This window comes from Streptomyces sp. NPDC058279 (genome assembly GCF_042881255.1).
Lineage (GTDB): Bacteria > Actinomycetota > Actinomycetes > Streptomycetales > Streptomycetaceae > Streptomyces.
Genome location: NZ_JBHVYA010000016.1, coordinates 1 through 54,934, shown reverse-complemented (window position 1 = coordinate 54,934; position 54,934 = coordinate 1). Strand labels below are relative to the sequence as shown.

Here is a 54,934-nt window from a genome sequence, read left to right as displayed (position 1 = left end):
GCTCATCCGCCCTGATACCCGGCTGCTCCTTCGCCCTACGGGCCAACAGCCGACCGTCCCGCTCCGGCAGCTCGCCCGAACTGAGCAGGAGCTGGATCTCCTCGGGCAGCTCCAGCAGCACGAGCTGGTTCGTGACCCACGACGGCGAGCGCCCCAGCCGTTCGGCGGCCCGGGACTTGGCTCCGTGTTCGCGACCGTCCTCCTCGGCGCAAGTCTCGACCAGTTGCCGCACACCGCGGGCCCGCTCGATGACGTCGAAGTCCTCACGTTCGAGGTTCTCGGCGAGCAGGTGGTCGATGAAGTCGGCTCGGGAGACGGCGAGGTCGTCGCGTACGACGAAGTCCAGCGCCTCCAGACCCACGTGGAGGGCGCTACGGAACCTGCGCTCCCCGTTGATCAGGATGTGCGTCGCGCCCCCGACCCGCGACGCGTGGTCCGGCCACAGCCCGAGGTACGCCGCACGGCTGACGGCGACACACGCCGACAACTGCGCTTGGCGCAGCTCCTCGCCGAAACGGGCCTTGTCCTCGTCCGTACCGAAGTTGCGCCGCGGGTTGAGGGGAGTGGGGGAGACCTGGTCGAGGGGGAGGCGGATCAGCTCGTACGTCGGCACATCCCCCTGCGCGATGGCCTTGGCCCGCCCCCGCTCGCTCCGGCCGCTGCTCCGGCGGGCGTTGCTGAAGGCGGCGCCGGTGCCGAGGAGGTCGCTCTTGCTCATGCCGCGATCACCCGGGCGATCTCACGCATGGCCTCGGACTGCTCGCACTCGGGCGCGTAGTGCAGGAGCGGGAGCTTCACGCGCACGGCCTCGCGCTGCTCCTTCAAGTCGGCGATCACCGTGATGACGGGCGGTTCGCCGAACTCCTTCCAGCTGTTGAGGGACGACGTGACGACGTACCCCTTGCGGCTGTCGTAGAGGTTGACCACGAAACCGAGCTGCGCGATCTCGATGCCGAGGTCATCGATCAGATCCTCAAGCTGCTCGCTGAGCATGTCGTAGGCGTCGGCGGAGGTGTCCTCCGCCTGTACCGGGACGATGATCCCGGAGGTCTTCTCGGGCTCTCCCTCGCGCGTCCGCGCGTAGTAGAGCGCCGTGTCCATGGTGTAGCCCAGGCTGGGCGGGCAGTCGACGACGATGTAGTCGAACTCCTTCTCCAGTTCCTCCAGCGCCTTCTCCAGGGCCGTTTCCTTCGTCCGCACATGACGCGTCGTGGCCAGTCGTGCGTCGAGGAGGAAGGCGTCCTTGCAGGACGGGAGGAGGAAGAGGCGCCCGGCGAACACCCCGTGCTCGATGGGGACGAGCAGATCACGGACCCGGCCTTCGATCTCGCCCAGCATGTGCTTGGCGAGGCTGGGCTCCTTGATGGAGAGCATCTCGGCCCCGAGATGGCGCGTGAGGTGGCCCTGCGGGTCGAAGTCGATGACGCAGACTCGCGCGCCGGTCTCGGCGAGGGCCTGGGAGACGCCGTTGCTGATGGCGCTCTTGCCGACCCCGCCCTTCTGGTTGCAGACCACGATCCGGCGGGCCCCCTCGTGGGAGGGACGGCGCCGGCCCATGGGGGAGGGGTGCGTGTCGAGCCACAGCCGGATCGACTGGGCCACCCCCTGGTTGTAGGGGATCTCCCGCGTCCGACAGTCCTCCTTGAACTCCCCGTACAGGCCGGTGGGGAGGTAGGTGGAGAACGACGAGGCGCCGGAGGTGTCCACGGTGGTCGCCGCGGAGGCGTCGGCACGCCATGCGTGGATGCCCTCGGTGACGGCGTCCTGGATGTCCACGCCCAACTGGGCTGCACGGACCTTGAGTTCCTGCCGCAGGGACCCAGGCAGCTTGGCGACTACCTTTTCCCTGACTTCCGGATCATATGGAGCGGTCATGCGGGTACCTTACTAACCTTCCCACCCGAAGGCGAAGAGGCACACCGAAAACCGGCCCAACTCGTCCCGTCCTCGTGCAGTCCGGGCAGCCCGGGTCCCCACCGCGCCCAGACGGACCGTCATCCGGATCGAAGCAGCCCCACCAGGGCCCCGGACCCGCCCTCGGCCGGGGCCCGCATAGGCTCCCGACCATGACCAACGATCCCGGTTTCACCTGCTCGTGCTGCGGGGCACGGCACCCGGAGCTCCCCATGAACTACTCGACCGCAGCGCCCTACGTGTGGGACGAGAGTCTCGCTGGTCGCGAAGACAGCCTGCTCACCTCGGACCAATGCGTCATCCAGGCCCAGCACTACTTCGTCAAGGGTCTGATCGAGATACCGGTCATCGGCAGCGACGACGTGTTCTCCTGGGCGGTCTGGGTCTCCCTGAGCCGCGACAACTTCTCCCGCTCCGCCGACAGGTGGGACACCCCGGGCCGGGAGGCCGACCAGCCCTACTTCGGCTGGCTGAGCACTGACCTCTTCCTCTACTCACCCGGCACCATCAACCTGAAGACCCACCTGCACACCCGCCCGGTCGGCCAACGCCCCCTCGTCGAGCTGGAGCCCACGGACCATCCCCTCGCCGTCGAGCAGCGAACCGGAATCACCTTGGACCGTGTCCGCGAGATCGCCGAAGCGGTTCTCCATCCCTCCGCCGACACCGACTGATCCACACAGAGTGGGTGAGCACCAGAACTCGACGCCCCTCTCTCCGGAACCTTCCCCAGCCCAAGGCCGCGTCCGATTGAGCCGTTGAGGCGATACCTCGACGGTCCCCAACCGATCAGTAGCGGTAGAAAAGCTCTGTAGTGCCGCCTGGCGGCCCGTAGGGACCCCGAAGGTCACATCACACCGCCCCCTCCGCGAAAGGCCCTCAGAGGCCCCGTTCTGTGGGTCGCTTTTGACCGTTGTGGTCAAATTTTCTGGTCCGTCGGTCTGCTCGCGGCCCGTGCGGTCGCGTCTGACGTCGGAACAGCCGACCAGCTGGAGGCGGAACTCGACTGCGAGCCACGCTGGGCGACCGGAGATGGCGCCGACGAGCTGATCGCACAACTTCACACGCTGACGTCCGACGCAAACCCCGACGTTCGCAGCGAGGCCCGGCTGCGCCTGTCGCGTCTGCGCTGACCACCAGCCGGTAGTGACGGCCGCCGTCAGCCTGATGCCGACACGGACGCCGGCATCAGCACCGGCACGGGGTATCAGGCGGAGGGGATGACCCCTCCTCGGCGAGGGGTCTTGTCCCTCACCGGCCGCGGACCGTGAATCCCAGGGGCCAGCCCCTGGACCCCGCCAGCGCCTGGCCGCGCTGGACCGGCCTTGGCATGGGGGGCTACTCGCCCCCCAGACCCCCTCGCCAGGCGCTTGGGCGCCCTGGACCCGCTCCCCCCCACGCCCTGCCCCGCCTCCCTGACGGTCGGCGGTGCACCCCTCGGGCGCAGGGCGCCCTCACTGGGCATGGGGGCCCGACACAACCCCATGGCTACTCCAAGACCCGGCTGAGGCGGGGGGCCGGACCCCGTACGCAAACGGACGGCATCAGCAACTCAAGGTGCGCCGGCTGATGTATCGACAGGGGGAGGAGGCCCGGTCCATCACCAATCAACTAGGCAACCAACACTCACCAACCGACTAACCAGCACCGGCACACCGGCAGACCAACCATCCACTCAGTCCGTGCCGGTAGGTCAACTACCAGCCCTGGCCCCCGAGATGCCCACTGCCCACCCTCAGGACGCGACCCATCACGACCCGGCAGCAGAACCAACCGCCGGTGGTCGGTTGCTCTTGTAGTAAGAGGGCGGCGCGCTCACACGCCTCTGACCTGCGGCTTCTCGCAAGGGGATGTGTCGTGGGCGACACATTTGACGCTCCGAAATGTATACCTGGCCAGCACATTCGCCGGAAAACTCAAGCAGCGGTGTACTTTCTCCACGGGCCGGGCCGCCTCGGATCGCCGCAGGTCAGAGCGGCGCGCCCGAGCGCGACAACGCCCCACCCGGCACCCGCCGCTCGAACAAAGTGTGCCGCCATCACGACAACCGAAATCAAGGAGCGGTGGACTTTCGGGGCCCTGAGGCAAAATAACTACACGCACCGCGTACTTTTGGCGCCTGTCGCGCACCGACCGTGCCCTGAGCTTGAGTTTCGGCGCGCCGACGCACCAAAAGACAAGCCCCCGTTGATTTTTTGGATAGTCTCGGACCGCCTGAGTAACAAGGAGGTCCTGTGACATCTGATCCGCCCGCCCGTCGTCGACAGCGCGGGCCCCGTCCCGTTCCCGTCCCCGCCTCCGCCGGAAACGACGCCGAGTACGGGGACATCCTGGCCGTCCTCGGCCAGCAGCTCGGCGAGCAGGTGGCCAACGCCGCCGACCCCACCGGCCGTCGACGTCTCAAGGGGGTCCACCTCGAGTACGCGGCGGACCCGAAGTCCGTCCACGACATGGCGGGAGGCGCCGGTTACAGCCTCGCCAGCAACTGGTTCACCCAACTCCTGGCCCAGCTGGCGGTCGCGAACAGCATCACCAAGTCCCAGCTGTGCGTCTTCCTCTTCGTGGCGGGCGGTCAGGTGCCGGGCACCGGCATCACCCAGTACACGCAGCAGGAGATCACGGACGGGCTGAACAAGATCGCCGCGCAGAAGGGCGGCAAGATGATCTCGCGTTCCACGGTCAACCGTGCCGTCCAGGCCCTCTGCGGCTACAACTGGGTGGAGAAGGCCGGCAACGGCCGCATCCAGATCAACGTGCGCCTGTGGTTCCAGGGCAACAGCACCGCGCAGCAGGAGGTTCTCGCGGAGATCGCCGAGAAGCACGGCAACGACCCCGATTCCTTCCCTTACGCGGTGGGACCGGAGGGCGCACACCAGGAGCAACTGCACCTCGACTTCGGTGCCGAGGTTCCCGCTCCCAAGAGAAGGCGCACCGGGTGATAGTGCTGTCAGGCCCGCGCACGGGCGACCGTTCACGAGGAAGGCCATCCCATGGCTAACGTCATGTCTCCGATCGTCGCGGAGCGCATCTGGGCCCTGCCGCTGTCGGGGTCTGCCGTCAAGTTCCTGCAGTACCTCGTCTCCCGGAGCGATTTCGGGGGGACCCTGCCGGTACGCCAGAAGGACATGGCGGCCGAGTACGGGGTCACCCCCCAGGCCATCAGCGGCCTGATGGCGCCGCTGTGCGACCTGAACATCGTCCTGCGGCCGCGCAGCGAGGAGCGCAACGGCAACTCGTACCGACTGCACCCGCTCGCGGCGAAGTACGAGAGCCCGGAGGCGATGGAAGCGGCCTTCCGGGCGTCCCTCGCCCGGATCCAGGCGGGCGACCTTCCCAACCTGAAGCTGCCCACCTACCACCAGGCCCCGCCCGCTCCGACCGGCAGGCCGAAGCTCCAGGTCGCCTGACCTCGGGCGATGCCCGAACAAGACGGAAGGCCCTCCACTGGGTGGAGGGCCTTCCGCGCCTGAGTAACAGATGGTGCGACCAGTCTAACCGGCTCCGGCCTCCACGGCACGGCGAGCGTCATCCGCACACACCACCGTGTCCCCACCCTTCCGATACCCGTCCCCGGCTCGGGCGGCCGTCAGGAGGACGTACAGCCCCGGATGTCGTCCGAGCAGCCATGGACGTCCCGGGACTCCAACGTAAGGAGGTTCCAGGCGATCAGGCCGGTCGGCGTGGGGTCGCCGACCGCCGGGGCCACCCGTGCGGTGAAGGAGCGGGCCGCCGGGACGTTCACGCGTACGGGCCGCCGGTCCCCGCAGCGGATGTCCAGGAGCCGCGTGGCCCGTCCCTCGTCACGGTCAGCGTGAGCGGGGAAACGTCGAAACTGTCACAGACGATGTCGAAACGGTACGGCTTGTCGCCCGGGGTGTCGAAGGTCCGGTCGAGTCCTGAGCCGACGTACGCGGATGCCGATTCGACGACGTCGGTCTCCGTGTCATCGGCGTCCAACGCCCGCTGGGCCCGCTGCAAGCCGTCGTCGGGCTCCCACGTGCTGCCCTGATCACCGCTGCCCTGCCCGCAGCCCGAGGCGACAGCAACAACCGTGCACACAACGGCGATTGCCCCACACCCTCGCCCCATACCGGCATCCTAGACGCCTCTCCGCGCCCGCCCGTCTCGATGCCCGGGCCTACCGGTCGGTGTCCAGTCGACCCGCCACAGACCCGGCTGGCGGTCGTCGCCCCGGACCACCGCCGGCCTCCCCGGTTGAGGCGGCGGTCTCACCGCCCGTACGGTACGCGCGAGGCCCGCCGCGGTGACCTGGACAGACGGCCAAGATCACCCGCCCGCGACCTGGCCGAACCACCACACGGGCAGAGCGGCCACACCCGCGCAGCGGGGGACGGCCCGACGCCCCCCGAGCACTGCTCAGGTGCCGGCGGCTGGACCGGCCCCCTGTCCTCTCCGGCCTCGACAGGGGCGGGAGTCGAAGGCAGACGCCGCCGGCCCGGGGTGGGTCGGAACCCACCCCGGGCCGGGGGTCGAGCATTCAGCCGATCAGGCGGTGCGCCCGATCAACCTTCCCTCTACTGCTGGCTGTCGCCGGTCAGGAAGTCGATGAGCACGTCGCCGTTCGACTTGTGGAGCACCAGGGTGGAGTCGGTGGCCCCGAAGGTGAGGTAGGCGCCGTTCTGGCCCCACGTCTTGGTGTCCCAGATCGAGCCGCCCTTGCCCTCGCCGCCGTCCTTCTTGTACGTGACGAGGTTGCCGTCCTTCTGCATCCGGGTGTAGGCGCCCGGGCTGTAGTTCCAGAAGCCCCGACCGTAGTCCTTGCCGCGGTAGAACACCGCGAAGTAGCCGCGGTTGTCCTGCGCCAGGATGGAGTTGGTGGCCGACATCCAGGTGCCGCGCTCCAGGTTCTGGCCGCCGGTGAGCGTGTTGTTGCCCACCTTCCAGGTCTTGGTGGACCAGCTCGCGGAGTTGTCCGCGCGGTAGACGACGAGGTTGGCGTCGTCCTGGAAGTCCAGGTGGCCGTTCGGGTTGCCCCAGGTGCCGGAGCTCCACACGGCGCCGCCCTTGGTCGGGCTGCCGTCCTTCTTGTAGATGACGAAGTTGCCGTCGCTCTGGAAGACCGCGTACGCGCCCGTGTTGCCGTACGAGCCCGACGCCCACAGCTCGGCGCCGGCCTTGTGGTCCAGGACGAGGTTGCCGTCCGGCTGCATGAACAGGTAGCCGTTCTCGGTCTCGATGTACTCGTTCGAGGCGAGGACGTCGCCCGGCCGCAGCGAGACGGTTCCGCTGGTCGCGGTGAGGGCCGTCGCGCGCTGCCGGTTCTTGGCAGCCGCGCCGGCGGCGGCCTTGGCCGGGACACCGCCCTGGGGCTTCTTGACCGCGACCTTGCTCACGGTGGTGGTGTTGGCCTTGGTGCCGTCGGCGGCCTGGGCCACCGGGGCGACGAGCACACCGGCCGATACGGCGGCGGCGACGAGCGCGCCGCTCCAGGCGGCGTGCTTGCGGTTGAGATTCATTGGTTTTACCCCCCATGACGAACACGAAGTTGAACGCGTTCGATTCAACGGCGATCAGTCTGTACGGGCCCTACGCGAAAGGCAAGCCGATTTCGGCTCAGCGCGCGGTGCCGCTCTGCCACAGGACGGCCTCGGAGTCCTTCGCGAGAAGAACGAGGTTCCCGTCGGTCTGGAACACCAGGTGGGCACCCGGGTGGTTCCAGGTCCCGGTGGACCACAGGGCGCCGCCCTTGCCCTCGCCACCGTCCTTCTTGTAGACGACGAAGTTGCCGTCCGACTGCATCCGCGCGTACGCGCCCGGCCCCCAGGTGTTGGTGGACCAACGCTCTTGGAGGGTGTTGCGGTCGCGGATGCTGAGCTTGCCGGTCTGCTCCATCGCGAGGATCGCGTCGGGGCTCCACGTCCAGTTTCCGGAGCCGATCTGCCAGGTCGGGTTCACCACCGTGTCGACCATCCACGTGGCGGTGCTCCAGGCGGCCGAGCCGTCCTGCCGGTAGACGACCAGGTTGCCGTCCGACTGCAACTCCAGCCGCGCGCCCGGGTTCCCGTACGAACCCGCTGCCCACAGGGCCTTGCCGGCGGCCGAGTACACCACCAGGTTGCCGTCTTGCTGGAACGCCACGGTCGCGCCCGGGTTGCCGTACGTGCCGGTCGCCCACAGGACCCCGCCGGACACGTGCTCCAGCACCAGGTTGCCGTCGGACTGGAGCGTCAGTACGGCGTTCTTGCTACGCGCGATCTCTCCCGCGCCCTGCGAGGTGCCGCGCTGCAATCCCTGAGCCGCCGCCGGGGTCACCGCCGTGGCTGCCGGAGCGGACGGAGCCGCCGGGGCGACGGGGGTCACGGGGGCCTTGAACGCCACCGTGGCCGCCTGGGCCGCGCCCGGAGCCGCCAGCGCCCCCGCCGCCAGTACGGCCGCGACGAGGCCGGTGCGCACCACCGTGCGCTTGTGCATGACTGTCATGAGTTCCCCCCACATCAGCAGTGTCCTGCCGATAGACCACTGAGATAGACCACTGAGAGTGCCATGACCCACCGACAGCCGTACGCGGAGGGTCCCGCCCAGGCCGCCGCCCACGCCACAGCCGCGTCCTACGGCTGGGGTCACAGGCTGTCGAGGAACGTCCGGACGGCGGTCCCGAACCCGACGGGATCCGTCTCGTGGACGGTGTGGCCGGTGGGAAGCTCGACGAGCCGGGTATCAGGACGCCGGGCTGCCATGTCCCTGGCATGTTGCGCGCTGAGAACACCACTTCGCGTGCCGTGGACCAGCAGCGCGGGGCAGCGGCTGGACAGCCAGTCGTCCCAGTGATCCCCGTTGAGCTGCTGCGAGGCGACCATGTCCCTCGGTTCGAAGGCGAGGCCCCAGCCGTCGGGGTACTCACGGAAGGCGTCCGCAAGGTAGCGGGCCGATCCCGCCAATCCTTCGATCAGTGCGGCTCTGCTGGGGGCTCGTGCCGGCCAGGACAGGCAGAAGGACAGGTCCCCATCGACCTCGGCGCCGATGTCCTCGACGACGAGAGCTCTCACGAGGCCCGGGTGCCGCGCCGCGAGTTGGTAGGCGTTGACACCGCCGAGCGAATGTCCCAGCACCACGGCGTCCCTGATACCGAGGAGATCGAGGAAGGTCGCAGCGTCTCCTATGTAGCCGTCGCGGGAGAAGTCTGACGGTCGCTCCGAACGGCCGTGGCCCCGCTGATCGAGGGCGATCACCCGCCGGCCGGGGGAGACTTCGGCCGCCAAGCCGGCGAAGGTCCGTGCCTCTCCGAAGTGGCCGTGCAGGGCGAGTAGCGGCTGACCGCGACCGCCGTAGTCGACGTAGGACAAACGTCGACCGCCGACGCTCACCACATGCCGGGTCGGCTCTGTCATGTCGATCACTCTGACAGACGGCGTTGCCGGCCGGGCAATCGGACGTTTCGTCCCCGTACGCCGGCGCGACGGCCTCGCGGCGACGGACCCGGTCGGCTAGACCATCGCTTCCGGCCGGCCTGTCTGGTTTGCCTTCGGATGTGTTGTTCGTTGTCGGTCTGTGTTCGTGTGGGGGCCGTGCGGGGATTTCATTACACATATTATCTCGGTCGTGCGGATTGTGGATTCCCTTATTCCGCATAATGCGGGGCCGGTGCCGGAAGCCTTCAGTCGTCTCGTTGACTCAGATGAACCTCAAATGATTGAAGATCGATTGACGTGTTGCGGTTTCCTCGTGCATCTTTGTGACGCACCGACCCGCGGGTAACCGGGAGGTCGGCGCATAGCACGGGGGGCGGGGCCAATGGGGACGCATATTTGCATCTCTCCCTTCCTGTCCGAATTCATTCGAGTAGCGTGTAAGTGAAGGGGAAAGAAATCAGCATGCGTTCCGTTATCAGAAGAGGTCTCACCGCCGCTGCCGGCGTCGCTCTTGCGGGAATTGCTGTCGGAATGCTGTCCGGTACGGCCCAGGCTGACGATGCCGTGGTCTCGCAGGCTACGCGGACCGCCAAATACTCGGCCTATCTCGCGATGAAGGCGGCTCAGGGGGACGAGCAGGCCAAGGAGACCGCCAAGGGGTTCTCGGCCCTTTCCGATGCGCAGAAGTCCCGATTCCTCGACCTGCTCGAAGACCGTTCCCTGATGGACAAGTTCTTCGAGCAGGCCGAGGCGCCCGCCGCGACCACGGGCAAGACGCTGGCGGTCCTGGCGGGCGGCGACGTCGTGGTGGAGCGCGAGTCCGTCGGCGGCGCCGACGACTCCTCCACCAACACCTCCGCCGCTCTGAGGGCGTCCGGCTACCGGGACATGTGGGCCTCGTACGCGGTCACCGACACGTTCCTCGGCGTCAAGGTCGCGCGGGTCTCGGTCAGGACCAACTACCAGGTCAAGGGCAAGGACACCACGAAGGTGTACCCGGGTAGCGCCTACCACTACCTGTACGTCCCGGGCTGCGACTTCTCCCACAGCCCGGTGAAGGAATGGATCTCCTCCCCGCCGGCCGACAACGCCCAGAGCGAGACCACCTGGACGGCGTCGTGCTGGGGCAGCTCTTGGGACAAGCGGGAGCGGGTCTGGGGTGACTACCGCGGCTTCGTGGGCGGTTACCTGAAGGACGAGTAGAATTCGTTAAGCAATCCCGCTTGTCATTCCGCTGCCGACGCTCTGACTCGACCAGCCGGCTTCCCGCACACAAGGAGGCATCGTGTTCGAAGGTATAGGCGTGGCCCCGCTGATACCCGTGCTGCTCGTGCTCCTCATCGCTTTCCTGGTGGGTGTCACAGCGTTGAGGAGCCACCGGTCCCGCTCGACCGGCGACGATTGACGACGACTGGCGACGGCGCAGACCGCACAGTGTGAAAACGGAATCATTGGCTGTGCAAGTGTCCCTGCCTCTCAATGGAGGCAGGGACACTTGCATGGCGGGCGTTCAATTCCGCGAAGGACACCATGCCCGACAATCTCGACACCATCGCCTGTCACGACCTGCCCGTGCCGCTTACGGCCGCGGCGTGCCAGTGCCCGCTACCGCAGGCGGCGTAACCCCTGAACCAGGTGGCCGCAATCCTGCACGCCGGTCACACCTGAACGCCCCGGTGGATATGCGTGCATCCAGCCGGGGCCGGTCACCGGTCATGCCAGGAACGTACAAGACCGCAGGCGACCGGCGGCGGCACGCTCATCACATGACCACACCCAATGCTGTCGTGAACCTTGCCCACAAGCTCTCGCAGTTCAATGAGCTCTGGACGCAGAAGAAGGTCGCCGATCTCAACAACTACGAGGTCAAGCTCGCCAAGCTGAAGGGCGAGTTCGTCTGGCACACCCACCAGGACACCGACGAGCTGTTCCTCGTCATCAGCGGTCGGCTCACCATCCGGCTCAGAGATGGAGATGTCACCCTCGAACCGGGCGAGCTGTTCGTGGTGCCACGGGGCATCGAACACTGCCCCGTGGCCGAGGAGGAGACCGCCATCCTGCTGTTGGAACCGGCAGGAGTCCTCAACACCGGTGACGCGGGAGGCCCGCTGACCAAAGCCGCGGAGACCTTGGACTGACCTCACAACCGTCTGAGCACTCTCACGGCCAACCCCCTTGGGGTAGTTGATCGCTGAGGGGTGTGGGGCTGGTGCTAGCGTCACGCTTCATGACGGGGAATGGTGAAGGTCTGCTTGTCGGGGTGTCGGCTCTTATTACGGGGGCGAGTTCGGGGATCGGTGCGGCGGCCGCCCGTGTCTTCTGCCGGGAGGGCGCCCGGGTCACGTTGGTGGCCCGACGTGAGCCGGAACTCATCGCTCTGACGGCCGAGTTGACGCAGGCCGGGTACGAGGCGCAGTACGTCGTCGCCGATGTCTCCCGCTCCGGGGACGCCGCCCGCGCGGTCGCCGCCGCCGTCGAGACGTACGGCGGTCTGGACGCCGCTTTCAACAACGCGGGCGTCCCCGCCTTGCCGGGCCTCCTGCACCTCACGGACGACGAGGTCTACGACCGTGTGATGGACGTCAACGTGCGCGGGGTGTGGAACTGCATGCGTGCCGAACTCGCGGCGATGGTGGAGTCGGGCGGTGGGTCCATCGTCAACAACAGCAGCACGGCCGGGCTGGTCGCGACGGTTGCCGGTGCCCCGTACATCGCGTCGAAGCACGCGGTGATCGGACTGACGAAGGCGGCGGCGAAGGAGTACGCGCCGCACCGCGTCCGGGTCAACGCACTCGCCACGGGAGCCACGCGCAGCGAGATGCTGGTCGACTGGATGGCCGGCGATCCGGCCCGTGAGGCGGCGATGGCGGACAAGGCGATGCTGAAACGGCTCGCGGAGACCGAGGAAATCGCGGAGGCGGCGCTCTGGCTGTGTACCGAGCGGTCCTCCTACATCACCGGCACGACGCTGGCCGTCGACGGCGGCCGCCTCGCCAACTGACCCGCCGGAACCCTGCTCGAACCTCGGCCGCCCCCGCGACGCGCGCGTCCGCTGCGCGGCTCCTGCCGGGGCGGTCGTCGCACTCGGGCTCTCTCTGGCCACCGCCGAGCGCCTGATGGACCGCGATCCCGAGCAGGCCAAGGCGCTGATGCGGGAGGCGCGGGCCGGCGCCGCCGCCTCGCTGACCGAACTCCGCGAACCGATCCGGGGCATCGGCCCGCCCGTCCTCACCGAGCGCGGGCTCGTCGACGCCGTACGCGCGCTCGCGCTGGACATCCCCCTCGGCGTGGCCGTCAGCGCCGGCGGCCCGCTGCGCCCGGACCCGCCGATCGAGCCCGCCGTCTTCGACGGCCCGCTCGCGATCGACAGTCCCACGCGTGGGTTGGTCGACGGTCGAGCACGACGGTGGTGATGCCGTAGTGCCCGAGCTCGGCGGCGACGAGCATCCCGACGGGCCCGCCCCCCGCGACCAGGACCTGGGCGTGGGCGATGGGGGTGAGGCCGGGGTCGTCGAGGGGGCGGTTCATGGGGCGCGGTCCTTTCCTGGTGCCTCACCGGCCGGTCGGTCACGGTGTGGTACGGGGTTCGCGGCGGGTGGCGGTACGGGTGAACGCGGATGGCCCGGCGCCTTGACGGGGAATGGGGCGCCAGGCCGGTCTGCGGGGGCGTCGCGGTTCGGTGGGGGAGTGTCTCTACGACACTCCCCGGACTTACGACCCCGTTCGCAGCGGACCCTGGAGCGGAGCCGGCGACGCGAGGGTCACTTGGCGCTGTCGGTGGAGCCGCCGCGCAGCAGGACGGCGACCACCGCGCACAGCGCGACGCAGACCGCGGCGAGTCCCCACAGGACGGTGTGGAAGGCGGAGTCGTACGACTGGGCGAGGAAGTGGGTGAAGCCCTCGGTGTCCACCGCACCGGACAGTTCGGTGGCCCTGGCGAAGTCACCGCCCGCGGCCTGGTCGGCGATCTGCTCCGCGTGCGAGGCACCCGCGTAGTCGCCGATGCCGTCCTCGATGCGCGTGCCGAGCACGGTGGCGAGGGCCGAGCCGTACACCGCCACGGCGATGGCCTCGCTGCCGAGCCGCAGTGTGTTGAGGAAGCCCGCGGCCATGCCCGCCTTGGCCGGGTCGATCAGCTCCAGCGCTTGGCCGTCGACCAGCCCCGCCGAAAGGCCCATGCCGGCGCCGGTGACGAGCATCGGCAGGGCGACGACGAGGATCTTCACGTCGGGCGAGAAGAGCATGAGCGCCAGATCGCCGACGACCAGGCAGGCGAGGCTGACGTAGATCAGGGTGAGCGCCGGGATCCCGCGGGTGACCAGCTTCGCGGCGAGCATCGGGCACACCAGCACGGGCGCGGTGAGCAGCAGCATGATCAGGCCGGCGGCGCCGGTGTCGCGACCGGTGACCGCCGTCAGGTAGCTCGGCAGGTAGGTGAGCATGGTGACGAACCCGAAGGAAGCGGCGACCGGCACCAGGCACAGGCCGACGAACCGGCGGTTGCGCAGCACGCTCAGATCCAGCATCGGGTGCTCCCGGCGGTTCTCGACCGCCACGAAGAGCACGAGGACCACCATCGCGCCGGCGAACAGGCCCAGCACGCCCGCGCTGCCCCAACCCCACTGCGAACCCTGCACGATGGCGGTGGTCAGCAGCACCATGGCGACCACGAACAGGGCGCTGCCCGGCACGTCCACGCTCGCACCGCTGCCGCCGTCGGCCGGCATGGACTTGGCGATGGCAGGCACTGCGAGCAGCACGAGCAGGAGGGCGACGGCGTGTACCGCGAACACCCAGCGCCAGCCGAGGCCCTGCACGAGCACGCCCGCCAGCGAGGGGCCGATCGCCACGCCGACTCCGGCAATGGTGCCGAACAGGGCGAACGCCTTGGCGCGGGCCGGGCCGTCGAAGGCGGTCGCGATGATCGCGGCGCCGCAGGAGAAGATCGCCGCGCCACCGATTCCGGCGAGCGCACGGGCGCCGTCCAACCACAGCACGTTGGTGGCGAGCGCGCTGACCAGCGAGGCCACGGCGCAGACGGCGGCTCCGGCCGCGAAGGCCTTGACCCGCCCGACGATGTCGGCGACGGAACCCCAGACGAGCGTGAAGCAGGCGAAGGCGACGTTGAAGGCGTTCACCACCCACTGCAGGGGGGCGAGGCCGGCGTGGGTGTCAGCGCCGATGCCGGGCAGCGCGACGGCTGTGCCGGAGATCGACATCGGTACCACGAACACCGCCAGGAGCACGGCGGCCAGGGTGAGTGTTCGGCCCGGCTGTCCTTGCGCGTGCACAGGTGGTGCGGCTGACGACGTGGTCTGCGTACTCATGGGGGCACTACTCCAGGCTCGGTTCGGCCGACTGAACGACCAGGTTCGGTTTACATCGAACCTTACGCCGGCACGGAGGGGAGGTACTATGCAACCCGTACCTCAGGAAGGAGGGTGCGATGCCCGACGAGGATGGCCACCCCTCGCTCGATGAAATGAGCCTGTTGACCGTGCTGAACGCGCTTTCCGACCCGCTGCGGTACGCGGTCGTGACCGCCCTGCTGAGGGAACCGGAAGGCACGGCGAGGACCTGTGCCTCCTTCAACCTCCCGGTCTCGAAGTCGACGATCACCCACCACTTCAGGGTCCTGCGCGAGGCGGGTCTGGTACGACAGGTGGACCGCGGGAACAGCAGAGCGGCCACCCTGCGCCGGGCGGACCTGGACGAGCGCTTCCCCGGCCTGCTGGAGCTCATCAGCGCCGAACGCTGAGTACGGGGCACGAGCCGTTGCCGTGATCGAGCGGCGTGCCCGAGTGCCTGCGAGAGAGCACAATGACGACGAGTCAGGAGACACCCGTCAGTCCACCGGTCGCCCGCAAGGGCGACGGAAACACCGACCTGGGCGGCTGCGGCGCACGCGGACGCTGCTCGGGGCGCTCAGTACGCCCCGGGTGATCGCCCCGGAGATGCGCAGTGCCTGCTTCCCCACGGGGTAGCGCTCCTGCTCGTAGGAGTCGAGCAGCGGCTCCCCGGCCCGTCCCTGAACGGGAGTCCGAGGAGGGATCGCAGGAGGTATCACCTCCGTCGGTGGCAGGCGGGAGAAGAGTTGTGGGTGGCGCTTCCGGCGCTGCTCAACCGCTTCCGGAATCCGCGGCTCGCGGTTTCGGAGGAGGAGATCGTGCTGAGCGGTACCGCCTCCATGGCCGGGGTCACGAGCGTTCCCGTCGGCTGGTGAGCCGGACGATCCGGGCATCCAGACCCGTGGACGCCTCCTCGGGGACCGGGGGCGGTACCGCCGCGAGCGGTACCGCACCGCGCGTCTCGCCGGCCTGACGGTTCAGGCCCCTCGGGGCCGCGGGTCACAGGCTGCGGGCGGTGATGTCGCCGTTGGAGGTGGTGGCGTGGATGGCGAGTTCGGTCGTGCCGTTGTTCTTGAGGGCGTTGCCGATGCGGCCGTGGGGGGTGCCGGCGTCCAGGGTTGCCGAGACGCCCGCGGCGGCGCCGACCGAGATGTCGCCGCACTGGGTGCGTAGGACGACCTTGCCGCCCGTGGCCTCGGTGATCAGGATGTCGCCCCGCGCGGTGCTGATCTCGGCGGAGCCGCACAGCCTGCCGATCTCCACGTCCCCGTCGACCGCGGTGAGCCGGACGCTCGCGGCCTCGTCCAGCTTGATCCGGCGGTACGCGCCCTCGAAGGCGACGTCGCCGAGGCGGCCGACGGTCCTCAGTTCGGCGCCGGCCGCCTTCGCCTCGACGCGGGAACCGGCGGGCAGCTTGACCGTCACCTCGATGGAACCGGTGGGGCCGAGGTACTGGTTCTTCGCCGCGTTCCGGATGCGCAGGACCCCGTCGGCGTACTCGACCGTGGTCTGCTCCGCCGCCTTCACGTCGCGGCCCTTCGAGGCGTTCGCGGGCAGGATCTCGACCGCGGTGTCAGCCCGGTCGGCGGCGATGATCTGGACGCGCCCCGCGGGGATGTCCAGGACGGCGGAGATCGGGGCGGGGGTGTTGAACTTCTGCATCGTGCTCTCCCTCATACTCTGCGGACCGTTGTGCCGAACACTGGAAACGCTACGTTGCTTTCCGAATCGCTGCAACAGTGATTTTGCTTTGAATTTGTATCTACGCAGGTAGAAGCAGTGCAATCATTGCAATGCACTCTCGTTTAATGCAACAAACAGAGGATTGATCGTTGCAATCTGTGAGGACGAACGCTATGGTGGAGGCGTCAGGGAACACCGAGCGGCACCATGGGGCACCCGTGGGGCATGAAGGGGGTCGTGATGCCGGGAGGCAGACTCACCCAGCAGGAGCGCCAGCAGATCGCGGCGGGGCTGGCCGACGGCTTGGCGTACGCCGAGATCGCCCGCCGGCTCGACCGTCCGACCTCCACGATCACGCGCGAGGTGATGCGGAACGGCGGCCCCGCCGGCTATCGCGCCGACCTGGCCCACCGCGCCACCCAGCAGCGCACCCACCGGCGCAAGCAGGCCGTGCCCGCGGGCTCGCCGGCGCTTCCGCAGGCCTACGGGCGCGACGCCGAGGCCGTGCGCGACTACCAGGAGGCCCTCACCACCGTCTTCATGACCTCGGGTCTGCCCAAGATGATGGCCCGGGTGCTGGGTTGCCTCTACACCACCGACACCGGCAGCCTCACCGCCTCCGAACTCGCCCAGCGCCTGAAGGTCAGCCCGGCGTCCATCTCCAAGGCGATCACGTTCCTCGAAAGCCTGGACCTCGTCCGCCGGGAACAGGGCGAACGCCGGCGCGAGCGCTACGTCGTCGACGACGACCTCTGGTACCAGTCGATGATCCGCAGCGCCCGGGCCAACGACCAGTTCATCGAGACCGCACGGCAGGGCGTGGGCGTCCTCGGCCGCGGTACTCCGGCCGCCACCCGCCTGGAGAACGCCGCCAGCTTCCTCGACTTCGTCAGCGAAGGGCTCATCCGCGCCGCCGAGCAGGGTCGCGAGGTCCTCTACACCAGAACCGAAACGACCGGGACCCAGTCTTAGACCGTGTCCGGCTGTTCGGCCCTGGCGGCCTTCCTGACCCATCGGCCACCGCCCCGGCCCCGACGGGCCGGGGCGGTCGGCCGTCAGCGCGAGTCGAACTCGCCAGTGACGAAGGGCCCCCGCGACCGAGGCGGTCTGCCGGGGGCGCTCCCTCCGAACACCTGATACGCGCCGACGTCACGTACGAGACGGCGCGGGGCGGTCCGGAGGAGATGTGATGAGTGGTCGGAAGTGGATACGCAACCGCGCCGCACATGCCCTGCCCCTGACCGTCCGGAAATAGTCCGGGCTGCGAGGCCGCCGTCCACAGGCCGGAGGCCAACAGGATCGTGAGCGTCGGTGGGACCGGCGCGATCCACCCCGCCTAGCGTCCCGCCGGGGCGAAGGTGGGGTGCCGATCGGTCACGGTTGGAGACGCTACGTCAGCAGAAGAGGCATGTCGCCGAGTCCCGGGAGCGCACCGTTACTTGCTTTCGGCCGTCGCAGTCCTGGGAGGACCGAACATGACGGGACGGGCTGCGGGGAATCCCCGCAGCCCGTCCCGATCCGCGAACGGATCGTCACTGCCTCTTCCGAGCAGGGGTACTACCCGTGGCTCAGTGGAAGCTGGTGTTGTGGCACTGGAAGCTGGCGCTGCTCATGAGCAGCAGGCCGTCTTCGCCCTCGGCGAGCTCCAGCTGCTGGAGGTTGAGGATGGACATCACGGTCATCTCCGTTCGGTGTTGGCGAGCGTGGGCGGGTTGCCCGTGGCTCAGTGGAAGCTGGTGTTGTGGCACTGGAAGCTGGCGCTGCTCATGAGCAGCAGGCCGTCTTCCCCCTCGGCGATCTCCAGCTGCTGGAGGTTGAGGATGGACATGGGTGTTCACCTCGATTCCTTGGGTGGAAGTTCTGTCCCGGCCGGGTCGGTCGTTGCCGCCCGGAGGCGGGACACGGCTCAGGCGAGGGTGCCGTGGCACGCGTAGCTGATGGCGCTGGCGAGCAGTGCGGCGCCTTCTTCCTCGGCGAGCTCGAGCTGCTGCAGGTTGAGTACGGACATGCGGGTCACCTCCCTTCTGTGTCGGGGTTTCGCCGGACCGGGACCGGTCCAGCAGGCTTCAGGCGGCGGTGGCCGGTACGGGGCCGCCGAGCAGGGGGAGGAGATGGTCGATGCGGCGCTGGGCGCCGTCCATCGCCAGGAGCACTCCGGCCGATCCGGTGGCCAGGTCCATCGACAGCCGGACCAGGTGCCTACCGGGGAAGGCGAGGCCGTCGCCGTGGGGTACGGCGTGCCGCCACAGGTCGCGCCGGTGGCCTTCGAGCGCGGCGGCGTCGTCGGCGCCGTCGCCGACGGCCGTCAGGAAGTACAGCAGTCCGGCGCGGCCGTCGAGCAGACCCGGGAACACGGTGAACTGGCCGCGCGCCGCCAGCCGGATCGAGGCGAGGGCCTCGGCGAGGCCCTCGCCGGTGCGGTGCTTCAGGAAGGCCGCCAGGGCGAGTCCGATGCCGGTGGATCCGGTGCCGAGGTAGAGCACGGACCGCCAGCCGTCGTCGACCTGCAGGGAGCCGTCGACGTCCGCGCACCGGGCGAGGTCGCGGCGCAGTGCCCGCTCCGCGAGGTCGAGGCAGCCCGGCTCGCCGGTGCGTTCGTACAGGCGGACCAGGAACAACGCGGCTCCGGCGGCCCCGGCGGTCAGGCCCGCCCCGGTGGTCAGGCCCGCGCCGGGGTTCTTGCCGGCCGGGTGGTCGAGCGCGGCTTCGATGCGCTCCGCGACGCGGTCGGCGATGCGACGGGCCTGGTCGAGGTGGACGCCGTCCCCGCGGCGGGCGTGGAAGCCGAGCGCGGTCAGACCCGTGCCGGGCAGTCCGGTCAGCAGGCCGAGGCTGGTCGGTTCGCCGGTGCGGTCGAGGGCCCGGCCCAGGATCTCGGTGGCCTCCTCGTGCCGTCCCAGGAGGTCGAGGACGGTGGCCACCCCGCAGGAGCCGTTGAAGAGGCCGACGGGTGCGCGGTCGATGTCCCGCAGCGTCGCTGCGGTGAGCCAGTCGGCCCACGAGGGGTCGACGGCGTGGCCCGTGGCGTGCAGGGCGTACAGGACGCCCGCCGCGCCGTGCGACAGGTTCGTTCCGCCGCCCTCCCGCGCTCCGTCGGGATCGTTGGGGAACAGCCGGTCCTCCCGGTGGGGGGTGGCGCAGGCAGTGAGCGCCGCGACGAGCCCCGCCCGGTTCTCCGCCCAGTCCCTGCCGACCGCCGGGACCGCTCCGGGGCCGGGTGGTTCCCCGGTGGTGGTCCCGCTGATCGCCGCCATGGTGGCCGCGGCGTCATGGGCGTAACCGGCCGGCAGCGGGAAGAGTTCGTGCGCCCATCGGGCGAGCTGGCCGGGCTTGGCCGGATCCGGGCCGGACAGCGCCGTCAGCGGAACGAACTGGCCCAGGCGCAGGGCGGCCAGAGCGTAGGCGTCGATGTCGGTGCCCGTGACGTGGGCGGGCGCCGCGAACCCCGGCGCCCCCAGCAGACCGCTGCGCTCCTCGCCGACGGGGTGGGCGGCTTCCAGGTCGATGAAGGTGACGGTGTCGTCGGGACGCACGATGACGTTGTTCGGGTGCAGATCGCCGAAGACGACCCCGGCCCGGTGGACGGCGGCGACCGCCGCGGCGACCTTGTCGAGGACAGAGAGCGACCAGCGGGTGTACTCCGCGTACGTCTGCGGTGTCGCCCCGGGCCGCACCAGCGGCAGGCGCAGCACGCCGGCTTTCGCCAGCGCGTCGCCGTCGATGTACTCCTGAACGAGGAAGTCGTGTTCCCAGTGGGTCTCGTAGCCCAGTACGCGCGGTACGAGACCGGTCCCGGCCAGCGCGGTGAGCATGCGGTGCTCGTGCCGCAGGCGGGCGACGGCGTCGAGTCCCCGCGCGTCGAGCCCGGCCAGGGGCCGTGCCTCCTTCAACACGACCAGGTCGCCGCTTGCGGGGTCCTTAGCGAGGTAGACCCCGCCCCCGTTGGAGAAGTGCAGCGGTCGCACGATCTCGTAGGGCAGGTCCACGCGGCTGATCTCGCCGAACCGTTCGATGCGTTCGCGGACGAAGTCGGGCATCGGAGCCCACTGCGGCGGGGTGAACGCCGCGGTCCGCGGATCGGGCACGGGCGTTCCGTCCGGCCGGGCGATGGCCAGGACGGGAGCGTCGCTCCCGTCCCGGGCCCACCGCGCGGCGAACGCCCCGTACCGCAGGAACACCGGGCTGCGCTCGCTCCAGCGCAGGTCGGACAGGATGTACGGGCCCCGCTGCCCGTCCAGTACGTCCGTGAGGGCGTCCAGCAGCGTCTTCAACTCCGCGTCGTCGGCCGGGTAGACGGCGATGAACTTCCCCGAGGAACCGCGGTGGGCGTACTTGGAGTTGAACGCCGAGAGCAGCCGGCCGCTGCGCAGGTACTTGAAGGCGACGCGGTGGGAGGTGCACACGGCGGCGGCCCGGTCCAGGACCTCCTGGGCGGCCGGGACGTCGGCCGACACGTGGATCTTCCAGCCCTGGTCCGGCAGCGGCCGGCCGAAGAACACCCGCACCCAAACGTCGGCGTCGTCCTGCTCCAGGGTGGCGTCGCCGACCCGCGGCGGCGTCCAGCGCTCGTCCTCGTCCGCGATGCGCTGCGGGAGGTCGAAGAACACCGGGTCGGCCAAGCAGAACGCGTACATCTGTTCCAGGTTCATCGCTTCCCCCTGCCGGAATCCGGTCCCGACCCGCCCCGGTCGCGGAGCACGTCTCCGCGGGGCTGCGGGCGGTACGTCGGCTCGCGGCGGTGAAGGGGCCACTCGCCGTCCGCCGGGGGTTCCCGGTGGCGGATCAGTTCGTCGGTCATGGCCACAACGGTGCGGCGGGGCGATCCTCGTGCGATGGACGGACGCCCATCGCAGCTGATCGCAGCCGACGATCGGCCGCTCATCGCGCGTGTACGGCCACCGGCGACCTTCATTCCAGGCGGCCGCGGGGCCGCGCATCGCCAAGGAACAAGGGAAGAGCCCCCCATGATCAACTCGAAGCGCGTCCGGCTCGCGCTCGTCGCCCTCGCCGCCTCCGCGGCAGCGTTCACCGCGACCCCGGCGCAGGCTGCGGCGCCCGCCCCGGCTCAGACCCGGATCCAGTCTGTGGCGACGGCGCAGGTCACATCCCTGACGGACTCGCCGATCTCGCTGATGCGCTGCCGCGATGACGGCCAGGGCTGTCCCGAACTCAAGAGCCCGTGCGGCACCGACTACGCCCCTACCACCATCCAGCACTGGTCGGACCACATGTTCGACCGGATGGCCGAGCGCGGCATCACCGAGGAGCAGGTGCGGGCCGTCGTCGCCACCGGGAACGGCTGGTGCCAGGTCAGTCAGAAGACGTTCCTGTACCAGGAGTTGGTGGGCAACCGAACCCTGGCGGTTTCCATGGCCTGGAACGGGGGCGAACCGTTGGCCGTCACTGCTTTCTGGAAGACGCGCTAAGACGCGCTAAGGTGACGGCGGCCTGACCGGCTCCCCCGTCCGGGCAGGCCGCCGCCCACACTTCCGTACACGCTGTCAGGTCGCTCGACACGCCAAGGAGTCCGGATGTGGGCAGGGGACGCGGCGGCTGACGCGCCCGACGGCGACGACGCCCCCCTCTTCCGGCTGCTCGGCCCGGTCCGGGTGGGCCTGCCCGGCGGTCCGGCGGCCCGGCCCGGTCCGCCGCGCCGCCAGGCGGTCCTGAGCGTGCTGCTCCTGCGTCGGCGCCGGCCCGTCCCGGTGGCCGAACTCGTCGCCGCCGTCTGGGGCGACGACGCGCCGGCCAGCGCGGCCGGCAACGTGCGCACCCATGCATGGGCGCTGCGCACCCTGCTCGAACCCGGCCGCACCCCGCGGGAGCCGTCCCGGATCCTGCTCGGCGACGAGCGCGGATACGCGCTGCACACCCCGGATGACTCGGTCGATGTCCGACGGTTCGAGCAACGGGTCGAGGCCGCCCGGACGGCCCGCGGACGCGGCGACACCGCCGCCGAACACGCCCTGTTGGCCGAAGCGCTGTCCCTGTGGTCGGGGGAGGCCCTGGCCGGTGTTCCGGGCCCTTTCGCCGAGGCGGAGCGCGTCCGGCTCGCCGCCCTGTGCACGGCCGCTCGCAAGCGGCACACCGCCTGCGCCCTGCGCCTGGGCCTGCACCACACGGTGGTCCCCGCACTGACCGCGCTGACCCGGGAGTTCCCGCTCGACGAGGAACTGCGGGCCCTGCTCATGCGCGCCCTGCACGGCTGCGGCCGCCAGGCGGAGGCGTTCACCGTCTTCGCCGACACGCACCGCGTCCTCGGCGAGGAACTCGGCGTCGCCCCGTGCCGGGAGCTCACGGCACTGCACGCCCGCCTGCTCACGCGCGAGCCGCCACCCGCCGTCCGCCACCTGCCCCATACGCCTGCCACCGGCCGGCCCCCCGTCCCGGGGGCGGCGCCGGCGGACGCGGCGGACCGGGCCTTCGTCGAAGCCAGGGGAGTGCTCACCGGGGGAGCGGACCGCGCCCCCGTCCCCGTCCTGGTGCTCGCCGGTCCCGCCGGTGCGGGCAAGACCGCGCTCGCCGGGCGGCTCGCGGACAGTACGGTCGACCGCTTCCCCGACGGCCGGTTCTCCGCCGAGCTGCGGACCTGGGGCCCCGACCCGGCCGGTGCCGGCGCGCTCCTGGCGCACCTCCTGCACGCCTTCGGGATCCCGGCGGCGAGGGTTCCCGCCGACCCGGACCAGCGCGCCGCGCTCTACCGGTCGGCCCTCGCGGTCCGGCGCGTCCTCCTCGTCCTCCACGGCGCCCGCGACGCCGCGCAGGTCATGCCCCTGCTGCCCGGCAGTCCCGGCAGTGCGGTCCTCGTCACGACCCGCTCCCGCGTCCTCGCGTCCGCCCTGCCCAGCGCCACGAGCGTGCGGCTCACCGGCCGCCCGCCCGCCATGGTCCAACCCGCCACGGTCCCGCCCGGCGGCCCGGACACCGGAACCCCGGACTGGACCGACCTGCGGCCCGACCTGGCCCGTGCCGCCCGTCGGCTCGCCCGCACCGCGGCCGGAACCGCAGCCGGAATCGGCCCGTCGTCCGCCGATGCCCTCGCGCCCGTACTCGGTACCGGCCTCACGGACGCGGCGCTCATCGCCGAAGCCCTCGTGGACGCAGGGGTGCTCGACACTCCCGTCCCGGGCAGCTACCGCCCGGTGAACCCCTCCTGACGGACCGGCCGCCGACCGCCGTCCCGGCTTTCGTGACGCACGCCGGAGATTCGTCACGCTCGGCCGCCCGGTGGGCCCGCCGGCCGCAAGCACCGGCCCGATCCGGCCGTGCTCGACCGGAGGCCACACCATGCCTCCTAAACGTGCATGGCATTCACATGATCCTTTGAGAGTGGGCCCATGCCGCGCCCCGCCTGGCAAGGTCGTGCCGAGCCCGGCGGGCCGGTTCCCCCAGCCGGCCCGCCCGGCCATGGCCCTCAAACGGAGGTGACGCGTGCGTACGATCGCCGCAGGGATCACGACCGGACCGGTTCCGACCAGCCACCCCACCGCGGACCGCGCGGACGCACCGACACCCGGTTCGGAGCCGGAGGCCACCGTGGACGGCGCCGGCAGCGAGCCCTCCTTCCGCGTGCTCGGAGCGCTCCGGGTCCAGCGGGCCGGAGCCGTGCTCCCACTCGGCTCGCCACAGCAGCGGGCGCTGCTCGCGATGCTCCTCCTGAGGCGCAACGACGTGGTGGACCTCGGCGAGATCGTCGACGGCCTCTGGGGAGAGGAACCGCCGCGCACGGCGGTGGGTACGGTCAGGTCACACGTCTACCGGCTGCGGCGCCCGCTCGGTTCCCGGATCGCGACGCACGGCCAGGGATACCTCCTGCACACCGCCCCGGGTGCCCTGGACCTCGACGTGTTCGACCACCTGGTCGCCGAGGCCCGCAACCGCGCCGCCGCACAGGAGCCCGGTGAGGCGGCCGGACTGCTGGCCCGGGCGCTCGGTCTGTGGCGCGGGCCCGCGCTCGCCGGCCTCCCGGGCCCGCACGCCGCGATCCACCGCGAGCGCTTGGCGGAGCTGCGGCTGTCGGTGCTGTTGGAACGCATAGAACTCGATCTGCGACTGGGTCACCACGCCCGCCTGGTCCCCGAACTCACCAGGCTGTGCGCGGAGCACCCGCTCCACGGCAGGCTGCGCGAACTGGCCGGGCTCGCGCTGGCCCGCAGTGGCCGCCATCTGCGGCCGGCAGCGGACCGGCACCCGCAGGACCGGCAGGACGGTCAGGACGCCCACCCGCACCCGGCCCCCGATCCGGCCCCCGATCCGGCCCCCGATCCGGCCTCCGTGTCCGCCCCCGGCCCGGCCCCCGCGGGCCACGAGTGCGCCGATCCGGGCGGCCCACCCGTTCCCCCGGACGGTGCCGAACTCCCCACACCGGCCCAACTCCCCTTCCCACCGGGCGACCTCATCGGCCGCACCGAGGCGGTACGGGACCTCCTCGCCGCGCTGACGTCCCCGCGACCCGGGGTCCTGGCCGTCGCCACGGTCACCGGCACAGCGGGTGTCGGCAAGAGCGCGCTCACCGTCCACGTCGCCCAGCGCCTGCGGGACCGGTTCCCGGACGGACAGCTGTACGCCGACCTGCGCGGTACCTCGGCCGGCCCGGCGGACCCCGCCGCGGTCCTGGCCGGCTTCCTGCGGGCACTCGGCGTCCGGGAGCCCGCGCTCCCCGACGGACTGCCGGAGCGGGCCGCGCTCTTCCGCACGACGGTGGCCGACCGGCGGCTCCTGCTGCTCCTGGACGACGCCCGGGACACCGCCCAAATCGAGGCGTTACTGCCGGGCTCGCCCGGCTGCGCGGTGCTCGTCAACGGCCGGGCCGCGCTGGACGGGCTGCAGACCGTACACCGCGTGCGCCTGGAACCCCTCGCGGCCCCCGAAGCGCTGGCCGTGCTCGCCGCCGCCGCGGGACCGCAGCGGATCGCCGCCGAGCCCGGCCAGGCGGCGGACCTCACCGAGCGGTGCGGCGGACTGCCCCTGGCCCTGCGGCTGGCCGGGGCCCGGCTCGCGGCCCGGCCCTCGTGGTCCGTGTCCGACTTCGTCCACCTGCTCGACGGAAACCACCCGGCCTTTCCCGCGCTGCCCCCGCTCGCCGTGTTTCCCGCGCCGGCCGGCTCCCAGGACGGCATCACGGCGTGCGTCCGGCCCAGTTACGACCTGCTCGACGGCGAAGAGGCCCGGCTGTTCCGGCTGCTGGCACTTCCCGGCCGGGGCGCCACCGATGTCGCGGGGGCGGCCGCCCTCGGCGGGCTGGCACCGGCGCGCACCGGGCAGTTCATGGAACGGATGACCGGGCTGGGCCTGCTGGAGTCGCCCCGCCCCGGGGTGTACCGCCAGTACCCGCTGCTGCGGACGTTCGCGGCCGAGTGCTCCCGCGTCGAGGACCGCCCCGAAGAACGGACGGCGGCCCTCACCCGCTTCCTCGACCACCTGCTCGCCGAGGCCCGCACCGTCCACGCCGCCGAACGCCCGGGGCACCTCGTCCCCGGCCTGCTGCCCCCTGACGGCCGCCCCGCCCGCCCCGACAGCCGGCGCCGGTTGCTCGACCCCGACCACGACGGCGCGCTCACCGTCGCCGCGCAGATCCTCGAAACCGTGCCGTCGGCCGTGGCCGTGGCCGCCGATCTGGCGCTCGCCGTCGAACCGCTCCTGGAGGACTCCCACCTGTGGGCCCGCTGCCTCGACCCGCTCCGCACGATCCTTGGGACCGCGCAGGACCAGGGACACCTGCGCGCGGCCGGCAGGGCCGGCTACGTGCTGGCCAGCGCACTGGGCCAGTTGGGACGGCTGGACGAGGCCGGCCGGATGCTGGACGTCGCCGAACACGCGGCGCGGGCGGTGGGTGACGACGCGGTGCACACCGGAATCCTCAACCGCCGGGCCCATCTGTGCCAGTACCTGGCCCGTTGGCACCAGGCCGACGCCCTGCACCGGGAGGCCGTCGCCGCCGGTGAGGCATGCGGCAGCGCCTGGGCCGGCCGCAGCGCCCGCGCGGGGCGCGTCAGCACACTGCTGCGCCTGGGCCGGCGCGACGAGGCCGCCGAGCTCAGCCGGACCACCCTGGCGTCCTCCGTCGACGCGGGGGACCGGGGCGGCGAGGCGTACGCCCTCTACAACCAGGGACTCACCGCCCGCCACCTCGGCCGCCCCGACGAGGCCGTGGCCCGACACCGGCAGAGCGCCGAACTGGGGGCGAGCTACGGCTCTCCCGCGATGGAGGCGATGAACCTGGTGTCGGAGACGGCCGCCCAACTGGCCGGGAACCGCGTGTCGGAGGCCGTGGACTGCGGCGAACGCGCGGTCGCGGCGACCGGCCGGCTCGGCTGGCAAGCCGCCGAGGCCCGGGCCCGCCGGCTCCTGGAGACGGCTCTGGCGGCGGCCGGCGACCGCCCGCCCGTCGGGCCCGGGGAACCGCCCACTGCCCCGCCCCGGCACCCGCACGCGCCGCCGCCCCGGCCCGAAGCCCCCTCGGCCTGACGGGGGCGCGGCGCCCGGCCCCAGGGCCGCGATCCGGACGAGCGCACGACAGCGCCCCGCACGGTTTCCCGTACGGGGCGGCATACTCCGGGCACCACCTGGCGGTCACGGCGCCGCTCACGGCGCCGGACGTGCTCGACGTGCCCTTATGACGACCGGGTCGGGCCCACAACCACCCAACCGACAGCGGATGGAGTCCGCTGCCCCCGCACCCGGTCTCCCGGGCGGCTCAGTCGAGCGGCTTGCCGGGGCACCAGGCGTCGCCCCAAGCCGTCGTCACGATGCACGGCTTGTCGTCGTGGACGCCGGCCCACGGCGGTGTGGTGGTCGTCCCGTGCCCGGAGGCGGAGGCCGCAGCGGCTGCGCCCCCCAGCATCCCGGTGCTCAGCACGACCGCGAACAGCGTCCGCAGCAAGATAGCGCGCATGGTGTCAATTCCCCTCGTTTCGACGACAGTCCGGTCACGGCGGGGCGGTGGTCCTGGTCGGGGAGCCGTTCCTGCCGTGGGCACCAGCCTGCCAGTCGCTTGACGGTACACACATACCCGACGGTGGATCATGATCCTGCCAGGCACGTTTAGGAGGCATGTGATGGAGACGGACGGCGGACCCGGCGCGGCGGTGACGGTGCCCGGCCTCGACAGCACGGCGGTCATGCTCTACCGGTGGGCGGTCGTCCACGAACGCCTCACTCCGGCGACCCTCACGCAGGCCGCGGCCGAGACCGGAGTCAGCGCGCGGGCGTGCCTGTCCGCGGTGCGGGCGCTGACCGACTCCTGCCTCCTCACGGAACTCCCCGCCGACGGCGACGCGGGGGAACCGGCCGGCTGGCGGCCGGTCAGCCCCCAGGCCGCCACCGCGCAGCTGCTGTCCGACCGCGACACGGCCCTGCGCGCGCAGGAGGAGGCGCTGCGCGAACAGCGCCGGCGCATCCAACTGCAGCGCGACGGGCTGGCCGCCCTGACGCCGGTCTACCTCCAAGCCCGCCGCCACGCCTTTCCGCAGGGCACGATCGACCACCTGCCGGACAAACTGGCGGTCCGCTCGCTGCTGTCGGACGTGATCGACTCCTGCCGTAGCGAGGTGCTGGTCTCCAAGCACGGCGGGGCGTTCCCGCCCGCGGCGCTGCGGGAGGCGCTGCCGCGCGACCTGGCGCTGCTCGGACGGGGAATCAGGATGCGGAGCCTGTACCAGCACGCGACGCGGTTCGACCAGCCCACCCGGCTGCACGCGGAGCAACTCATCGGGGCGGGTGCCGAGATACGGACGCTGCCGGAGGTGCTCCCGCAGATGATCATCGTGGACGGGTCGCTGGCCCTGCTGCCGGCCCGGTCGGGCGGTGCGCTGCTGATCCGGGAGCCGGACCTGCTGGCGTATCTGCTGGACGTCTTCGAGCGGGACTGGGAGAACGCCGCGCCGTTCGCGACGGGGCCGCAGGCCGCGCACGACGTGTCCAAGACCATGAAGCAGAGCATCCTCGTGCTGCTCGCCAAGGGGCTCAAGGACGAATCCATCGCCCGCCGCCTGGGCATCTCCCTGCGCACCTGCCGCCGTCACGTCTCCGAACTCCTGGAGGTGCTCGGTGCGCACAGCCGTTTCCAGGCGGGAGTCATCGCCGAACGCCAGGGCCTGACCGCCCACCCGGACCTGCCCGCCCCCACCACCCCCCACCCGGATCCGCCCCCGCCCACGTCCGCCCCCGCCCCCGCCCCCGCCGCCCCCGCTCCGGCCGGACCCGCACCCGAACCGCCCGCCGACGCCGCCGGGTCCGGTACGCGGGCGGACTGTCCCGGCTGCGGCGGGCCGGTACGCGCGGCTGCCGCCGCCCCGGGCCGCTCCGCCGGCCGTCCGCCCCGCCACTGCTCGCCCCGCTGCCGCGCCCGCGCCTACCGGGCGCGGCAGCGAGGCCAGGGCGCGGGACCGGCCTCGACGGGTGTCACGAAACCCACCGACCGCATCACTTGACCCCCGCCCGCCCCACCACCACCGCCCGCCGGCACCGAGCCGGCACTGTCTTACGGGGGCACCCGTCCGGTTCTGGTACGAGGCTTTCCGGTCCACCCCTCCGGACGGCCTCCGGGCTGCCCTCGCCGGACCGGTCGATGCTCGCCCCACCTCACCGACCGGCAGGCGCTGTCACTCGGCCGAATCCCGGCCGCGTGCTTCGTATCGACCAGCTCGCCATGCGAAGCACGCCCGGACGCCGCTCGGCGTAGTGAGCCGCGGCAGCTTCCTTGCGGGCGGTATGCCGGATCGCGCTCATCGCCACGCACACGGTCCGGCGCTTCGGCACCAACGTCCGGCACGCCGCTGTGCGGGCTCCTCACCGCCCCGCCGGGACTGCTGATCCCGATGGTCGGGCGCCGATGGTTGCCGGTGATCTTCTGCTGATCACCCGTGGATCGCCGCCGGGCACCGTTTGCGCAGCGGCCGGTCGGCCGCGCACACAGCACCCGGAAGAGGGAATCACCGTGAACACCTCGAAGCGCCTTCGGCTCCTGGCCCTCGGCTTTGTCACCTCTGCCGTGATGGGCATCTCCGGCCCCGCGATGGCCGCCACGACGACCGCGGGCCCGCCCATCCGCGGCGGACACGAAGTGACCGACCGCTGCTACTCGGATGCCGCGCCGAGCGCCTACGACCGCATCACCCAGCACGCCCGCGACCGCATGAACGAGCGCCAGGTGACCGAGGAGGACGTCCGGACGGTCGTCAGGCTCGGTGCCAAGAACGCCGTGTGCCAGCAGAACGGGAACTGGCGCTACACGCTCGGCCTCTCCAGCGGCGGCGAGCTGGTGGTCCTCGTCGGTCTCGGCGACGGCGGCTGGAACGTCGTCACGGTCTTCTGGAAGGGCGAGTAGCAGCAGTCGGTTCCGCGATCCGTGCCTCCACCGGCACGCCGCCGCAGGCACGGTCGCGGCCGGCCGCACGATCCCTGCGGCGGCCAACTCCGGTGACACGGCGAGTGCGAGAAGGGCGGTGCTCCGGGGTCGGGGCGTTTCCGGAGCCGACGGCGGTGTGCTCGGCACACGAGGTCGGCGACAGCGGTGCGGATGACGCCGCGGCTGACGGCGTGTCCCGGGCGCGGTCGGGGAGCGGAGTGGCCGTCCGGACACTCGGTGCGGACGGTGTCGGTCGCGCCCACTGCGCGCCGCCGGCCCGCCGGTCTCCGGCCCTGGCGCGCCCGGGCGCGGTGGGAGCGGAACGCGGCCGGGCCTGCCCTACCGCTCGGTCTGTCGGCCGGCCGGCCGGCCGGTCGGGCGCGCCCTCACGCGTCAGGGCCGGCGCTGCTCCCCCTGCCCGGCGCACCGCTCGGCGAGCCGTACCAGCCGCTCGTGCGTTGTTGTCGGTCAACCGAGACGGCCGATGTGGACGACCACGATGGTGATCGTGGTCTCGCTGATTTCATACAGGACCCGGTAGCGCCCGACGTGCATCCGACGCAGATCGGGGGAGCCGTACTCGGCACTGCCCTCAGGGCGCGGCCGGTCACCGAGGAGGTCGACGGCGTCCATCAACTGCCGCAGCCCGTCGGCATCGTCCTTGAGGAACCGGGCGGCCGCGTCGATCGCACCTTCGTCCCAGACGATCGAGTACGTCAACCGCGCTCCAGTCCGAGCCGGGTGCGCACCTCGTCATGCGGCACTGCCGCTGTGGCGGTGCCGGCGCTCTGGCGCTCGCGGTACAAGGCGAGAGCAAGGGCGTCCTCCAGGTCGGCGAGCTCCTGGGGGTTGATGAGCACGGCCGCCGGCTGGCCGTGGTCGGTGATCGTGATGCGTTCACGGGCGTGGGAGGCGCGGCGCACCAGTGACCCGAACCGGGCGCGCGCTTCGGTGATCGGCAGAGTGTCACTCATGTGCAGAACTGTACACTTCCCGCGTCTTCGTCTGGAAGGTGTGCGGCAAGGGGCCGGCCACGTCCGCGGGGAACCCCTCTCGTACCCGGACGGATCCCGGTGCGATGGAGCTTCCTAGTCTGCCTACTTCACGTGGCTCGAGCCGGCGAGGGACGGCGCCACCGTCGGTCGGGACGTCGAGGACGGGCAGGGCGTCGGTGTTGCCGGCAGTGGGCGAGATTCATGCCGGTCCAGCGAAGACCCGCCTCGGCGCCGGTGCTGGTGCGGATCGGGCAACGGCCCTGGCTGTCCTGCCTCTGCTACGCGGGCCTCGACTGCCCGCCTCGGCGGTCGGCCGCCTGGTCCACTTCGGTGGGGCGTCGAGGTCCCTGACGTCCATCGGACCAGGTGACCGCGCTCGGTCGCTGCCGGGACCTCCCCGCTCTCCCCGACCGGCACGTGCCGCCGGGCCCGGACCAAGCCGCGGCACGCCTACGTCGATTTGGTGGGCGGGACCTTGGACGGCCTGCTGCTTGATGTGACGGGCTGGGACCCGCAGGAGGTCGTCGACGGGGCGATGCTGATGTCAGAGCACGGCCGGGCGGCGGGTCTGACTACGAGCCGGCTGATGCGGACTCCGGGGCCGGCGACGTCGGCCGGTTCGTGTGGCGCGGCGACGTCCCGTAGTCACAGGCGACCCCCAGACCAATGGGCACCGGGCCTTGCCCGTGGGCGAGATCGGCACGGGCTACCTGGCCCCCAACCGGCCTCTGGCGCATAGCAAGGAGGTCCGCTCTGTTCGGGAGCGGGTTTCGTCACAGCGACTTCGCAGCAGCTTGTCAGGTCTGGGCTTGGGACGTTCGTCGGCGCCAGGTGTTCACGGCGGCGATGGCAACGAGAACCAAGAACACCGCTATGGCCAGCCCTCGGGTCACACTCCAGGTGGTACCGACCAACGCTTCCTGCCTATCCGCTTCGGCGGAGAGACGCATGGTGGTCTCACAGATCATCACGACTGGCACGAGCAGCCGGCAGGGAAGGCGGAAGGGCCCTGTCCGGGCACAGTGCCCCGCAAGCCCGCAGATAGGCCCCAGAAGCAAGGCGAACACACACCACAAGGCGAGCATGGAAAGGAAATCGCCCCATGCAAAACTCAGGGCTCCTGAACTCGGGCGGCTGAAATCGGGCTGCCTAAAGTCGCCTTGCGTTGCCTTCGTCACATAGTAGGCGAAGACGGTAACCACGAGGGACGCGAACCCCATTACGGCCGCGCGCCTTTTCGAGTTGGCCAGTAGCCCTGAAAAGAATGCCACCAGGGCGTACATCCAGCCTGCTACGAGCGTGACACTGGCCGCATGACTCGCATGCCCACCTGCTGATTCCAGAGTGGGACCGGAGATTCCGACGATCACACCACCAACGAGGGTTAGCGCGACAGCCGATAAAAAAGAACGCACGTGCGGGACCTCGATACATCGGATGAAGGGTGCGCGCAACCTTACCGGGTCCCTGCTCACACCGCTAGGCCGCCAATGAAGGACCCGAAGGCCTGGCCATCCCGCAATATGTACGGTTGGCCAGACCTTCAGAGAGAAGGCGAAAGTGCGACGCCATGGAGCTCAGTAGACGCCCCAGTAGGCGTTGCATGTGTACGCTGCGCCGGCGGTGATCCCCGCCGTGGCCCAGACGTCGGCTTCGCTGATGTCCTTGTCGACTCCGCCCGCGAACGCCACGCTGGCCGAGTGCTTCTTGCTCGGGTGGATGTAGTTCGAGTAGCACCTCTTGCCATTCCACTGGGCCGTGGTGCCGTAGTTCCAGGTGCCGCCGCCGACGCTTTGGGCGGCTATCCCGGCGACACCCGACTTGGGGGCCGTCGACACGTTGAACGAGGCCACACCCCACGTGGTCGGCTTCTCACCGTGCGGGCCGATGAGCGCGGCCGGAGGAGTGGCTCCCTCGGCCGCCGTAAACACCTGGAACTGCGGGGCTGCCGGGGTAGCCGCAGTGGCGGTTCCGGCAGAGACGAGAGCTCCGGCGGCAGTCAAAACGGAGACTGCGGCGAGAGTGATCTTACCGGGCTTCTTCAATTCATTCCCCGTCTACTAGTGGTCACGATTTGTCTCCTCGCGCTCTGGTGGCTTGAGTTGACGGGGATATCTTGCGTACATGTCGATCTCGCCGAGAAGTCATCTTCGAGACAGGCAACCACCCGAATTCAGGCATTCCGCATAAGCGTCGACGGACAGAGTCCTGCAATAGCAGGAAGGATAGGCGACCTTCCATGCATTTAATTATTTCAGCTATCATGGCCGATTATCGACTGGCTCGAATGAGACCAGCTCACCGGGCGTTGAGCTCATGAACGACGGGCCGATCTCGGCCGACGCGCCGTGCACACCATCCAAGGACCAGCGATTACCCGCTGGGCAGAACTGGGTGATGTGGCCGAAAACGACCAGCGCGCTCCCCTCATCTCGTCACCCGCACCAACATCGAGCCAATAGCCCACACCAAGAGGGGCGCGGCGACAAAAGCAGCCGGACCGCGTCGGAATCCTGCTGGCACACGACATGGGAGAGATCGCCGGCGGCGGAGGGGGCCGTCCAGGCGCGCCGTGGGGATGACTGAAAGGCAAAACGAAGGAGGCCGACGACCCGGCTGCACGCGGAGCAACTCATCCGGGGCGGGTGCCGAGATACGGACGCTGCCGGAGGTACTCCCGCAGATGATCATCGTGGACGGGTCGCTGGCCCTGCTGCCTCTCCGAACTCCTGGAGGTGCTCGGTGCGCACAGCCGTTTCCAGGCGGGAGTCATCGCCGAACGCCAGGGCCTGACCGCCCACCCGGGCCTGCCCGCCCGCGCCCCCGCTGCCGCGCCCGTGCCTACCGGGCGCGGATGAAGGGCCAGGACGCGGGGCCGGACCCGACGGGCGTCACGAAACCCACCGACCGCATCACGTAACCCCACCCCACCGGCTTGTTGAAGGCGGTTTGGAAAGCCGTTCACCGCCGCCTCGCCACTCCATCGGGATTGACCGCGGCGGGCGCCGAGCGGCCGCCCATCACTTCCGGGCCGAGCCGCCGTTGCGGGGAAGCCGCATGCAGGACGGAAACCCATGACCGCCCTGGAAGACAGGCGGGTCCGGCGGCAGTGGAAACCCGGTCGCCACGCGCGGTGCCACGCGCGGTGCCATGCGCCGACGGCCCGACGGCCCGACGGCCCGACGGCCCGACGGCCCGACGGCCCGACGGCCCGACGACCGCGGCGCCGGGACGCGGCCCTCCCACGCGCACGGGAACCGGCCCCGGGTGTTCGCGGGGCGCGGCCGGTCCGCCGCTCGAACAGGCGTCTGACCCTGGAGTGCCCGCCAGGACGGACCGGGCAGGCGCCCGGGGCCGATGCGCCGGGTCTACGGGAGGCCCGAACGCCCTGTCCGTACGTTCCACCGGCCGTCGGTCCTGGACAGCGCGAGGGGGTGGCCGAAGCACCTGCCGACCAGCTCGCCGTTCAGCACCCGCTCGACCCGCCCGGCGGCGAGACAACGCCCCTCGCGCAGCAGCAACGCGTGGGTTGTCCCGGTGGGCAGCTCCTCCAGGTGATGGGTGACCAGTACCGACGCCAGTCCGGGGTGGGCGCGACCCAGCCCGTCCAATCGGTCGATCAACTGTTCCCGCCCGGCGACGTCCAGACCCGTCGCCGGCTCGTCGAGCAACAGCAGCCGGGGGAGGGGCATCAGCGCCCTGGCGATGAGCACCCGGGTCCGCTCGCCTTGCGAGAGCACGGGCCAGCGCGCCTCGCGACGGTCCCCGACGCCGAGGAGTACGAGGAGTTGGTCGGCCCTGGCGGCCTCCTCGGGGGTCGGAGACCAACGCGGTACCCGCTCGACGCTGTTCGTCAGCCCGGTCAGGACCACGTCCCGCACCGTGAGCGCCGAGCGCAGGGGGTGGCGGGGGTCCACGTGTCCCACGTCCGCCCGCAGCGCACGCAGGTCCACCCGGCCCAGCTCGTGGCCCAGCACCTCGACCGTGCCGCGCGTGGGATGCGTGAGTGCGCCGAGAAGGCGGAGCAGGGTGCTTTTGCCCGCGCCGTTCGGCCCCAGGAGCGCCCAGTGCTCGCCGGGTCGCACGGTCAACGACACCCCCCGCAGAACGGCCTTGCCGTCGCGGACGAGGTCCACGCCGGTGGCGCGCAGCACGGGAGCGGGTCGCACGGGGGCGGGCGGTACGGGAGCGGGCGGTACGGATACCCCCGGGGCGGTGGCGCTCTTCCCCCTCACGCGCCCGCCCGCATGACGCGGTTGCAGGCGGAGAGCACGGCTTTCACCGATGCGGACAGGACGCAGGTGTCCCATCCGGCGCCCCAGCGGGTGACCCCGTCCACCCGGCATTCGACGTAGGCGACGGCGGGACTGTCGGGACCGACGGCCGTGGAGTGCTCGGCGTAGTCGAGGATGTCGACGGCGATCCCCGCGGCGCCCAGGGCCTCTGCGAAGGCCGACAGGGGCCCGTTCCCCCGGCCCACCAGCTCGCGCTCGTCCGCCCCGGTGACCAGGGTGCAGACGAACTCGTGCGCACCCGGCGCCGTCCGGGTGGTCCGCCACGCGCCGAGCGTCACCGGGCCGGCCTGCGCCGAGGTGATGTACGTGCGGTGGAAGAGGTCCCACAGGTCTTCGGGGGACAGCTCGCGGCCTTCCGCGTCCGTGACGTCCTGCACCACCCGCGAGAAGTCCGGCCGCATCCGGTCGGGCAGGTTCAGCCCGTGGTGTTCGCGCAGCAGGTGGGCGATGCCGCCCTTGCCGGACTGCGAGTTGATGCGGATGACCTCCTCGTACGTCCGGCCGATGTCCGCGGGGTCGACGGGCAGGTACGGCACCTCCCACGGTGCGCGCCCGGCCGGCACACCCAACTCGCCTGCGTGTCGCGTGTGGTGGGCCATGCCCTTGCTGATGGCGTCCTGGTGGGTCCCGGAGAAGGCCGTGTGGACGAGGGCGCCGCCGTAGGGGTGGCGGGGGTGCACGGGCAGTCGGGTGCAGTCCTCCACGACGTCCCGTACGGCGTCGATGTCGGAGAAGTCGACCATCGGGTTCACGCCCTGGGCGTAGAGGTTCAGGGCCAGGGTCACCAGGTCGACGTTGCCGGTCCGCTCGCCGTTGCCGAACAGACACCCCTCCACCCGTTGCGCACCGGCCATGACGGCCAGTTCGGCGCAGGCCACGCCCGTACCGCGGTCGTTGTGCGGGTGGACCGACAGGATGACCGACTCGCGGCGCGCCAGGTGACGGTGCATGTACTCGATCTGGTCCGCGTACACGTTCGGGGTCGCGACCTCGACCGTCGCCGGCAGGTTGTGCACGACCGGACGGTCGGGGCTCGCCTCCCACAGCTCCGTCAGGCCGTTGCAGACCTCCAGGACGAAGTCCGGTTCGGTGAGGTTGAAGACCTCGGGCGAGAACTCGAAGCGGATACCGGCGCCCGGCCGTTCCTCCGCGCGCCGCATCAGGTACGTCGCGGCCTGACGGATGAGCGTGTGCACCTCGTCCCGGGTCCGGCCGAGGACCACGTCGCGCCAGGTGGGCGCGGTGGCGGTGTACAGGTGGACGAGCGTACGGGGCAGGCCCTCGACGGACGCCAGGGTGCGGTCGACGAGGTCGTGCCGGGCGGCGGTGAAGACCGATACGGTCACGTCGTCGGGAACCGCGTCACTCAGCGCGAGGTGGCGTACGAAGTCGAAATCGGTCCGACTCGCGGACGGATAACCGACCTCGATCTCCTTGAACCCCATCGCGCACAGCAGGTCGAACATACGGCGCTTGCGGGTGATGTCCATGGGTTCGGCCAGGGCCTGGTTGCCGTCCCGCAGGTCGACGGGCACCCACAGCGGGGCCCGGGTGAGGTGCCGGGACGGCCAGGTCCGGTCCCGCAGGGGGAGCGATACGCGCTCGTGCGCGGGCCGGTAGCGGTCGTGCGGCATCGTGCTCGGCCGCTGCGGGTTCCACGCCGGAACGTCGGCGGGAACGGGGCCGGAGGGCGTGCGCAAGGTGGGGAAGACGGTACGTCGAGGAGCAGTCACGGCGGGTGAATTCCTTCGGTCGGCCACAAGTCGACCGGCACGTCCGAGCCCCGCTGCGGGGCGCCGGTCGGCTCAGGCCCCGCAACGGCAGCCGAGGAGAAGACCGCGCAGCGTCATGCCCGCTAAACTAACAACACCTCAGCTCCTCAGACAACCTGATTGGTTCGCGACATGCCCCTCGGCGCCCTCCGCCCCAGCCCGCTCGTGGAACAGGCCACCCAACACCTGCGCGACCAGATCACGGAGGGCCACTGGCCGGTCGGCACCAAACTCCCCGCCGAGACCGCGCTGGCCAAAGCGCTCGGCATCGGCCGCTCCACGGTGCGCGAGGCCCTGCGCGCCCTGTCGGGAGCGGGCCTGGTGCAGGCCCGGCAGGGGGCGGGCGTCTTCGTGATCGCCACCGAACCGGCCGAGGACTGGCCCACCCGGCTGCGCAGGGCGGCCCTGAGCGACCTCTACGAAGTGCGGATGCTCATCGAGGTCGAGGCCGCGCAACTGGCGGCGCGGCGCCGCACCGACGGCGACCTCGCCCTCATCGGCGCCGCTCTGGACCGCCGACGCGCGGCCGCGAGCGGAGACACGACGGGCTTCGTCGACGCCGACATCGCCCTGCACGCCGCCGTCGTCGCAGCGGCCCACAACCCCGTCCTCACGGCCCTGTTCGCCGAGTTCGTACCCGCCCTGCGCCAAGGACTGATCGAGCTCGTCGAGCTGCTGGACCTGCGCGTCGACGACCCGAACCACGGCGACACCGGCCACTCCGCCCTCGTGGACGCCATCACCGCGTCGGACGCCGACGCGGCCGGCGACGTCCTCCGGGACGAACTGAACCAGACCCTCGCCCACCTCCGCACCACCTGACCGGCAGCGTGACGTCCGCTGAACCGAACCGCCCCGGGGAGCCCGCCACCCCCCGGGCACCGCTGCCCGCTCTCGGGCTCCGGCCGCCGGACAGCGCGGCTCGGATCCGTCCGTCTCGTCCGCGACGAAGCGGACGTCGACGCAACCCCCGACTGCCGACGGGGCCCATGACCATGGCGGTGACTCCGGGTGCCGGCGCGTCAGTCCGTCCATGTTGCGTTCCACGGCGGTGCACGCTGCGCGTACGGGGAACCCCTCACCCGGAGAACCGCCGCAGGCGGTCAGAGCCAGCCGCGTTGGGCCGCCTTGAGACCCGCCTCGAACCGGCTGGTGGCGTGCAGGCGTTCCATCAGAGCGGCCATCTGACGTCGCACGGTACGCAGTGAGACACCGAAGCGCTTGCCCGCGACCTCGTCCGTCAGCCCGGACGCTAGCAGCTTGAGCAGTTCCCGCTCGCCGGCGCTGATGCCGTCCCCGCCCGGCTGCTTGGAGTCCGCGCCCAGCGGCACCGCGGTTTCCCAGGTCTGCTCGAAGAGGGTGATCAGCGAGGCGACGATGCCCGGCGCCGTCGGTGAGCATGCGGTGCTCGTGCCGCAGGCGGGCGACGGCGTCGAGTCCCCGCGCGTCCAGCCCGGCCAGGGGCTATGCCTCCTTCAACACGACCAGGTCGCCGGCGTGTCGCGGGCGAGGGCGGAGACGGAGCGGCCGTCCGGGTACTCGGTGCGGACGGTGTCGGTCGCGCCCACTGTGCGCCGGCCGGCCCGCCGGTCTCCGGCCCTGGCGCGCCCGGGCGCGGTGGGAGCAGAACGCGGCCGGGCCTGCCCTAGCGCTCGGTCTGCCGCTCGGTCTGCCGCTCGGTCTGCCGGTCGGCGTGCCGTCCGGGCGCGCCCTCACGCGTCAGGGCCGGCGCTGCTCCCCCTGCCCGGCGCACCGCTCGGCGAGCCGTACCAGCCGCTCGTGCAGCCCGGTACGCCGCGCCTTGACATAGGCGATCTGCCGGCGCGGGGTGCAGCCGCGCGAGAGCTTCGCCCGGTCCGAGCCCGTGGAGTAGTGGATGTGCGAGATCCCCTCGCGCAGCGCGAGCCGCAGCAGCTCGTAGTAGACGAGGCCGAAGTAGAGCGGGATCCTGCCCTGCACGGCGTAGTCGAACCCGGCCTGCCGTGCGTACAGCTCCCCGCGGTGGGTGAAGGTGAGCGCGAACCCCGCGAGCCGCCCTTCGACGTGGGCCGTGGTGACCCGGGCCGCGGAGGCGGTGTTGGCGGCGACGCTGCGCAGTACGGCCTTGAACGCGTCGGCGTCGGCCGGCGTGCCGTACTTGGCGTACAGGGCGAGTTCCAGCGGGGCGAGTTCCTCGATCAGCGGCTCGGTAAGCGGCTGGGTACGGTAGCTGACGCCGGCGTCGTCCAACGCGCGCAGCTCGCGGTTCAGCTTGCCCCGACGGCGGGTGTCGAAGCGGGCCAGGTACGCGTCGAAGCCGTCTTGCTCCGGTACGGCGAGGGAGTACGCGCTCTGGCCGGGCAGCGCGGCGTAGCCGCGTTCGTCCAGGACCGCGCGCAGCGGTGCGTCGTCCTCGTCGACGTACAGGAACGAGACGGCTTCCAGCCCCACCTGCCGGGCTTCCTCTTCCGCGGCTTCCACCAGTGCGGACAGTACCTGGTGCTGCTCGTCCGGTCCGAGGTCGCCGGCCAGGCCCGCCTTGGTGTGCGAGGGGTTGCGCCCGCCGCAGGCCAGGGCGGGCAGCAGCTCGGCGGCCCAGGGGGCGCCCTCTCCGGTGGCCTCGCGGTGGATGGTGTCGACGACGCGGCCGGGGCTGCAGAAGACGAACGGCGTGCCGGGGTGCAGCGGGTAGCCGGGCAGAACGCCCACGGCCCGCCCGTCCCGTGACGCGGTGAAGTAGTACGGCGCCGGGTCGGCCGTCGCCTGGGCGTGCCGGAGCCAAGGGCTCGCGGCGTAGAAGCCCCGCGGCCCGAGGAGGGCGTCCCACCGCTCCGTGGCTGCCTCGTCCAGGGCTCGGCCCACCGCCACGTCGGGCGCCGCGGAACGGGGCGTCGGCGCGGTCATCACGCGTCGCCGGCCGGCACGCCGGAGCCGTCGATCACGGGCGTCAGCTGGCCGAGGGCCGCTTCCGCCCGGCGTACCGCGTCGCCGGTGGTGTCGCCCACCGCGACGACATAGCCCAGCAGGTCGAGGTTGTTCTCGGCGGGCCGTACGGTGTCGCCGGGATGCGCCTCCAGGTCGACGTCGACGACACCGGGGACGCGGCGGGCCAGGTCCGCTCCGCCGATGGAGGTGAGGATGCCGGTGCCGCGCGCGGCCAGGTAGCGGGACGCCGCCGCCCGGCTGCGGGTGGCGGTCAGGTCGGCCTGCTGCGCCGCGTGCAGCCGAACCACCTCGCGCTGGAGGTAGACGCCGGTCGCCTCGCGAATCAGCTGGGTGATCTCGGCTCCGGGCATGCGGCCGTTGACCTCGACGACGAAGGGGCCGTTCGCGGTCATCTTCACCTCCACGTGCGCGGCGCCGAAGTCGTGGCCCACCGCCTCCAGCGCACGGCGGGCGAGGTCGACGCACTCCTCGCGCACGGACGCGGAGAGCATGGAGGGAAAGGTGTCGCCCATCTCCACGAAGTGCGGGTGAGGTCCGAGCGCCTTGTCGGTGACGCCGAGGAAGACGCGCTCACCTTCCGCCAGCACGGACTCGACACTCACTTCGAAGCCGAGCAGATACTCCTCGACCAGGGCTCCGGGACGCCGGGGCTGGCCGCGGAAGTCGGTCGGCTTCGAGCTGATCTCACGGTAGGCGGCCAGGACTTCGTCGGGGGTGCGGCACAAGGTCACGCCGATGCTCGCGGACTCCGTCATCGGCTTGACGACGCACGGGTACCCGAAGCGACCGGCGGCGGCCAGCGCGTCCTCCTCGCCCACCGCCTGGTGGAAGCCGGGGACGGCGACCCCCGCCGCCGCGCAGGCCTCCCGCATCAGCAGCTTGTCCCGGCAGGTCGCGGCCGCCTTCGGGTTCAGCCCGGGCAGACCGAGGCGGGCGGCCGCCTCGGCGACGATCGGGATGTTGTAGTCGGTGACCGTCAGCACGCCGCGCAGCCGGCCGTCCGCGCGGAACGGCTCCAGCGCGGCGACGACCGCGTCGACGGAGTTGGTGTCCGTGCGCACGATCTCGTCGATGTGCCGGGCGAAGACCTCCTCGGCGAGGCTCACGACGCGGTAGCGGTCGGGGTCGTTGCTCACCAGCACGGTGTGGAAGCCGAGTTCACTGGCGGCGCGCAGCGGGGTCAGACCGAAGTTGGACAGCTGGCTCTCGACGACGGCGAGTACGCCGGGTCCGGCGGGGTGGGAGGAGGAGGTCATACGAGCTGTTCTCCGTGTTCGGGGGTGGGGGGCGTGGCGGGACTCGGCGGGTCGGGTACCGCCACAGCCGCGAGGATAGGTCCGCGGGCTGCCAGGCTCACCACCAGGGCGCCCAGCGTGAAGGCGGCGGGCAGCGCCAATGCGGCCGTCGCCCCGAGGTGTTCGGCCACCAGGCCCGCCACGGCGGAACCGGTCGCACCACCGACCGCGATGAAGCTGCCGACACCCGCGAAGGCCTGTGTCGCCTTCTCCTGGGCCGTCATGTCGCCGATGAGCTGGAATTCCTCGGCGCCGGCCGGTGCCATCGGCAGTCCGCTCAGCAGCAGCAGTCCGCCCAGCAGTACGGCCGTCCAGGTCGCGTCCAGCCCGGCGGCGTGAGCGGGGCGGACGAGGGGCAGCAGGGCCAGCGCGAGGGTCAGGACGACCAGCAGCCTCATGTAGCGCCGGTAGGTGGTGCCGCCCCACGCGCGGGCGCCGTACACCAGGCCGCCCAGCACGCTGCCCACGGACTGCACGGCGACGAGGGTGCCCGCGAACTCGGCCGGCGAGCCCTGGTCTCGGAGGGTGGCCGTGACGGCGATGGCGAGCGCGCTGGAGAGCGCGGCCGTCAGCGCGATGGCGGCCAGCACCGATGTGGCCGCGGCCCGTCCGGGTCCCCGGCGGGTGGCTCCCGCGGACCCGGCGTTCGTGGCGCCCGGGATGTCGTCGCCTCCGGTACGACGTCCCGCGCCGGCACGGCGGCGTACGGCGGACGCCTGCCCGTACCCCAGCCCCCCCGCGCCCAGCAGTACCGCGGTCACCAGCAGGGCACTGCCGGCGCCCACGAGGGCGCCGAAGAGGGTGACCGCGGACGGCCCGAGGACGAACAGCAACTCGCTCAGGGTCGCTTCGAAGGAGTAGGCGCGCCGCCGCAGCGTCGGGTCCTCGGTGAGGTGGGGCCACAGGGCCCGCATCGAGGCGCCCACCGGTGCGGTGGTCAGCCCCGCGGCACAGGCCCCGCCGAGGAGAACCGGCACCGGGGCCGCCTCGGCCCACAGCGCGACCGCTGTCAGCAGCAGTGCCGCCAGGGGCGCGGTCACGCGCAGCACCCGGCTCGGGCCGGCCCGGTCCATGAGCCGCCCTACGACGGGGCCGCCGACGGCGGCGCCGAGCGCGTACCCGGCGCCGGCGCTGCCTGCGACGGCGAGGGAATGCCCCGCGTGGACCGTCGTCAGGAGCAGCGACAGCGGCACCATCGTGCCGGCCAGGCGCGCGAGCGCGGCGGGGGCCGCCGCCGCGCTCGCGCCCGGGAGCCGCAAAAGCTCCGCGAAACCCTTGACCATCAGATGGTCCCCGCCGCGGGGGCCGCCGGCGCGGTGGTCGCCCGCGCCATCGGTACGGGTTCCGCGGCCGGTTCGGCGCCGGCATCCGTGGCCGGGTCGGCCGCCGGGTCGGCCAGCAGGAAGACGTCCGTGCCGGTCTCGGCGCGCCAGACCAGCGTCGCCTCCTCGCCGTCGACGGCGACGACGGCCGCCCGGGTGCGGATGAAGTTGTTGCTGCGCCCCAGGGAGTAGGCACCTGTGTCGCGCAGGCACAGCAGGTCACCGGGCCCGGTGTCGTCCGGCAGATCGACCGCGGACGCGTGGATGTCGTTCTCGTAGCACAGGGGCCCGGACACCGACCAGGTGCTGGTGCGGGACGAGTACGTCCGCCCGATCGGCTCCAGCCGGTGGACCTCCCCGGTCCCCGCCCAGGGGGCGACATTGCTGCCGCCGTCCAGGATCAGCCAGCGTGCCTCCGGCAGCTCCTTGCGTGACACCACCCGGGTCACCAGGCTCATGGCGTCGGAGACCAGCCAGCGACCCGGCTCGCAGGCGAGGGCCACGCCGCCCAGGCCCGCGCGCTCCATGAGCCCGTCAATCGCGGGCAGCAGCCGCGCGACGTCCAAGAAGGGCTCCTCGTCCTGCACGGGGATGCCGCCCTGCTGGGCCCAGAGCGCCGACAGCGGACCGGTGCGCGGCCGGCGTATGCCCGGTACGCCGAATCCGCCGCCGATGTTCACCTCGCGCAGCCCGAAGCGGCCGTGCAGTCGCGCCGCCTCGTCCAGGACCCGCCCGATGGCCCGGAGCATCAGCTCCTCGTGGACGATCTGGCTGCTCAGGTGGGCGTGTACCGCGGTGAGCGTCAGATGGGGAGAGTCGGCGACCAGGTCGACGACGCGGGCCAGTTCGGTCGAGCCCGCGGGCCAGCCGAAGCGGTTGCGCAGGGCGGCGGCCGCGGCCTGCGCCCGGTACGAGGGGTCGCGGGAGGTCGAGACGGGGACCCCGGGAGAGATCCGGATGCCCACCTCCACGGGATGCCCGGCGGCGGCCGCCAGCCGCTCCAGGACCGCGATCTCCTGTTCGCCGTCGATGTGGACGCGTACGCCGTGGCGGACCGCGGCGGCGAGCTCCTCCTCGGTCTTGACCGGACCGTTGAACACGATGTCCGCCGGGGCGAACCCGGCGGCCAGCGCGGCGTCCATCTCGTAGCCGGAGACCACGTCCGCGCCCATGCCGCGGCCGGCCAGCCGGCGCAGGATGAACGGCAGGTAGTTCGTCTTCACCGAGTAGTAGACGCGGGTTTCGCGGCCGAGGCCGCCGAGTACGCCGGCCAGCCGGTCCGCGGCCTCGTCGAGGCGGCCGCAGTCGAGGACGTGGAACGGCGTGGCGTGGCGCTCGGCGAGCTTCGCGAGGCGCTCGTGGTCGGCCCTCACGCGGACGCCCCCGTCGCCCCGGCATCCGCGGCGTGCGGGGAGACGCCGGTCACCAGGCGGAAGCCGGTGTCGATGGCTTCACGGTCCAGCAGGTCCGCGTAGCGGCTCTGCCACACGCCCGAGGCCAGGTCCTCTTCCAGTCGGGCGACGCCGCGCGCGACGGCCACCTGGTCCGTCAGCGCGAACGCCGAGCAGGCCCGGCGGGTCGCGGGATCGAGGTACGCGGTGGGCCGGCGCCAGAACGCGGTCATGAAACCGTCCGTGAAGTCGTGCCACACCGGGAGCTCGGTGACCTCGCACGGTCCCAGCAGGGAGGTGAGGCGTTCCATCGAAGGGACGCGGGACCGCTCGGCGTCCGCGATCTCGGGCACGTAGTCGCGGGTGAACCAGAAGTCGCCCTGGACGTCCATGTCGTACGTGACGATGGCGAAACGCCTGGCGACCCGCTGAAGTTCCGCGATGCCCGCTTCCAGGTCCGACCAGTGGTGGACCGTCAGCACGGCCATGACGGCGTCGAAGCTCTGGTCGTCGAAAGGCAAGTGCTCGGCGCCCGCGGCGACGCAGGGAGCCGCGTCCGCCGGCCGCTGGGCTCTCATCTCCCGCGACGGCTCCACGGAGACGAGCCTGACACCGGCCGGCTCGTAAGCCCCGGAACCGGCGCCCACGTTGAGCACCGTACGCGCGTCGCCGAGCGCGCCATGGATCAGCTCGGCCCACCGGGGGTCGGGGCGGCGGACGGAGGAGTAGCCGATGCCGATCCGGTCGTAGACGGCGGCGGTACCGCTGGGGACGGGAACCGCGGAGGGTACGGCGAGGAGCGGGTTCGACATGGCGTTCACGCCTTCGCGCTGGCGAGGACGGCGGCTTCGTACTCCTCGCCGTAGCGGCGTTCGTCCCACGGGTTGACCGCCACCAGCCAGACGTCGCGGTGACCGCCCTCGTCGGTGAGGTGTTCGATGTCGGTGACGTGGTGGAACATCAGGCGATCGTCGAAGGCGATCGCCTGGCCGTCCTGGAGCGTGGTCCGGAAGAAGGGCTCACCGCCGCCGAGGGGCATGAGCTGCGTCTCGCCCCCGGATATGTTGTGGCGGCGCGTCACGGCGACGATCCCGTAGTGGTGGCCGTCGCGGTGCGGGCCCTCCGGCGCTGCCACGCCCTCCACATCGGGGGTGGACACCACGCGGCACTGGTGGATGTTGAGCTGCCAGTCGGTGTCCCGGTCGAGCCCGAGCGCCTCCGCGCCCGCCGCGATCAGCGGTGTCGGGTCGGTGGTGAGCGGCTCCAGGGTGCGCAGCCGGCCGCCGACGAGATCGTTGTACTGGCGCGGCTGCGCGAAGTGGCGGTGCGGCAGCAGTTCGAGCTTCCACGCGCCGTCGTGGACGAGGCGGAACTGCGAGAAGCGTCGGTAGCGCTGGGTCGACCCGGTGTACGGATCCAGTGGCAGCTTTTCGAACTCCCCGAGTACGTAGTCGTCGAGCGGAGGTGTGTCGATGACGGTGAAACCCTGCTCGTTGAGACTCATGCCGAACTCCCCGTTGTGTGCGCCCAGTCCTGCTTCCTGGGCCGGCCGATTGCGTGGCCCATGAAGTGATCTTGGCGATGCTAGGCAGGCGGACTTCGCCGGAACAAGATGGGGATCACGTCAGAACATCGGATGAATTCCCGGGGTGTCGGCCCTGGTCAACCGGTCTTAACGCAGGGATACAGGGTGATCTCGAGCACCGGTCGACCCTTCCTGGGATGGCCGAAAACAGTCGAAGCCATCGTCCTGTCGGTGACCTTCGAGATGCCGTCCCATCGACGGCAGCGCAAGACGGCCGAAGAGACGGTCCGGACAACATGACGAGGCCCCGCCGTGCCCATCTGCGGGCGGTACGGCGGGGGCACGCGCGAAGCGGGTGCGGGGAATGCCGTCGTCCTCCTCGACTTAACCCTGACCGCCGCGCTGAATTACGTGGACGACGCCGCACTGTCCCTGGCAGAGGCGTACCAGAAGGCGACGCAGAGGCTCGGCAAGGAGGTGTTCCACAGCGGCCGGGCCGCGGGCTGACGGGGCCGACCCGGCTCAGCGGACGGATCTCCCCGGTGTCGGCGTCGGCGAAGCCATCCCCCGGCAGGCCCAGCCGTTCACGTCCACCTCGTCGCCGAGCGCCCGGCGCCGAGTGCCGCATGAAGCGCCCCAACAGGCCCGTGTCAAAGGGGAGATGGTGCGCCTGAGGTCTGACTCCACGTCTTCGTTCATGCGCCCCGGGGCGGACTGCCTCCCGCCCCGGGGACGGATGTGAGAGACGGCGGTGCATGGCAGCCTTCGGGGTGTCGAAGCAAACCCGCAACCAGGAGCCGCCCATGTCGACCAGCGCGCTGACCCCCGCTCCGTCGCAGATCGAGACCGCTTCGCCCGTCCCCCTGTGGGCCCGGCGCGCGGCGGCCGCGACCTTATGGGCGTCCTTGCCGTCCGCGCTATGGCGTCTCGCGGTGGTGCTCGGTATCCCGGTGGGGCTCGCCGACAGCGAGTACGACGCGATGCTCATACCCGGATGGGGGTACCTCATCCTGCCGCTGCTGTCCGCGGTGCAGGAGGCGCTGGCCTTCTTGACTCTGGGGCTGGTGCGGCCGTGGGGCGAGGTATGGCCCCGTTGGATTCCGCGCCTGAGGGGCCGCCGTGTCCCCGTGCGCGGTACGGCCGTATCCGCGGCGTTGGGCGCACTCGTCTGCACGGTCTATGGTGTGCTCTTCGTCTGGACGACGGTGCACGCCGAGATGGACATCACGCCGTGGGGAGAGTGGCTGATGAACATGTGCTACGTGCCGCTGGTGGCATGGGGGCCCCTGCTGGGCGCCGTCACCCTTCACTATTACCGGCGCCGCACACGCAGCTGACCGGCACCACGATCTCACTCCCCGTACGCTCCACCCGCATATGAGCGATGCCCCACTCCGACGTCGTGCCGGCCAGGGGACGCTGCCTCAGGTGTGACGGGAGCGCCACTCGGCCGCAGAACTCGGCGGGAGCAAGTCCGCCGGGGCGGGGCGGTCGGCATCGAGCACCTCGGTGGCGATGCGTACAAAGTCCCAGTTGTCGACGGCGGGGTCATCGGGAGAGACGAGCGCGCAGAGGGCGTCCCAGGTCAGCCGCGTACCACCCGAGACACGAGTGGAGCGCTTCGGTGACCTGCACCGCGGGCGTCGGGCCACTGCTGCACGGTCTCAGCCTGCCGGCGGCTGGCGCGCGGGTCGGCGTGGCCACGGACGTCTACCCCGACTACCCGCACTGGGTCGGCCTTGTGGGCGGTATCTGTGTGCCGTACCGGCCCGGCGACACGGTGGCCGTTGTGCTCCTTGAGCGGCCGCGCTGCTCGGCGACCGGTTCAGCGACCTCGGCGAGGTAAGGCAGCTGTGCGAAGCGGCGGCCCGCCAGAGTGCCGTCGTCCTGGTCGACGAGTCGAACGCGAACTACTGTCCCCCCGCGTTCAGCGCCGCCAACCTCGCCCCTGACGTGGACAACCTCATCGTGGCCCGCGGCCTCTCCAAGGCGTACGGGCTCGGCGGGCTGCGCCTCGGCTACTGCGTGACCTCCGCCGCGACGACCGGCCTGGTCCGTCGAGTGGTGCCGCCGCTGCAGCCCTCTTCCCTGTCACTGCGAATCGGCCGACGGGTGCTCGAAGTCGGCGACATCACCGAGGAGTTGCGGTCGCTCATCGCCACGAACAAACGGCGCACCCAGGACCTGTTGACCGCTGCGGGGCTGGCCTCGGCCCGCCCCGCAGTCGATCACCTGCCTTACATCATGGTGCCGGACCGGCCGCAGGCCGCCATCGAGCATCTGGCGGCCCACGGGGTGCAGGGGAAGCTGCACCCCTTTTGGTCCGCTTGGTCCGGCGAACCGAGTACGGTCGGGCGGGTCAGCGTCCCGCTCGACAGCGGCCGGCTGGTCACACTGGACCGGCAGCTCGGTCGGCTCAGCACAGCAGCTCGGCCGCCTGTCCCGCCGACCCCCAGGACAGCCTGACGGCCGAGCCCGTCGGCATGGGGTAGTCCATCCACAGCTGCCGCTCGCCCCGCATCCCGGCCTCCAGGCGGATACCGGGAGAGGACTCACGGGCGGGATCGGCGGCAGGCACGTCCATCCCCACGCAGTCGACGACCGCGGGCTCCCCGCCGTCCGCGTTCTGCGCGTCGAACCGCTCCAGCTTGCCGCCCGCCTCCCGGAACCGCCGTTCCAGATAGCGTCGGTACGTGGGCACGTGGACGACTTTCGCGTGCACGCCGGTCTCCCCGGGCCGGCCGGCCAGCTGGGTGAGCACGGTCTCGGTGTGGTCCGACCACGCCCGGTAGCCGGTGGGCAGCCCGGCACTGCCCCCTCCCCAGCTCGTCCATTCGTCTCCCGTCAGGGCGGTCCGGTCCGACTCCTGCCCGCGAACCCGTACCCGCAGGCCCGCCTCGGCGAGGCGGATGCCGAGGGTCAGCCTCAGGACGTTCGCTCCTATGATCGAGACGTCGGCGTCGCCCGTCATCTGCTCACTCTCTCGGCTCCGGCGGAGTCCTTGGGCACCTCGGCGTCCGCGGCAGGGCTTGCCGCGCCGCCCTGACCGTCTGGTGAGCGGCCGCGCAGCGCGACGGCACAGAGCAGGAAGGCGAGAGTGCCGGCGCCGCGACGCAGAGCGCGAGCACGAGGGCGGCGGGAGGTCCCTGGAGCGCGACCAGCGCGGTGTAGCAGGCGCCGGAGGCCATCTGGAGGAAGAAGAACAGTCCCGAAGCGGCGCCTACGTGCTCGCCGTCGTACCGCATCATCCCCGCCTGGCAGGTCGCGAACATCGCTCCGACGCCGAGCATGCACACCGCCATCGGCAGGACGACGCTCAGTGTGCTGTGCGGCCAGAGGTGTACTGCGGCCGGCATGAGCAGTGCGGCGGCCGCCGCCACCAAGGAGGCGGTGCGCGCGATGACCTCCAACGATCGTGACGCGCCGATCCGTTTGGCTGCCGAGCTGCCGCCCACGTACCCCAGGATCACCAAGGCGTACAGCAGGCCGAAGTGCGTGGGCGAGGCGCCCAGCTCCACCTGGATGACTTCGCTCGAGTACGCGGTGAAGGTGAAGTACGTGCACCACGCGAGGCTGATGGCGGCGGCGAACACCCTGAAGCCACGGTGGGCGAGCACCCGCCGGTACGCCTGGACAAGTCCCGCCGCACTGAGCCACGGGGGCGCCGGGGCCGGACGGCCCGCGTCGGCCCTTGCGTTCTGGGCCGGAAGAAGCCGTAGGACCCCGAGGGCCACGCAGAGCCCGAGCACGACCATGAAGGCGAACAGGACGCGCCAGGAGGAGTGCTGGACCACCAGGCCGGCAAGGGGAGGTGACGCGGCCGGGGCCACCGCGATCACCGTCGGGAGCATGGTCAGTATCGGCAGCCGCATCCGCTCGGGCAGCTGTCGCTGCACCCACAGCCGGGAGATGACCGTCCCCGTTCCCGCACCAAGGCCTGAAGGATCCGCCCGATCAGGAACACCGGGTGGCTGGGGGCGACCAGACACAGCAAGGACGCTCCGGTGAACAGGGCCAGGCCGCCCAGCTGGACCCGCCGCGGGCCGCTCCGCATGCCGGGCGGTGGCCGGCCACCCGCTGCCGGGGGAGGTCCAATCACGGCCGATGTCCTCCTCGGCCGCCGCTGCTGCGGCTACCGTGGCGGTGAGACCCGCCTGGAGGAGCCCGTGAGCGCCCAGCCCGAGCACACGCCCATCCCGTCGTACGCGCCCGCGCCCGGCGCTCCGGCCGAACTCCTCGCCCGGCTGCGCGCCGACCGGCGCGCAGCGCAGTGGGTGCCAGCCTTCGAGCGGGAGTGGGCGGCAGCGCTGGAGGAGTCCCGCAGGTCGTTTTCCCTTGGCGGGCTGTACGCCGTTGTCCAGGACTGGCAGGGCCGCCTCGCGCACGCCCCGGCGGTCGATGCGTTCGTCGCCTCCGGCTACGACGACAGTGACACCGTCGACATGGCGGAGCTGCGGGGAAGGCGCCGGTGACCGGACAGCCGTACGCGGCCCGCTTCTCCGCGTCGGCCGCCAAGGCCCTCGACACCCTGCCCGAACACGCCGAGGGCACCGTATGGGACGTCCTGGACGCCGCTGCAGCCGACCCGTGGGGCTTCGGCCAGTTCAACGCCGACGACCTCGAGGGCGAGGACGTGCGCTACGCATCCGTCGGCCAGCTCTCCCTCACCTACTGGGTGAACCGGCCGCCGCACCGCCTGACCGTCCTGAACATCGTCTGGCTCGGATAATCACCCGATGACAACGCCCCGCCCCGGCATCGCTAATCGCCAAGGTCGGGGTGTTCTGCGTCGTAGCCACGGCAGTCTCCGCGATAGCCACCCGCCAGGCATCGTGACCGACCACCACGCTCACCTGCTCGCCGCCATCGTCGAGCTCGGCGGTGAGCTGGAGCTCCCAGCTACCCGTAACGGGCGCTTCAGGGGCGCGGTCATCGCAGAAGGCTGCGCGGTCAGCGACGCCGGCCGCCGCCGATGCGGCGGTCGTCGGCCAGTGCGGTCAGCGGGCCGAACTCGCGGGCAAGCTGGTTCCACGTCAGAACCTCGCCACAGCGGGCCGGGAACTCCTTCGGGTTGAACTCGGGCATGGTCCAGGTGCCAGTGCCCCGGTCCCGCAGCCACAGGTCCCCGTCACCGTCGACCACAGTCGGCGGGACCGGTACGGGCTCGGCCTGATCGGTGGGCTCCCAGGTGACCCGGCCCGGGTGGGAAACGCGGCGCAGCTCGGTGGTGGCCAGCCGCGCGGCCAAGTCACGCGTGGACTCTTCGGCGTCCTTGACCGACGCGAGTCGGAATGCGTCGTCAAGTACGGGCAGGGCTGGATTCTTGCTGCGCTTTGAACTCATACGCTGACTACCTCCGGTGGGGGGCGTCACATCCGTTATGGCACCCCGTAGAGGAACACGGTATCCGAGGCGGGAGCCGGGCCGGCTACGACCACTGTCCAGGTGGAGGCGCCGGCACACCGGGCGGTGGGGCTAGTGGTGAGCTGGTCCTGGACGTGGCGCAACCCGTGGTGGTAGCGCTCAGATATGGCGGTCCGGGTCTGAGAAGGTGATGGGGGCGAGCGGACGTCGGGCCGGGGCGGGTGCGGGCTCGGGCTCGGTCTCGCCGGGCGGCTGGCGGAAGTCGGCGCCCTGCTCGAGTGGCATCAGCCGGCGCCCACCCGCCTGGGCGGGTACGGGAGCGTCGGAAGCGGGCTCGGAGAAGGCGGGCAGCGAAAGCGGTCGACGGTCGGTCATGATCCCTAGTCTCCCAGGTCCGGGCCCTGCGGGTAGGGCCAGGCCGCTATCAGCGGTGATAGTGCTCTGGCCTTGGCCAGCAGGGCCAGGCTGGTTGTTTCAGCTCACCAGAACAGAGCGGTTAAGCCACTGCTACCGCCGGTGAACCGGCCCGGACCGCCGAGGCCGGGCGGCACACTGCGCGGGTGACCACGACCCCCGCCTGAACCGGGTTCAGAAATCTCCACGCTCAGACCCCGACGCCAGCGCGTGCGCCCAAACCCTCCCGCCCTGGCCCCGGCCGCCCCCGGTTCAAGAAACAGCCGTTCGGCAACCCGTCACGACGTGGGACGGGTCCTCGCAACCGGCGAGGCGTCACCAGACCCGCCCATCACAAGAAGGGCACCAAGCCCCGCCGACTGGATAAATGACTTCCCAATCAGGATGTCAAGCCGCCGTGGTGACTGGAGGTGCAGCTTGATGGCACGCTCCGTAGATGGACCAGGCTGGTCATGATGTCGGAGAGCCGGTGGTGCGGCTTCCTGTCGGGGTCACTGCGGCCTGTCGAACAGCTGCTGTTCGGCGCGGTCCAGCCAGTCCAGGTACCAGCGGGTGAACGTCACGGGTCGGCCGTCGTCGTCCAGGAGCGGGGCCAGGTCCACCTCGTCGGCCCGGTCGTCGTTCCAGATCCGGCCGCGTTCGGGCCCGCTGACCACCAGCCACTGCCGGGCAGCGCAGCCCAGGTGGCACAGGATCGATCGCACCGGCCGTACGGTGCGGGGCCCACATCACCTCGCCCCACTGCTCGTCCCATCGCTCGTAGGCGGTGTCGAAGTCCTCCTCGCTGGCCTCGAAGTCCTCCTCGGGACGCTGTTCCAGCAGCGCTCCCAGGACTGCCGGGTCCAGCGGGGCAGCGGGGAACGGTTCGGCCAGCCCCAACGCCAGCACACGGTCCCGGACACCGGCCCACAACTGATCACCCATGACGCGCAGCGTAATCGCCCCCAACGACAGGAGAGCAGAGCCCGAAGGCACTAGCTGATCCATCTTCGAGGGCGGCCAGGCGCGGGTTGGTGTCGACGCGGCGGGTGATGTGGTGCAGGGTCCTGCGGGCCGTCACCTGCGGGTTGGGCAGGTCGGCCAGGCCGAACTCGCCCGCCTGCGAGTCGTCCCATGCCCTCGCCGTGACCGGGCCCGGGCTGAGAAGTCCGGCCTTGCCTCGTTACCAATGGCTGAGGCGCCCCGGTGCCTGGACCTCTCGGCGTGACTGGGCACGGCTGCGGATGCGTGTACGGGGCCGGGCCCGTGTGCGCTATGAGGAGTTGGCCTGATTCCGAGGCTGAGGGAGCGGTTGGATGGGGTGGTGTTCCGCTCCTCGTGAGGCGTCGTTGACCGTGTGTGCCGCGCCCGCCGGGATGTGTTCGGCGCGGACGAGAGGAGAGGTCATGAGTGACCGGAGTTCGATCGAGTGGACCGAGGCAACGTGGACCCCGACCACCGGGTGCGACCGCGTGTCCTCGGGGTGCGACAACTGTCTACGCAAGCGCTTGAAGGCCATGGGGTCGGCGAAGTACCAGAATGATGGAGACCCGCGGACCTCAGGTCCGGGGTTCGGGCTGACCGTGCATGCGGATGCCATGAGGGTGCCGTACGGGTGGAAGAACCCGAGGACCGTGTTCGTGAACTCCATGTCGGATCTGTTCCACGCACGGGTGCCGCTGGACTTCGTGCGCCGTGTGTTCGAGGTGATGGCCGACACCCGGCAGCACACCTACCAGGTGCTGACGAAGCGGGCACGCAGGCTGCGGCAGGTCGCGGACCGGCTGGACTGGCCGGCACACGTCTGGATGGGGGTCTGGGTGGAGACCGTCAAGGAGCTCCCCCGTGTAGATGATCTGCGTGAGGTCCCGGCCGCGGTGCGGTTCCGGGCCAGACGGCGGCGCATGACCATGAGCGTCGACCACGACCGCAGACTCACCTCCCTCTCGTGCGTGGTCTAGGTCACATGCAACGGAGTGGGGTCTGCGGACACTAACCAGTGTGGAACATCAACTGTTCGCGGCCATCTATGACGCACACGCCCCGGCCGTGTACGCGCATGCCGTCCGCATGACCGCCGACCGCATGGGGGCCGAGGACGTCGTCTCCCTCACCTTCCTCGAGGCATGGCGGCTGCGCGACACGCTCGACGGGGTCACGAGCCATCGGGCGTGGCTTTTCGGCATCGCCACGAACGTCATACGGAACACCCGCAGGGCAGCGCGTCGTCACCGGGAAGCGATAGGCCGCCTTCCGCCTTCCGATGCTGTTCCCGACCCGGCGGACGCTGTCGTGTCCCGCATCACCGACGCGGCTCAAGCCGCTGCCGCTCTTGCCGTCCTGAACCGGCTGCGACGCGCGGACCGTGAGGTACTCCTTCTGCACGTGTGGTCCGGCCTCAGCCACGAGGAGGTGGCACGGGCGTGTGGGGTACCGGTGGGCACCGTGCGCTCTCGCCTCTCCCGTGCCCGAGCCCGCCTGCGCAAACTCGCGGCTGAATATCTCACGGAGTCGGCAGCCTCCGGACGCGCTCCCGCGTCCCCCATCGCACGGGAGGGAAACCTGTGAACCCCGACAAAGAAACAGGGCTCGATCCGTACGAGGACGTGGAGACCGTCCGGCGCCTGCCCGGCCTCTCGGATGCCGACCTCCCGTTCCACGGACATCTCCGGATCAAGGAGCACCTGATGCGCGAATCAGCAAGGAGCGCCCAACCCTCCCGGCGCCGCCGCCCTATGGCTCTATTCCTCACAACCGGGGCCGCCGTGTGTGCCGTGGCCCTGGCCGTCACCTTGGGTGTGGGCAACTCCGACGATCGCCCGCCCGTCGCTCGGACCGAGCCTGCTGCCGTGCAGCTGCTGGACCGCGTAGCCCTGGCGGCGCAGGCGGCGCCCGCTCCGGCCGTCCGGGACGGCCAGTTCCTCTACACGAAGACGACCGGTCACTCCACGTCCCTGTCCGAAACGAAGGGTGGGGGCATGGAGGCAGGCCGAACGGACGAGTCGGCCGAGCGCTGGGTTTCTGTGGACGGCACGGCCGGCACGCTCACACGTACCGCGGGGGGCAGCTCGACGGACCCGGCACCCGGGAAGGAGAAAGCCAACCTCAACGGCCCGACCTATCGCTTCCTCGAATCCCTCCCGACCGACCCCGACCGCCTACTGGAAACGATCTACGCGGACGCGCGCCTCAACCACGGCCGGGACTCGGGATCCACCACCGGCCCCGACCAGGAAGCCTTCGTCACGATCGGAGACCTGTTGCGGACGGTGGAGGCTCCGCCTGGAGTGAGCGCCGCCCTCTACCGCGCCGCCTCCCGCATCCCGGGCGTCATTCTGGTGCCCGAGGCAACGGATGCCGCAGGCCGGACGGGTGTCGCGGTCGCCCGCGTCCACAACGGCGAGCGCACCGAGTGGATCTTCGACAAGGACAGCCTGCGCCTGCTGGGCGAACGGACCGTGCTCCTCAAGGACAGTGCGTGGGGGAAAGCCGGAACGCCAGTGACGTCCGTGGCCATCGTCGGCCGGGGAATCGTGGACACCGCCGGGCAAACCCCGAACCCGTAGCGGCGTTCAGGCCAAAAACTCCGATTCTGACCGACTCACCCACAGAAATTTCAATCCAGTGATCTCGGTCACCCGAACTCCGTGGACTCCTGGTTACTCTTTCGGCTGCCTGCCGCTGGGTCGATCCCAGCTGCTTGCTCATGTCTGAAGTGTGAGCCCGCCATCAGGCGGCTCAAAGGGGGAGGGGTTTCATGCTCTACATGCGTATCGGCTTACTGATCGTTTCAGAATGAGGTTCGGAGTCGGCGTAAGCAGATGATGCTGCAGGCGAGTTGGAGGAAACCGAGGTGTAGGTCGGCTCGTATCTCGTAGCGGGTGCGGAGTCGTTTGAAGTGGTGGAGCCAAGCGAAGGTTCGCTCGACGACCCAGCGGGTCTTGCCCAGGCCGGAGCCGTGAAGTGTGCCGCGTCGCGCGATCTTGGGCGTGAT

Annotated in this window: 55 protein-coding genes and 2 pseudogenes (1 of these 57 cut by a window edge); 25 read left to right on the top strand and 32 right to left on the bottom strand. The window is 71.1% G+C overall.

Annotated features, from left to right (window positions below; translation table 11 throughout):
* Together ACFVXJ_RS24980 and ACFVXJ_RS24975 are read right to left on the bottom strand one after the other, a co-directional pair.
* Positions 1-718, bottom strand: partial view of a ParB/RepB/Spo0J family partition protein gene (locus ACFVXJ_RS24980; RefSeq protein WP_389664863.1) — the 5' portion only. 689 nt of this gene lie to the left of the window's left edge; the window shows 718 of its 1,407 coding nt (coding positions 1-718); the start codon lies at positions 716-718; the stop codon falls past the left edge of the window.
* Positions 715-1,875: a ParA family protein gene (locus ACFVXJ_RS24975; protein WP_361319925.1), complete on the bottom strand. Its 1,161-nt coding sequence runs from the start codon at positions 1,873-1,875 to the stop codon at positions 715-717. Before ACFVXJ_RS24975 ends, ACFVXJ_RS24980 begins: the two co-directional genes overlap by 4 nt.
* A 191-nt stretch (positions 1,876-2,066) precedes the next feature.
* On the opposite strand from ACFVXJ_RS24975, the gene ACFVXJ_RS24970 reads away from it, so the two are divergent.
* The 3 genes from ACFVXJ_RS24970 to ACFVXJ_RS24960 all read left to right on the top strand — a co-directional run bounded on the left by ACFVXJ_RS24970 (position 2,067) and on the right by ACFVXJ_RS24960 (position 5,321).
* Positions 2,067-2,588: a DUF2199 domain-containing protein gene (locus ACFVXJ_RS24970; protein ID WP_389664862.1), complete on the top strand. Its 522-nt coding sequence runs from the start codon at positions 2,067-2,069 to the stop codon at positions 2,586-2,588.
* 1,560 nt (positions 2,589-4,148) lie between these two features.
* Positions 4,149-4,853, top strand: a complete 705-nt coding sequence (locus ACFVXJ_RS24965; RefSeq protein WP_361319928.1) for a hypothetical protein — start codon at positions 4,149-4,151, stop codon at positions 4,851-4,853.
* A gap of 51 nt (positions 4,854-4,904) precedes the next feature.
* The gene (locus tag ACFVXJ_RS24960) at positions 4,905-5,321 is read left to right on the top strand and encodes a hypothetical protein (protein WP_136214044.1); all 417 of its coding nucleotides are present in this window, start codon (positions 4,905-4,907) and stop codon (positions 5,319-5,321) included.
* 179 nt (positions 5,322-5,500) lie between these two features.
* Here the strand turns inward: ACFVXJ_RS24960 and ACFVXJ_RS24955 are convergent, their stop codons facing one another.
* The 5 genes from ACFVXJ_RS24955 to ACFVXJ_RS24935 all read right to left on the bottom strand — a co-directional run bounded on the left by ACFVXJ_RS24955 (position 5,501) and on the right by ACFVXJ_RS24935 (position 9,263).
* Positions 5,501-5,656 (bottom strand): hypothetical protein, encoded by a 156-nt coding sequence (locus ACFVXJ_RS24955; protein WP_389664859.1) that lies wholly within the window; start codon positions 5,654-5,656, stop codon positions 5,501-5,503.
* On the bottom strand, positions 5,653-5,973 hold the full coding sequence (locus ACFVXJ_RS24950) for a hypothetical protein (protein ID WP_389664858.1): 321 nt from the start codon (positions 5,971-5,973) through the stop codon (positions 5,653-5,655). The genes ACFVXJ_RS24955 and ACFVXJ_RS24950 overlap by 4 nt, the downstream gene beginning before the upstream one ends.
* A 476-nt stretch (positions 5,974-6,449) precedes the next feature.
* Complete coding sequence (locus tag ACFVXJ_RS24945) at positions 6,450-7,391, bottom strand: hypothetical protein (RefSeq protein WP_389664856.1); 942 nt, start codon at positions 7,389-7,391, stop codon at positions 6,450-6,452.
* Between the two features lie 97 nt (positions 7,392-7,488).
* Positions 7,489-8,355 (bottom strand): hypothetical protein, encoded by an 867-nt coding sequence (locus tag ACFVXJ_RS24940; protein ID WP_389664854.1) that lies wholly within the window; start codon positions 8,353-8,355, stop codon positions 7,489-7,491.
* A 140-nt stretch (positions 8,356-8,495) separates the two neighbouring features.
* Positions 8,496-9,263, bottom strand: a complete 768-nt coding sequence (locus ACFVXJ_RS24935; protein ID WP_389664852.1) for an alpha/beta fold hydrolase — start codon at positions 9,261-9,263, stop codon at positions 8,496-8,498.
* 552 nt (positions 9,264-9,815) lie between these two features.
* Between ACFVXJ_RS24935 and ACFVXJ_RS24930 the strand changes: the two genes are divergently transcribed.
* The 4 genes and pseudogenes from ACFVXJ_RS24930 to ACFVXJ_RS24915 all read left to right on the top strand — a co-directional run.
* On the top strand, positions 9,816-10,487 hold the full coding sequence (locus tag ACFVXJ_RS24930) for a hypothetical protein (RefSeq protein WP_389664850.1): 672 nt from the start codon (positions 9,816-9,818) through the stop codon (positions 10,485-10,487).
* A 563-nt stretch (positions 10,488-11,050) separates the two neighbouring features.
* On the top strand, positions 11,051-11,422 hold the full coding sequence (locus ACFVXJ_RS24925; RefSeq protein ID WP_389664849.1) for a cupin domain-containing protein: 372 nt from the start codon (positions 11,051-11,053) through the stop codon (positions 11,420-11,422).
* An 89-nt stretch (positions 11,423-11,511) separates the two neighbouring features.
* A complete protein-coding gene (locus ACFVXJ_RS24920) occupies positions 11,512-12,285 on the top strand; it encodes an SDR family NAD(P)-dependent oxidoreductase (protein WP_389664847.1) in 774 nt (257 codons plus the stop codon).
* Between the two features lie 73 nt (positions 12,286-12,358).
* Positions 12,359-12,637: pseudogene (locus tag ACFVXJ_RS24915) on the top strand (histidine kinase); the annotation flags it as partial.
* Here ACFVXJ_RS24915 and ACFVXJ_RS24910 read toward each other — a convergent pair.
* Both ACFVXJ_RS24910 and ACFVXJ_RS24905 read right to left on the bottom strand, forming a co-directional pair.
* Positions 12,579-12,731, bottom strand: a complete 153-nt coding sequence (locus ACFVXJ_RS24910; protein WP_389664994.1) for a hypothetical protein — start codon at positions 12,729-12,731, stop codon at positions 12,579-12,581. The pseudogene ACFVXJ_RS24915 and the gene ACFVXJ_RS24910 sit on opposite strands and share 59 nt — an antisense overlap.
* Positions 12,732-13,045: 314 nt before the next feature.
* Entirely contained in the window at positions 13,046-14,611 is a 1,566-nt protein-coding gene (locus tag ACFVXJ_RS24905; RefSeq protein ID WP_389664845.1) for an MFS transporter, read from the bottom strand.
* A gap of 119 nt (positions 14,612-14,730) precedes the next feature.
* Between ACFVXJ_RS24905 and ACFVXJ_RS24900 the strand changes: the two genes are divergently transcribed.
* Together ACFVXJ_RS24900 and ACFVXJ_RS24895 are read left to right on the top strand one after the other, a co-directional pair.
* Complete coding sequence (locus ACFVXJ_RS24900) at positions 14,731-15,042, top strand: ArsR/SmtB family transcription factor (protein WP_389664843.1); 312 nt, start codon at positions 14,731-14,733, stop codon at positions 15,040-15,042.
* Between the two features lie 342 nt (positions 15,043-15,384).
* Complete coding sequence (locus ACFVXJ_RS24895) at positions 15,385-15,507, top strand: hypothetical protein (RefSeq protein ID WP_389664841.1); 123 nt, start codon at positions 15,385-15,387, stop codon at positions 15,505-15,507.
* Between the two features lie 124 nt (positions 15,508-15,631).
* Here ACFVXJ_RS24895 and ACFVXJ_RS24890 read toward each other — a convergent pair whose 3' ends face one another.
* Positions 15,632-16,294: a DUF4097 family beta strand repeat-containing protein gene (locus ACFVXJ_RS24890; protein WP_389664840.1), complete on the bottom strand. Its 663-nt coding sequence runs from the start codon at positions 16,292-16,294 to the stop codon at positions 15,632-15,634.
* Positions 16,295-16,555: 261 nt separating this feature from the next.
* Here ACFVXJ_RS24890 and ACFVXJ_RS24885 point away from each other — a divergent pair, with 261 nt between their 5' ends.
* A complete protein-coding gene (locus ACFVXJ_RS24885; protein WP_389664838.1) occupies positions 16,556-17,287 on the top strand; it encodes a helix-turn-helix domain-containing protein in 732 nt (243 codons plus the stop codon).
* A 934-nt stretch (positions 17,288-18,221) separates the two neighbouring features.
* Here ACFVXJ_RS24885 and ACFVXJ_RS24880 read toward each other — a convergent pair.
* Together ACFVXJ_RS24880 and lanKC are read right to left on the bottom strand one after the other, a co-directional pair.
* Positions 18,222-18,323: a class III lanthipeptide gene (locus ACFVXJ_RS24880; RefSeq protein ID WP_389664836.1), complete on the bottom strand. Its 102-nt coding sequence runs from the start codon at positions 18,321-18,323 to the stop codon at positions 18,222-18,224.
* Between the two features lie 58 nt (positions 18,324-18,381).
* A complete protein-coding gene (lanKC, locus tag ACFVXJ_RS24875) occupies positions 18,382-20,964 on the bottom strand; it encodes a class III lanthionine synthetase LanKC (protein WP_389664834.1) in 2,583 nt (860 codons plus the stop codon).
* A 315-nt stretch (positions 20,965-21,279) separates the two neighbouring features.
* Here lanKC and ACFVXJ_RS24870 point away from each other — a divergent pair, with 315 nt between their 5' ends.
* From ACFVXJ_RS24870 to ACFVXJ_RS24860, 3 genes are all read left to right on the top strand, one after another.
* On the top strand, positions 21,280-21,741 hold the full coding sequence (locus tag ACFVXJ_RS24870; protein WP_389664832.1) for a DUF4258 domain-containing protein: 462 nt from the start codon (positions 21,280-21,282) through the stop codon (positions 21,739-21,741).
* A 105-nt stretch (positions 21,742-21,846) separates the two neighbouring features.
* Positions 21,847-23,472, top strand: coding sequence for a BTAD domain-containing putative transcriptional regulator (locus ACFVXJ_RS24865; protein ID WP_389664831.1), 1,626 nt, complete (start codon positions 21,847-21,849; stop codon positions 23,470-23,472).
* 274 nt (positions 23,473-23,746) lie between these two features.
* A complete protein-coding gene (locus ACFVXJ_RS24860; RefSeq protein ID WP_389664829.1) occupies positions 23,747-26,782 on the top strand; it encodes a BTAD domain-containing putative transcriptional regulator in 3,036 nt (1,011 codons plus the stop codon).
* Positions 26,783-27,011: 229 nt separating this feature from the next.
* On the opposite strand, the gene ACFVXJ_RS24855 is transcribed toward ACFVXJ_RS24860, so the two are convergent.
* Complete coding sequence (locus ACFVXJ_RS24855; protein ID WP_389664827.1) at positions 27,012-27,209, bottom strand: hypothetical protein; 198 nt, start codon at positions 27,207-27,209, stop codon at positions 27,012-27,014.
* Between the two features lie 163 nt (positions 27,210-27,372).
* Between ACFVXJ_RS24855 and ACFVXJ_RS24850 the strand changes: the two genes are divergently transcribed.
* Entirely contained in the window at positions 27,373-28,746 is a 1,374-nt protein-coding gene (locus ACFVXJ_RS24850; RefSeq protein ID WP_389664825.1) for a LuxR C-terminal-related transcriptional regulator, read from the top strand.
* Positions 28,747-29,252: 506 nt separating this feature from the next.
* Positions 29,253-29,642, top strand: coding sequence for a DUF4258 domain-containing protein (locus ACFVXJ_RS24845; protein WP_389664824.1), 390 nt, complete (start codon positions 29,253-29,255; stop codon positions 29,640-29,642).
* A gap of 489 nt (positions 29,643-30,131) precedes the next feature.
* Here ACFVXJ_RS24845 and ACFVXJ_RS24840 read toward each other — a convergent pair whose 3' ends face one another.
* The 6 genes from ACFVXJ_RS24840 to leuA all read right to left on the bottom strand — a co-directional run bounded on the left by ACFVXJ_RS24840 (position 30,132) and on the right by leuA (position 36,587).
* A complete protein-coding gene (locus ACFVXJ_RS24840; RefSeq protein WP_389664822.1) occupies positions 30,132-30,383 on the bottom strand; it encodes a type II toxin-antitoxin system RelE/ParE family toxin in 252 nt (83 codons plus the stop codon).
* Complete coding sequence (locus tag ACFVXJ_RS24835; protein ID WP_389664820.1) at positions 30,380-30,637, bottom strand: type II toxin-antitoxin system Phd/YefM family antitoxin; 258 nt, start codon at positions 30,635-30,637, stop codon at positions 30,380-30,382. The genes ACFVXJ_RS24840 and ACFVXJ_RS24835 overlap by 4 nt, the downstream gene beginning before the upstream one ends.
* An 818-nt stretch (positions 30,638-31,455) precedes the next feature.
* The gene (locus tag ACFVXJ_RS24830) at positions 31,456-32,073 is read right to left on the bottom strand and encodes a DUF6518 family protein (RefSeq protein WP_389664818.1); all 618 of its coding nucleotides are present in this window, start codon (positions 32,071-32,073) and stop codon (positions 31,456-31,458) included.
* A 162-nt stretch (positions 32,074-32,235) separates the two neighbouring features.
* Entirely contained in the window at positions 32,236-32,703 is a 468-nt protein-coding gene (locus ACFVXJ_RS24825; protein ID WP_389664816.1) for a lactococcin 972 family bacteriocin, read from the bottom strand.
* A 1,323-nt stretch (positions 32,704-34,026) separates the two neighbouring features.
* Positions 34,027-34,827, bottom strand: a complete 801-nt coding sequence (locus tag ACFVXJ_RS24820) for an ABC transporter ATP-binding protein (RefSeq protein ID WP_389664814.1) — start codon at positions 34,825-34,827, stop codon at positions 34,027-34,029.
* Positions 34,828-34,889: 62 nt separating this feature from the next.
* Positions 34,890-36,587: a 2-isopropylmalate synthase gene (leuA, locus tag ACFVXJ_RS24815; protein ID WP_389664992.1), complete on the bottom strand. Its 1,698-nt coding sequence runs from the start codon at positions 36,585-36,587 to the stop codon at positions 34,890-34,892.
* A 270-nt stretch (positions 36,588-36,857) separates the two neighbouring features.
* Here leuA and ACFVXJ_RS24810 point away from each other — a divergent pair, with 270 nt between their 5' ends.
* The gene (locus tag ACFVXJ_RS24810; RefSeq protein WP_389664812.1) at positions 36,858-37,547 is read left to right on the top strand and encodes a FadR/GntR family transcriptional regulator; all 690 of its coding nucleotides are present in this window, start codon (positions 36,858-36,860) and stop codon (positions 37,545-37,547) included.
* A 281-nt stretch (positions 37,548-37,828) separates the two neighbouring features.
* Here the strand turns inward: ACFVXJ_RS24810 and ACFVXJ_RS24805 are convergent, their stop codons facing one another.
* The 7 genes from ACFVXJ_RS24805 to ACFVXJ_RS24775 form a co-directional block, all read right to left on the bottom strand.
* Positions 37,829-38,056, bottom strand: coding sequence for a response regulator transcription factor (locus tag ACFVXJ_RS24805; RefSeq protein WP_389664811.1), 228 nt, complete (start codon positions 38,054-38,056; stop codon positions 37,829-37,831).
* A gap of 388 nt (positions 38,057-38,444) precedes the next feature.
* Positions 38,445-39,608, bottom strand: a complete 1,164-nt coding sequence (locus ACFVXJ_RS24800; protein ID WP_389664809.1) for a GNAT family N-acetyltransferase — start codon at positions 39,606-39,608, stop codon at positions 38,445-38,447.
* On the bottom strand, positions 39,608-40,906 hold the full coding sequence (locus tag ACFVXJ_RS24795) for an ATP-grasp domain-containing protein (RefSeq protein ID WP_389664808.1): 1,299 nt from the start codon (positions 40,904-40,906) through the stop codon (positions 39,608-39,610). Before ACFVXJ_RS24795 ends, ACFVXJ_RS24800 begins: the two co-directional genes overlap by 1 nt.
* Complete coding sequence (locus ACFVXJ_RS24790) at positions 40,903-42,228, bottom strand: MFS transporter (protein ID WP_389664806.1); 1,326 nt, start codon at positions 42,226-42,228, stop codon at positions 40,903-40,905. Before ACFVXJ_RS24790 ends, ACFVXJ_RS24795 begins: the two co-directional genes overlap by 4 nt.
* Positions 42,228-43,640, bottom strand: coding sequence for a diaminopimelate decarboxylase family protein (locus ACFVXJ_RS24785; protein WP_389664805.1), 1,413 nt, complete (start codon positions 43,638-43,640; stop codon positions 42,228-42,230). Before ACFVXJ_RS24785 ends, ACFVXJ_RS24790 begins: the two co-directional genes overlap by 1 nt.
* Positions 43,637-44,470 carry a class I SAM-dependent methyltransferase gene (locus tag ACFVXJ_RS24780; protein WP_389664803.1) on the bottom strand — a complete coding sequence of 278 codons (834 nt, stop codon included), beginning with the start codon at positions 44,468-44,470 and terminating at the stop codon, positions 43,637-43,639. The genes ACFVXJ_RS24785 and ACFVXJ_RS24780 overlap by 4 nt, the downstream gene beginning before the upstream one ends.
* Positions 44,471-44,475: 5 nt before the next feature.
* Positions 44,476-45,162, bottom strand: coding sequence for a 2OG-Fe dioxygenase family protein (locus tag ACFVXJ_RS24775; RefSeq protein WP_389664801.1), 687 nt, complete (start codon positions 45,160-45,162; stop codon positions 44,476-44,478).
* Between the two features lie 333 nt (positions 45,163-45,495).
* Here ACFVXJ_RS24775 and ACFVXJ_RS24770 point away from each other — a divergent pair, with 333 nt between their 5' ends.
* The 3 genes from ACFVXJ_RS24770 (at position 45,496) to ACFVXJ_RS24760 (ending at position 47,649) form a co-directional block, all read left to right on the top strand.
* On the top strand, positions 45,496-45,690 hold the full coding sequence (locus ACFVXJ_RS24770; protein ID WP_389664800.1) for a hypothetical protein: 195 nt from the start codon (positions 45,496-45,498) through the stop codon (positions 45,688-45,690).
* Positions 45,691-45,986: 296 nt separating this feature from the next.
* Positions 45,987-46,520: a hypothetical protein gene (locus tag ACFVXJ_RS24765; protein WP_389664798.1), complete on the top strand. Its 534-nt coding sequence runs from the start codon at positions 45,987-45,989 to the stop codon at positions 46,518-46,520.
* Between the two features lie 472 nt (positions 46,521-46,992).
* Entirely contained in the window at positions 46,993-47,649 is a 657-nt protein-coding gene (locus ACFVXJ_RS24760) for an aminotransferase class I/II-fold pyridoxal phosphate-dependent enzyme (RefSeq protein ID WP_389664991.1), read from the top strand.
* Here the strand turns inward: ACFVXJ_RS24760 and ACFVXJ_RS24755 are convergent.
* On the bottom strand, positions 47,600-48,154 hold the full coding sequence (locus ACFVXJ_RS24755; protein ID WP_389664796.1) for a hypothetical protein: 555 nt from the start codon (positions 48,152-48,154) through the stop codon (positions 47,600-47,602). The genes ACFVXJ_RS24760 and ACFVXJ_RS24755 overlap by 50 nt on opposite strands.
* A 4-nt stretch (positions 48,155-48,158) precedes the next feature.
* Complete coding sequence (locus ACFVXJ_RS24750; RefSeq protein ID WP_389664794.1) at positions 48,159-49,172, bottom strand: MFS transporter; 1,014 nt, start codon at positions 49,170-49,172, stop codon at positions 48,159-48,161.
* Positions 49,173-49,349: 177 nt separating this feature from the next.
* Between ACFVXJ_RS24750 and ACFVXJ_RS24745 the strand changes: the two genes are divergently transcribed.
* The gene (locus ACFVXJ_RS24745; protein ID WP_389664792.1) at positions 49,350-49,655 is read left to right on the top strand and encodes a DUF6247 family protein; all 306 of its coding nucleotides are present in this window, start codon (positions 49,350-49,352) and stop codon (positions 49,653-49,655) included.
* A complete protein-coding gene (locus ACFVXJ_RS24740; RefSeq protein ID WP_389664790.1) occupies positions 49,652-49,912 on the top strand; it encodes a hypothetical protein in 261 nt (86 codons plus the stop codon). Before ACFVXJ_RS24745 ends, ACFVXJ_RS24740 begins: the two co-directional genes overlap by 4 nt.
* 221 nt (positions 49,913-50,133) lie before the next feature.
* Here the strand turns inward: ACFVXJ_RS24740 and ACFVXJ_RS24735 are convergent, their stop codons facing one another.
* A complete protein-coding gene (locus ACFVXJ_RS24735) occupies positions 50,134-50,526 on the bottom strand; it encodes a hypothetical protein (protein ID WP_073775444.1) in 393 nt (130 codons plus the stop codon).
* A 180-nt stretch (positions 50,527-50,706) separates the two neighbouring features.
* Positions 50,707-50,922 (bottom strand): hypothetical protein, encoded by a 216-nt coding sequence (locus tag ACFVXJ_RS24730; RefSeq protein ID WP_389664788.1) that lies wholly within the window; start codon positions 50,920-50,922, stop codon positions 50,707-50,709.
* Between the two features lie 209 nt (positions 50,923-51,131).
* Here ACFVXJ_RS24730 and ACFVXJ_RS24725 point away from each other — a divergent pair.
* Positions 51,132-51,332 (top strand): annotated as a pseudogene (locus ACFVXJ_RS24725) (transposase); the annotation flags it as partial.
* Positions 51,333-51,452: 120 nt separating this feature from the next.
* On the opposite strand, the gene ACFVXJ_RS24720 reads toward ACFVXJ_RS24725, so the two are convergent.
* On the bottom strand, positions 51,453-51,665 hold the full coding sequence (locus ACFVXJ_RS24720) for a hypothetical protein (protein WP_389664786.1): 213 nt from the start codon (positions 51,663-51,665) through the stop codon (positions 51,453-51,455).
* Between the two features lie 591 nt (positions 51,666-52,256).
* Between ACFVXJ_RS24720 and ACFVXJ_RS24715 the strand changes: the two genes are divergently transcribed.
* The 3 genes from ACFVXJ_RS24715 (at position 52,257) to ACFVXJ_RS24705 (ending at position 54,506) form a co-directional block, all read left to right on the top strand.
* Positions 52,257-52,901 (top strand): DUF5131 family protein, encoded by a 645-nt coding sequence (locus tag ACFVXJ_RS24715; RefSeq protein WP_389664784.1) that lies wholly within the window; start codon positions 52,257-52,259, stop codon positions 52,899-52,901.
* Positions 52,902-52,941: 40 nt separating this feature from the next.
* Entirely contained in the window at positions 52,942-53,508 is a 567-nt protein-coding gene (locus ACFVXJ_RS24710; protein WP_389664782.1) for an RNA polymerase sigma factor, read from the top strand.
* A gap of 119 nt (positions 53,509-53,627) precedes the next feature.
* Entirely contained in the window at positions 53,628-54,506 is an 879-nt protein-coding gene (locus tag ACFVXJ_RS24705; RefSeq protein WP_389664989.1) for a CU044_5270 family protein, read from the top strand.
* Positions 54,507-54,730: 224 nt separating this feature from the next.
* Here the strand turns inward: ACFVXJ_RS24705 and ACFVXJ_RS24700 are convergent.
* The coding region (locus tag ACFVXJ_RS24700) for a transposase (protein ID WP_389664781.1) at positions 54,731-54,934 on the bottom strand (204 nt) is incomplete at its 5' end.

Bases quoted from the DNA above. Each gene is read 5' to 3' on its own strand.
- ACFVXJ_RS24975 (WP_361319925.1), bottom strand. From the start codon at position 1,875: ATGACCGCTCCATATGATCCGGAAGTCAGGGAAAAGGTAGTCGCCAAG.
- ACFVXJ_RS24970 (WP_389664862.1), top strand. From the start codon at position 2,067: ATGACCAACGATCCCGGTTTCACCTGCTCGTGCTGCGGGGCACGGCAC.
- ACFVXJ_RS24960 (WP_136214044.1), top strand. From the start codon at position 4,905: ATGGCTAACGTCATGTCTCCGATCGTCGCGGAGCGCATCTGGGCCCTG.
- ACFVXJ_RS24945 (WP_389664856.1), bottom strand. From the start codon at position 7,391: ATGAATCTCAACCGCAAGCACGCCGCCTGGAGCGGCGCGCTCGTCGCC.
- ACFVXJ_RS24940 (WP_389664854.1), bottom strand. From the start codon at position 8,355: ATGACAGTCATGCACAAGCGCACGGTGGTGCGCACCGGCCTCGTCGCG.
- ACFVXJ_RS24935 (WP_389664852.1), bottom strand. From the start codon at position 9,263: ATGACAGAGCCGACCCGGCATGTGGTGAGCGTCGGCGGTCGACGTTTG.
- ACFVXJ_RS24930 (WP_389664850.1), top strand. From the start codon at position 9,816: ATGCTGTCCGGTACGGCCCAGGCTGACGATGCCGTGGTCTCGCAGGCT.
- ACFVXJ_RS24925 (WP_389664849.1), top strand. From the start codon at position 11,051: ATGACCACACCCAATGCTGTCGTGAACCTTGCCCACAAGCTCTCGCAG.
- ACFVXJ_RS24920 (WP_389664847.1), top strand. From the start codon at position 11,512: ATGACGGGGAATGGTGAAGGTCTGCTTGTCGGGGTGTCGGCTCTTATT.
- ACFVXJ_RS24910 (WP_389664994.1), bottom strand. From the start codon at position 12,731: ATGCTCGTCGCCGCCGAGCTCGGGCACTACGGCATCACCACCGTCGTG.
- ACFVXJ_RS24905 (WP_389664845.1), bottom strand. From the start codon at position 14,611: ATGAGTACGCAGACCACGTCGTCAGCCGCACCACCTGTGCACGCGCAA.
- ACFVXJ_RS24900 (WP_389664843.1), top strand. From the start codon at position 14,731: ATGCCCGACGAGGATGGCCACCCCTCGCTCGATGAAATGAGCCTGTTG.
- ACFVXJ_RS24890 (WP_389664840.1), bottom strand. From the start codon at position 16,294: ATGCAGAAGTTCAACACCCCCGCCCCGATCTCCGCCGTCCTGGACATC.
- ACFVXJ_RS24885 (WP_389664838.1), top strand. From the start codon at position 16,556: ATGCCGGGAGGCAGACTCACCCAGCAGGAGCGCCAGCAGATCGCGGCG.
- ACFVXJ_RS24880 (WP_389664836.1), bottom strand. From the start codon at position 18,323: ATGTCCGTACTCAACCTGCAGCAGCTCGAGCTCGCCGAGGAAGAAGGC.
- lanKC (WP_389664834.1), bottom strand. From the start codon at position 20,964: ATGAACCTGGAACAGATGTACGCGTTCTGCTTGGCCGACCCGGTGTTC.
- ACFVXJ_RS24870 (WP_389664832.1), top strand. From the start codon at position 21,280: ATGATCAACTCGAAGCGCGTCCGGCTCGCGCTCGTCGCCCTCGCCGCC.
- ACFVXJ_RS24865 (WP_389664831.1), top strand. From the start codon at position 21,847: ATGTGGGCAGGGGACGCGGCGGCTGACGCGCCCGACGGCGACGACGCC.
- ACFVXJ_RS24855 (WP_389664827.1), bottom strand. From the start codon at position 27,209: ATGCGCGCTATCTTGCTGCGGACGCTGTTCGCGGTCGTGCTGAGCACC.
- ACFVXJ_RS24850 (WP_389664825.1), top strand. From the start codon at position 27,373: ATGGAGACGGACGGCGGACCCGGCGCGGCGGTGACGGTGCCCGGCCTC.
- ACFVXJ_RS24835 (WP_389664820.1), bottom strand. From the start codon at position 30,637: ATGAGTGACACTCTGCCGATCACCGAAGCGCGCGCCCGGTTCGGGTCA.
- leuA (WP_389664992.1), bottom strand. From the start codon at position 36,587: ATGCCGCACGACCGCTACCGGCCCGCGCACGAGCGCGTATCGCTCCCC.
- ACFVXJ_RS24810 (WP_389664812.1), top strand. From the start codon at position 36,858: ATGCCCCTCGGCGCCCTCCGCCCCAGCCCGCTCGTGGAACAGGCCACC.
- ACFVXJ_RS24800 (WP_389664809.1), bottom strand. From the start codon at position 39,608: ATGACCGCGCCGACGCCCCGTTCCGCGGCGCCCGACGTGGCGGTGGGC.
- ACFVXJ_RS24795 (WP_389664808.1), bottom strand. From the start codon at position 40,906: ATGACCTCCTCCTCCCACCCCGCCGGACCCGGCGTACTCGCCGTCGTC.
- ACFVXJ_RS24790 (WP_389664806.1), bottom strand. From the start codon at position 42,228: ATGGTCAAGGGTTTCGCGGAGCTTTTGCGGCTCCCGGGCGCGAGCGCG.
- ACFVXJ_RS24780 (WP_389664803.1), bottom strand. From the start codon at position 44,470: ATGTCGAACCCGCTCCTCGCCGTACCCTCCGCGGTTCCCGTCCCCAGC.
- ACFVXJ_RS24775 (WP_389664801.1), bottom strand. From the start codon at position 45,162: ATGAGTCTCAACGAGCAGGGTTTCACCGTCATCGACACACCTCCGCTC.
- ACFVXJ_RS24765 (WP_389664798.1), top strand. From the start codon at position 45,987: ATGTCGACCAGCGCGCTGACCCCCGCTCCGTCGCAGATCGAGACCGCT.
- ACFVXJ_RS24755 (WP_389664796.1), bottom strand. From the start codon at position 48,154: ATGACGGGCGACGCCGACGTCTCGATCATAGGAGCGAACGTCCTGAGG.
- ACFVXJ_RS24735 (WP_073775444.1), bottom strand. From the start codon at position 50,526: ATGAGTTCAAAGCGCAGCAAGAATCCAGCCCTGCCCGTACTTGACGAC.
- ACFVXJ_RS24730 (WP_389664788.1), bottom strand. From the start codon at position 50,922: ATGACCGACCGTCGACCGCTTTCGCTGCCCGCCTTCTCCGAGCCCGCT.
- ACFVXJ_RS24715 (WP_389664784.1), top strand. From the start codon at position 52,257: ATGGGGTGGTGTTCCGCTCCTCGTGAGGCGTCGTTGACCGTGTGTGCC.
- ACFVXJ_RS24705 (WP_389664989.1), top strand. From the start codon at position 53,628: ATGCGCGAATCAGCAAGGAGCGCCCAACCCTCCCGGCGCCGCCGCCCT.